This is a genomic window from Roseospirillum parvum (assembly GCF_900100455.1).
In the GTDB taxonomy this organism is placed as follows: Bacteria; Pseudomonadota; Alphaproteobacteria; order Rhodospirillales; family Rhodospirillaceae; genus Roseospirillum; species Roseospirillum parvum.
The window spans coordinates 281,733-337,174 of sequence record NZ_FNCV01000004.1 but is presented as its reverse complement, the minus strand read 5'-3'; the positions used below and the strand labels follow the sequence as shown (position 1 = coordinate 337,174).

At 69.4% G+C, this 55,442-nt stretch carries 54 protein-coding genes (1 of these 54 only partly in view); 27 read left to right on the top strand and 27 right to left on the bottom strand.

The window, feature by feature from the left end; genetic code table 11:
• Positions 1 to 349: 349 nt before the first annotated feature.
• Positions 350 to 1,069, bottom strand: coding sequence for a phosphoadenylyl-sulfate reductase (locus BLR95_RS08475; RefSeq protein ID WP_092618294.1), 720 nt, complete (start codon positions 1,067 to 1,069; stop codon positions 350 to 352).
• Positions 1,070 to 1,338: 269 nt separating this feature from the next.
• On the opposite strand from BLR95_RS08475, the gene BLR95_RS08470 reads away from it, so the two are divergent.
• From BLR95_RS08470 to BLR95_RS08420, 11 genes are read left to right on the top strand one after another with little or no spacing between them, the layout of a single operon-like run.
• Positions 1,339 to 2,073, top strand: coding sequence for an acylneuraminate cytidylyltransferase family protein (locus tag BLR95_RS08470; protein WP_092618291.1), 735 nt, complete (start codon positions 1,339 to 1,341; stop codon positions 2,071 to 2,073).
• Complete coding sequence (locus tag BLR95_RS08465) at positions 2,070 to 3,083, top strand: PseG/SpsG family protein (protein ID WP_092618288.1); 1,014 nt, start codon at positions 2,070 to 2,072, stop codon at positions 3,081 to 3,083. The genes BLR95_RS08470 and BLR95_RS08465 overlap by 4 nt, the downstream gene beginning before the upstream one ends.
• Positions 3,084 to 3,126: 43 nt before the next feature.
• The gene (locus tag BLR95_RS08460; RefSeq protein ID WP_092618285.1) at positions 3,127 to 4,197 is read left to right on the top strand and encodes an N-acetylneuraminate synthase family protein; all 1,071 of its coding nucleotides are present in this window, start codon (positions 3,127 to 3,129) and stop codon (positions 4,195 to 4,197) included.
• Positions 4,187 to 4,942: a class I SAM-dependent methyltransferase gene (locus tag BLR95_RS08455; protein WP_092618282.1), complete on the top strand. Its 756-nt coding sequence runs from the start codon at positions 4,187 to 4,189 to the stop codon at positions 4,940 to 4,942. Before BLR95_RS08460 ends, BLR95_RS08455 begins: the two co-directional genes overlap by 11 nt.
• A gap of 59 nt (positions 4,943 to 5,001) precedes the next feature.
• Positions 5,002 to 5,760 (top strand): class I SAM-dependent methyltransferase, encoded by a 759-nt coding sequence (locus BLR95_RS08450; RefSeq protein ID WP_092618279.1) that lies wholly within the window; start codon positions 5,002 to 5,004, stop codon positions 5,758 to 5,760.
• Positions 5,727 to 6,188: an acyltransferase gene (locus BLR95_RS08445; protein ID WP_092618276.1), complete on the top strand. Its 462-nt coding sequence runs from the start codon at positions 5,727 to 5,729 to the stop codon at positions 6,186 to 6,188. The genes BLR95_RS08450 and BLR95_RS08445 overlap by 34 nt, the downstream gene beginning before the upstream one ends.
• Positions 6,185 to 7,243 (top strand): DegT/DnrJ/EryC1/StrS family aminotransferase, encoded by a 1,059-nt coding sequence (locus BLR95_RS08440; protein ID WP_092618273.1) that lies wholly within the window; start codon positions 6,185 to 6,187, stop codon positions 7,241 to 7,243. The genes BLR95_RS08445 and BLR95_RS08440 overlap by 4 nt, the downstream gene beginning before the upstream one ends.
• Complete coding sequence (locus BLR95_RS08435) at positions 7,240 to 7,965, top strand: WbqC family protein (RefSeq protein ID WP_092618270.1); 726 nt, start codon at positions 7,240 to 7,242, stop codon at positions 7,963 to 7,965. The genes BLR95_RS08440 and BLR95_RS08435 overlap by 4 nt, the downstream gene beginning before the upstream one ends.
• Positions 7,962 to 9,011 carry an N-acetylneuraminate synthase family protein gene (locus tag BLR95_RS08430; RefSeq protein WP_092618267.1) on the top strand — a complete coding sequence of 350 codons (1,050 nt, stop codon included), beginning with the start codon at positions 7,962 to 7,964 and terminating at the stop codon, positions 9,009 to 9,011. Before BLR95_RS08435 ends, BLR95_RS08430 begins: the two co-directional genes overlap by 4 nt.
• The gene (locus BLR95_RS08425) at positions 9,001 to 10,527 is read left to right on the top strand and encodes a hypothetical protein (protein WP_092618264.1); all 1,527 of its coding nucleotides are present in this window, start codon (positions 9,001 to 9,003) and stop codon (positions 10,525 to 10,527) included. The genes BLR95_RS08430 and BLR95_RS08425 overlap by 11 nt, the downstream gene beginning before the upstream one ends.
• Before the next feature lie 47 nt (positions 10,528 to 10,574).
• Positions 10,575 to 11,249, top strand: a complete 675-nt coding sequence (locus BLR95_RS08420) for a PIG-L deacetylase family protein (RefSeq protein WP_092618261.1) — start codon at positions 10,575 to 10,577, stop codon at positions 11,247 to 11,249.
• A 9-nt stretch (positions 11,250 to 11,258) separates the two neighbouring features.
• Here BLR95_RS08420 and BLR95_RS08415 read toward each other — a convergent pair whose 3' ends face one another.
• From BLR95_RS08415 to efp, 7 genes are all read right to left on the bottom strand, one after another.
• Positions 11,259 to 12,197 carry a dimethyl sulfoxide reductase anchor subunit family protein gene (locus tag BLR95_RS08415; RefSeq protein ID WP_092618258.1) on the bottom strand — a complete coding sequence of 313 codons (939 nt, stop codon included), beginning with the start codon at positions 12,195 to 12,197 and terminating at the stop codon, positions 11,259 to 11,261.
• Positions 12,198 to 12,216: 19 nt separating this feature from the next.
• On the bottom strand, positions 12,217 to 12,960 hold the full coding sequence (locus BLR95_RS08410) for a 4Fe-4S dicluster domain-containing protein (protein WP_092618255.1): 744 nt from the start codon (positions 12,958 to 12,960) through the stop codon (positions 12,217 to 12,219).
• A complete protein-coding gene (locus BLR95_RS08405) occupies positions 12,957 to 15,848 on the bottom strand; it encodes a molybdopterin oxidoreductase family protein (RefSeq protein ID WP_092618253.1) in 2,892 nt (963 codons plus the stop codon). Before BLR95_RS08405 ends, BLR95_RS08410 begins: the two co-directional genes overlap by 4 nt.
• A 187-nt stretch (positions 15,849 to 16,035) precedes the next feature.
• The gene (locus tag BLR95_RS08400; protein WP_092618250.1) at positions 16,036 to 16,647 is read right to left on the bottom strand and encodes a universal stress protein; all 612 of its coding nucleotides are present in this window, start codon (positions 16,645 to 16,647) and stop codon (positions 16,036 to 16,038) included.
• 369 nt (positions 16,648 to 17,016) lie between these two features.
• A complete protein-coding gene (locus BLR95_RS08395) occupies positions 17,017 to 17,403 on the bottom strand; it encodes a rhodanese-like domain-containing protein (RefSeq protein ID WP_092618247.1) in 387 nt (128 codons plus the stop codon).
• A gap of 169 nt (positions 17,404 to 17,572) precedes the next feature.
• On the bottom strand, positions 17,573 to 18,364 hold the full coding sequence (locus BLR95_RS08390; protein WP_092618244.1) for an inositol monophosphatase family protein: 792 nt from the start codon (positions 18,362 to 18,364) through the stop codon (positions 17,573 to 17,575).
• Positions 18,365 to 18,426: 62 nt separating this feature from the next.
• The gene (efp, locus tag BLR95_RS08385; protein ID WP_092618241.1) at positions 18,427 to 18,993 is read right to left on the bottom strand and encodes an elongation factor P; all 567 of its coding nucleotides are present in this window, start codon (positions 18,991 to 18,993) and stop codon (positions 18,427 to 18,429) included.
• A gap of 194 nt (positions 18,994 to 19,187) precedes the next feature.
• On the opposite strand from efp, the gene epmA reads away from it, so the two are divergent.
• Positions 19,188 to 20,234: an EF-P lysine aminoacylase EpmA gene (gene epmA, locus BLR95_RS08380; protein WP_092618238.1), complete on the top strand. Its 1,047-nt coding sequence runs from the start codon at positions 19,188 to 19,190 to the stop codon at positions 20,232 to 20,234.
• A gap of 467 nt (positions 20,235 to 20,701) precedes the next feature.
• Here epmA and BLR95_RS08375 read toward each other — a convergent pair whose 3' ends face one another.
• Genes BLR95_RS08375 through rfaD form a run of 3 tightly spaced genes read right to left on the bottom strand, consistent with a single transcriptional unit; the run spans position 20,702 to position 23,587 of the window.
• Positions 20,702 to 21,751, bottom strand: a complete 1,050-nt coding sequence (locus tag BLR95_RS08375) for a class I SAM-dependent methyltransferase (protein ID WP_092618379.1) — start codon at positions 21,749 to 21,751, stop codon at positions 20,702 to 20,704.
• Positions 21,748 to 22,572, bottom strand: coding sequence for a prolipoprotein diacylglyceryl transferase (gene lgt, locus BLR95_RS08370; protein ID WP_092618235.1), 825 nt, complete (start codon positions 22,570 to 22,572; stop codon positions 21,748 to 21,750). Before lgt ends, BLR95_RS08375 begins: the two co-directional genes overlap by 4 nt.
• 28 nt (positions 22,573 to 22,600) lie before the next feature.
• Positions 22,601 to 23,587, bottom strand: coding sequence for an ADP-glyceromanno-heptose 6-epimerase (gene rfaD, locus BLR95_RS08365; RefSeq protein WP_092618232.1), 987 nt, complete (start codon positions 23,585 to 23,587; stop codon positions 22,601 to 22,603).
• A 173-nt stretch (positions 23,588 to 23,760) separates the two neighbouring features.
• Between rfaD and BLR95_RS08360 the strand changes: the two genes are divergently transcribed.
• The 6 genes from BLR95_RS08360 to BLR95_RS08335 all read left to right on the top strand — a co-directional run bounded on the left by BLR95_RS08360 (position 23,761) and on the right by BLR95_RS08335 (position 27,406).
• A complete protein-coding gene (locus tag BLR95_RS08360; RefSeq protein WP_092618231.1) occupies positions 23,761 to 24,024 on the top strand; it encodes an accessory factor UbiK family protein in 264 nt (87 codons plus the stop codon).
• A gap of 201 nt (positions 24,025 to 24,225) precedes the next feature.
• Positions 24,226 to 24,759 (top strand): type III secretion system chaperone family protein, encoded by a 534-nt coding sequence (locus BLR95_RS08355; protein ID WP_092618230.1) that lies wholly within the window; start codon positions 24,226 to 24,228, stop codon positions 24,757 to 24,759.
• A gap of 33 nt (positions 24,760 to 24,792) precedes the next feature.
• Entirely contained in the window at positions 24,793 to 25,617 is an 825-nt protein-coding gene (proC, locus tag BLR95_RS08350; protein WP_092618229.1) for a pyrroline-5-carboxylate reductase, read from the top strand.
• A 157-nt stretch (positions 25,618 to 25,774) separates the two neighbouring features.
• Positions 25,775 to 26,464, top strand: a complete 690-nt coding sequence (locus tag BLR95_RS08345; protein ID WP_092618228.1) for a hypothetical protein — start codon at positions 25,775 to 25,777, stop codon at positions 26,462 to 26,464.
• 58 nt (positions 26,465 to 26,522) lie between these two features.
• On the top strand, positions 26,523 to 26,984 hold the full coding sequence (locus tag BLR95_RS08340) for a phasin family protein (protein WP_092618227.1): 462 nt from the start codon (positions 26,523 to 26,525) through the stop codon (positions 26,982 to 26,984).
• An 86-nt stretch (positions 26,985 to 27,070) separates the two neighbouring features.
• The gene (locus tag BLR95_RS08335; RefSeq protein WP_092618226.1) at positions 27,071 to 27,406 is read left to right on the top strand and encodes a tRNA-binding protein; all 336 of its coding nucleotides are present in this window, start codon (positions 27,071 to 27,073) and stop codon (positions 27,404 to 27,406) included.
• Between the two features lie 31 nt (positions 27,407 to 27,437).
• On the opposite strand, the gene BLR95_RS08330 is transcribed toward BLR95_RS08335, so the two are convergent.
• From BLR95_RS08330 to BLR95_RS08295, 8 genes are all read right to left on the bottom strand, one after another.
• Complete coding sequence (locus BLR95_RS08330; RefSeq protein WP_092618225.1) at positions 27,438 to 28,046, bottom strand: SAM-dependent methyltransferase; 609 nt, start codon at positions 28,044 to 28,046, stop codon at positions 27,438 to 27,440.
• 16 nt (positions 28,047 to 28,062) lie between these two features.
• Positions 28,063 to 29,838, bottom strand: a complete 1,776-nt coding sequence (gene treZ / locus BLR95_RS08325) for a malto-oligosyltrehalose trehalohydrolase (protein ID WP_092618224.1) — start codon at positions 29,836 to 29,838, stop codon at positions 28,063 to 28,065.
• A 14-nt stretch (positions 29,839 to 29,852) separates the two neighbouring features.
• The gene (gene ahcY / locus BLR95_RS08320) at positions 29,853 to 31,256 is read right to left on the bottom strand and encodes an adenosylhomocysteinase (RefSeq protein WP_092618223.1); all 1,404 of its coding nucleotides are present in this window, start codon (positions 31,254 to 31,256) and stop codon (positions 29,853 to 29,855) included.
• 119 nt (positions 31,257 to 31,375) lie between these two features.
• On the bottom strand, positions 31,376 to 33,196 hold the full coding sequence (gene ptsP / locus BLR95_RS08315) for a phosphoenolpyruvate--protein phosphotransferase (RefSeq protein ID WP_092618221.1): 1,821 nt from the start codon (positions 33,194 to 33,196) through the stop codon (positions 31,376 to 31,378).
• Positions 33,186 to 33,494 (bottom strand): HPr family phosphocarrier protein, encoded by a 309-nt coding sequence (locus BLR95_RS08310; protein WP_092618209.1) that lies wholly within the window; start codon positions 33,492 to 33,494, stop codon positions 33,186 to 33,188. Before BLR95_RS08310 ends, ptsP begins: the two co-directional genes overlap by 11 nt.
• Positions 33,491 to 33,904, bottom strand: coding sequence for a PTS sugar transporter subunit IIA (locus BLR95_RS08305; RefSeq protein ID WP_092618207.1), 414 nt, complete (start codon positions 33,902 to 33,904; stop codon positions 33,491 to 33,493). The genes BLR95_RS08310 and BLR95_RS08305 overlap by 4 nt, the downstream gene beginning before the upstream one ends.
• Positions 33,905 to 33,935: 31 nt before the next feature.
• Positions 33,936 to 34,823, bottom strand: coding sequence for an RNase adapter RapZ (gene rapZ / locus BLR95_RS08300; protein ID WP_092618204.1), 888 nt, complete (start codon positions 34,821 to 34,823; stop codon positions 33,936 to 33,938).
• Positions 34,820 to 35,266, bottom strand: a complete 447-nt coding sequence (locus tag BLR95_RS08295) for an HPr kinase/phosphorylase (RefSeq protein WP_092618202.1) — start codon at positions 35,264 to 35,266, stop codon at positions 34,820 to 34,822. The genes rapZ and BLR95_RS08295 overlap by 4 nt, the downstream gene beginning before the upstream one ends.
• Before the next feature lie 326 nt (positions 35,267 to 35,592).
• Here BLR95_RS08295 and BLR95_RS08290 point away from each other — a divergent pair, with 326 nt between their 5' ends.
• Positions 35,593 to 35,994 (top strand): hypothetical protein, encoded by a 402-nt coding sequence (locus BLR95_RS08290; RefSeq protein WP_092618200.1) that lies wholly within the window; start codon positions 35,593 to 35,595, stop codon positions 35,992 to 35,994.
• Between the two features lie 41 nt (positions 35,995 to 36,035).
• On the opposite strand, the gene BLR95_RS08285 is transcribed toward BLR95_RS08290, so the two are convergent.
• The 6 genes from BLR95_RS08285 to BLR95_RS08260 form a co-directional block, all read right to left on the bottom strand.
• Complete coding sequence (locus tag BLR95_RS08285; protein ID WP_092618198.1) at positions 36,036 to 36,884, bottom strand: carbonic anhydrase; 849 nt, start codon at positions 36,882 to 36,884, stop codon at positions 36,036 to 36,038.
• A 59-nt stretch (positions 36,885 to 36,943) separates the two neighbouring features.
• Positions 36,944 to 38,059 carry a 3-isopropylmalate dehydrogenase gene (gene leuB, locus BLR95_RS08280; RefSeq protein WP_092618196.1) on the bottom strand — a complete coding sequence of 372 codons (1,116 nt, stop codon included), beginning with the start codon at positions 38,057 to 38,059 and terminating at the stop codon, positions 36,944 to 36,946.
• A 152-nt stretch (positions 38,060 to 38,211) separates the two neighbouring features.
• Positions 38,212 to 38,715, bottom strand: a complete 504-nt coding sequence (locus BLR95_RS08275) for a DUF2155 domain-containing protein (protein ID WP_245689372.1) — start codon at positions 38,713 to 38,715, stop codon at positions 38,212 to 38,214.
• Positions 38,712 to 39,179 (bottom strand): outer membrane lipid asymmetry maintenance protein MlaD, encoded by a 468-nt coding sequence (mlaD, locus tag BLR95_RS08270; RefSeq protein WP_092618194.1) that lies wholly within the window; start codon positions 39,177 to 39,179, stop codon positions 38,712 to 38,714. The genes BLR95_RS08275 and mlaD overlap by 4 nt, the downstream gene beginning before the upstream one ends.
• 44 nt (positions 39,180 to 39,223) lie before the next feature.
• Positions 39,224 to 39,736 carry an MlaD family protein gene (locus BLR95_RS08265; RefSeq protein ID WP_245689370.1) on the bottom strand — a complete coding sequence of 171 codons (513 nt, stop codon included), beginning with the start codon at positions 39,734 to 39,736 and terminating at the stop codon, positions 39,224 to 39,226.
• A gap of 105 nt (positions 39,737 to 39,841) precedes the next feature.
• Complete coding sequence (locus BLR95_RS08260; protein ID WP_342719787.1) at positions 39,842 to 40,261, bottom strand: NADH:ubiquinone oxidoreductase subunit NDUFA12; 420 nt, start codon at positions 40,259 to 40,261, stop codon at positions 39,842 to 39,844.
• 294 nt (positions 40,262 to 40,555) lie between these two features.
• On the opposite strand from BLR95_RS08260, the gene BLR95_RS08255 reads away from it, so the two are divergent.
• Together BLR95_RS08255 and BLR95_RS08250 are read left to right on the top strand one after the other, a co-directional pair.
• Positions 40,556 to 44,203 carry a vitamin B12-dependent ribonucleotide reductase gene (locus tag BLR95_RS08255; RefSeq protein WP_092618189.1) on the top strand — a complete coding sequence of 1,216 codons (3,648 nt, stop codon included), beginning with the start codon at positions 40,556 to 40,558 and terminating at the stop codon, positions 44,201 to 44,203.
• 113 nt (positions 44,204 to 44,316) lie between these two features.
• Positions 44,317 to 46,332, top strand: a complete 2,016-nt coding sequence (locus BLR95_RS08250) for an AAA family ATPase (RefSeq protein WP_092618187.1) — start codon at positions 44,317 to 44,319, stop codon at positions 46,330 to 46,332.
• A 237-nt stretch (positions 46,333 to 46,569) separates the two neighbouring features.
• On the opposite strand, the gene BLR95_RS08245 is transcribed toward BLR95_RS08250, so the two are convergent.
• Together BLR95_RS08245 and ald are read right to left on the bottom strand one after the other, a co-directional pair.
• A complete protein-coding gene (locus BLR95_RS08245; protein WP_092618185.1) occupies positions 46,570 to 48,405 on the bottom strand; it encodes an SLC13 family permease in 1,836 nt (611 codons plus the stop codon).
• Between the two features lie 310 nt (positions 48,406 to 48,715).
• Complete coding sequence (ald, locus tag BLR95_RS08240) at positions 48,716 to 49,834, bottom strand: alanine dehydrogenase (protein WP_092618183.1); 1,119 nt, start codon at positions 49,832 to 49,834, stop codon at positions 48,716 to 48,718.
• 229 nt (positions 49,835 to 50,063) lie between these two features.
• Between ald and BLR95_RS08235 the strand changes: the two genes are divergently transcribed.
• From BLR95_RS08235 to BLR95_RS08210, 6 genes are all read left to right on the top strand, one after another.
• Positions 50,064 to 50,549, top strand: a complete 486-nt coding sequence (locus BLR95_RS08235) for an Lrp/AsnC family transcriptional regulator (RefSeq protein ID WP_092618181.1) — start codon at positions 50,064 to 50,066, stop codon at positions 50,547 to 50,549.
• A 103-nt stretch (positions 50,550 to 50,652) separates the two neighbouring features.
• Positions 50,653 to 51,252, top strand: a complete 600-nt coding sequence (locus BLR95_RS08230; protein WP_092618175.1) for a cupin domain-containing protein — start codon at positions 50,653 to 50,655, stop codon at positions 51,250 to 51,252.
• Between the two features lie 176 nt (positions 51,253 to 51,428).
• Entirely contained in the window at positions 51,429 to 52,217 is a 789-nt protein-coding gene (locus BLR95_RS08225; protein WP_176787720.1) for a protein phosphatase CheZ, read from the top strand.
• A 184-nt stretch (positions 52,218 to 52,401) separates the two neighbouring features.
• Positions 52,402 to 53,094, top strand: a complete 693-nt coding sequence (locus BLR95_RS08220) for a cytidylate kinase-like family protein (RefSeq protein ID WP_092618173.1) — start codon at positions 52,402 to 52,404, stop codon at positions 53,092 to 53,094.
• 124 nt (positions 53,095 to 53,218) lie between these two features.
• On the top strand, positions 53,219 to 55,072 hold the full coding sequence (locus BLR95_RS08215) for a thiamine pyrophosphate-dependent enzyme (RefSeq protein ID WP_245689368.1): 1,854 nt from the start codon (positions 53,219 to 53,221) through the stop codon (positions 55,070 to 55,072).
• Positions 55,069 to 55,442: the 5' portion of an indolepyruvate oxidoreductase subunit beta gene (locus BLR95_RS08210; protein ID WP_092618170.1), read on the top strand. 280 nt of this gene lie beyond the right edge of the window; the window shows 374 of its 654 coding nt (coding positions 1-374); the start codon lies at positions 55,069 to 55,071; its stop codon lies beyond the right edge, outside the window. Before BLR95_RS08215 ends, BLR95_RS08210 begins: the two co-directional genes overlap by 4 nt.

Genomic DNA, 55,442 nt, shown 5'->3' with positions numbered 1-55,442 from the left:
CTTACCCCGAAGCGTCGCGCCGCGGAGCGCCGGGAGCTCCCTTCCGCGATATCCGATTGGATCCGCTCCCGAAGGTCCACGGAATAGCTCCTGCCCATGATCCACCTCCCAAAAAGAAAAGTGAATCACGGACGCAGAGTCTTGGGAATCCCTCGATTCAGGTTTGGAGCTCCACGCTCTAAAGCCGGGACAGAGGGGGGTATCCGAGCGCGCGCGCTCGGATACCCCCCTCTGTCCCGGCTTTGACTCATGGTGGGGTCTGGGGAGGCCCCTGGCCTCCCCAGCGGGGTTCAAAGGGGCAGCGCCCCTTTGCCATGGGCCACGGCACCCTGGCCGGCGCGGGGCATCCTCAGGGGCGGTTGAGGATGTGGTGGATGCCGCATTCGGTTTTCGGGTGGTGGGACCATCGGCCATCGCGGATGCCGCCGTCTGGGGCGGGTCGGGCGGTGCAGGGGAAGCAGCCGATGGATGGGTATCCCTGGGCGACCAGCGGGTGGCGGGGCAGGTCGCGGTCCTTGAAGGTCTGTTCCACCTGTTCGGTGGTCCAGGTGGCCAGGGGGTTGAGGCGCACCATGTCGTCGGCTGTTTCGATGGTCGGCAGGGTCGAGCGCACGTCGCCATGGTAGCGTTTGCGGCCGGTGACGATGGCATCGAAGCCGCCGATGGCGGTGGCGTAGGGCTCGACCTTGCGCAGGCGGCAGCAGGCGTCGGGATCGCGTCGCCACAGATCGCCTTCCGCGTCGAGAGAGGCGACGGCGCGGCGTTCCGGGCGCAGCACGCGCAGATCGACCAGCCCCAGGTGTTTCACCAGATCGTCGCGGTAGGCCAGGGTTTCCGGAAAGTGCTTGCCGGTATCGACGAACAGCACCGGGGTGGTGCGGTCAACCTCGGCGATCAGGGCCAGCAGCACCGCCGCCTCTGCCCCGAACGACGAGGACACCGCCACCCGGCCGGCCAGCGGCAGGGCGCGGGCCAGCAGCGCGCCGCCGTCGAGCCCCTCGGCCTCGGCCTTCAGGCGGGCCGCCAGGACCTCGGCGCGGGCGGCGCGGGACAGGGTATGGGCGGTCATCTCGGGGGGGACTCCGCAGCAACCAAGACTTTCGGGTGTAGCATGGACCGGAGTCACCGGACCAGAGGGCACAATGGGGGATGAGTCAAAGCAAATTGATCGGATATGGGCCGCTGTCAAGACCAAGCCGCTCCGCCTCCTCCGCCCGTCCCCGACCGCACGGGATGAAACGTTGAATCTGAACGGCTTCCGGGCTTCCGGGACGCTTCCCCGGCGACCTCGGATGCACTACAGTCGGGCCTTGTCGCCGGCCGCCCCAGGTTCCCGCCATGCCCCCGTCATCCTCTCCGCCCCTCCACCCGAGGGTCGCCATCATCCCCGCCCGGGGCGGCTCGAAACGGCTGCCCCGCAAGAACATCCTGCCCCTGGGCGGACGCCCGGTGCTGGCCCATGTGGTCGGGACGGCCCTGGCCTCGGGGGTGTTCGACCGCGTTCTGGTGTCGACCGAGGACTCCGAGATCGCCGACGTCGCCGCCGCCGCCGGGGCCGAGGTCCATCAGCGTCCGGCCGCCCTGGCCGATGATCTCACCGGGGTGGTCGAGGTCTGCCTGGAGGTGCTTGACATCCTGGCGCGGACCGGCGCCGAGCCGGCGGCTTTCTGCTGCATCTATGCCACCGCCTTTGGGCTGCGCCCGGCCGACCTTCAGGGCGGCGCCCGCTGCCTGGCCGAGGGACCACCGGACCGGCCGGATGGGGTGATGTGCGTCTCGCCGTACAACTTCTATCCGCATGTGGCGCTGCACCGGACCGAAGACGGCCTGCAACCTTTCTTCCCCGACCTTCTGGAGCGGCCGCGCACCAGCCTGCCCGAGATGGTGGCCAGCAACGGCACCTTCTACATCGCCCGCACGGCGGCCTTCCGGGCCCATCGCACCTTCTATCTGCCCCGGCTGGCGGCCTTCGAGCTGCCGGCCGAGCGGGTGGTCGACCTGGACACCCCGGCCGACTACGCCCGGGCGCAACTGCTCTACCCGCTGCTGAGCCGTGGGGCGACGCCGGCATGAAGCTGCTGGTGCGGGCCGACGGCGACGGCACGATGGGCGCCGGGCATGTGCTGCGCTGTCTGGCCGTGGCCCAGGCGTGGATGGGGCGCGGCGGCACCGTGGCCTGGGCCGCCGCCGCGCTGAGCCCGGGGCTGGCCGACCGTCTGGCCGCCGAGGGGTTGGCCGTGCATGCCCTCGCCGCCGCCACCGACCCGGCGCTTCTGCGCGCCCTGGCCGAGGCCGAACGGCCCGAGGTGTTGCTGGTCGACGGCTACCACCTGGGCGGCGACCATCTGGCGCGGCTGGTTGGCGCGACACCCCGGCTGGCGGTGATCGACGATGACGGGCGGCTGGCCGGGCCGGCGCCCGATGTGCTGATCAACCCCAACGTCGACGCCGCCGAGCGCGACTACGCGACCCTCAGGCCCACCGCCCAGCGGCTGTGCGGCCCCGATTTCGCCCTGCTGCGAGCCGAGTTCACCAGCCCCGCGCCGACCCCGGCGGTGTGGCCGCCGCGCCGCGTGCTGGTCACCCTGGGCGGGGCCGATGCCCGGGGCCTGGGGCCAACCGTGGCCACCGCCGCCGCCGCCCGCTGGCCGGCCGCCGAGGTGCGCCTGCTCCAGGGCCCGGCGGCGCCCCCGCCGCCCCCTCTCGCGGCCGGCATCACCGCCCTGCCCCCCACCGACCGCATGGCCGAGGAGTTGGCCCGGGCCGATCTGGTGCTGGCGGCGGCCGGCGGCACCACCTGGGAGGTCTGCCACCTGGGTCGCCCGGCACTGCTGCTGATCGCCGCCGACAACCAGGCCGGGTTGGCCGGCTGGCTGGCCGGGCGTGACCTGGCCTTGGTGGTTGACGCCCGCCGGGGGGACTGGCACACCAGCCTTGAGGAAGCCCTGGCCGACCTCGATGCCACGCCGGCCGTGGAGACGGCCCGCGCCGCCGCCCGGGCCCAGTTGATCGACGGCCAGGGGGCCGGGCGCGTCGCCGAGGCGCTGATGAGCCGGGCGGCCCTCCACATCGGCGGAAAATGATTACCCTATTGTTGTTGCAGCCTCCCTTTCGAGAGCCCCATCCATGAGCGCCGAACTGTGCATTGAAGACCGCCCGATTGGTGATGATCACCCCACCTTCATCATCGCCGAGGTCGGCGTGAACCATAACGGCGACCCGGACACCGCCCATCGCATGGTCGACATGGTGGCCGACGCCGGGGCCGACTGCGTCAAGTTCCAGACCTTCCGGGCCGAGGAATTCTGCAACGCGCCGGAAGACGTCTACGAGTATGTCTCCCAGGGGGAGACGCGCCGCGAGTCGATGCTGGAGATGTTCCGCCGCCTGGAGCTGAAGCACGACGAATTCCGCGGCCTGTTCGAGCACGCCCGGGCGCGCGGCCTGGTTCCGTTGTCCACCCCGACCGATCGCGCCGCCGCCGATCTGCTGATGGAACTGGGGGCCGGGGCCTTCAAGATCGGCTCGGACGACCTGGTCCACACGCCGCTGCTTGACCATGTTGGCGCCAAGGGCCGCCCGGTGCTGATCAGCACCGGCATGGCCCACCTGGGCGACGTCGAACGGGCGGTCGATCGCCTGCACGCCGCCGGCAGCGGCCCGCTTGCCATCCTGCACTGCATCTCCCTTTATCCGACGCCCGATGATGGGGTGCACCTGCGTCGGCTGGCCACCCTGAGGCACGCCTTCCCCGAGTGCGTTGTCGGCTTCTCGGACCACAGTTGGGGCATCACCGCCGCCCTCGGCGCGGTGGCGCTGGGCGCCCGGGTGATCGAAAAGCACGTCACGCTGGACAACGACATGCCCGGCCCGGACCACAGGTTCTCGGCCAACCCGGCGCAGCTGAAGGATCTGGTGCAAGGGGTCCGGACCCTGGAGGCACAGTTGGGGTCCTCGGCCTTCCGCCTGTCGCCGGCCGAGCAGGAGATGGCCCAGCTTTGCCACCGGGCGATCTATGCGGCGCGCGACCTGCCGGCCGGCCATGTCCTGAGCAGCGACGACCTGACCTACCAGCGCCCCGGCAACGGCCTGCCGCCCTACGAAACCGACCGGTTGCTCGGGCGCCGCCTGTCCCGGGCCGTTCCATCGAACAAGGCCATCACTTTCGAGCATCTGGAATCAGTCGATGACCACTAATTCATCGCAACGCAAGGCTGAAGAAGTAGAGTTCTGGGACAAGGTGGGGCGGAAGCGCCTGTACGCCGCCTTTGACCGGCAAGAATACATCGATGTCATCGACAGCACAGTCGGAGTTGATCTTGACGGCATGTTCGTCGTCGACATCGGCTGTGCGGCCGGGCTGACATCGGCCCTGTTCGCCGCGCGCGGCGCAACCGTGCATGGCGTTGACATCTCACCGGAACTCATTGCCCGCGCCGCCGAGAGTTGGCCGGAGTTCAAGTCACGACTGACCTTTGGGGTCGGCGATGCCGAAGCCCTGGGCTTCGACGACAACACAGTGGATGCCTGCTTTTTCGGTGGCGTCCTGCACCATTTCCCGGATCTCCAAAAGACACTCGAAGAAGCGCTGAGGGTGCTTCGCCCGGGCGGACGGTTGATCGCGGTTGAGCCCAATCGCCTTGACCTGTTGGAGCGTATCGAGTGGGCCGTGGCCGATTTGCGAGGGCTGTTGAGCCCGAACGAATACCCGATCGATCCGCGAGTGATGCGCCAGGAGTTGAAGGAGGCGGGCTTCTCGCAGGTTCGTTTCTGGACCATACGCCGCGATATCCCGGTTCTTGCCCAGATCCCGCTCCTGGGACGGGCGTTCAACCGTCAGAAAGGCTTCTGGCTCAAGCGACCCTTGCTGCGCTTCGTTGATGCGTGGCGGGCGCCCGAGGCCCGAGGCACCTTTTTCGTTATCGAAGCCATCAAGGCTTGAGGCTGGCGCCTCGGGGCCTCGTCGGGCCACGCGTGCCGCCCGATGCCCAGCGAGGCAACATGCCTGGCGCACCACAAGCTTGGGACGATTTGATGGGATCCGAATTTTGGACTGATTTCTGGAGCCAGAAAGCCCAACTGCAAAGCGACTTCGCCGCCACGGGCCGTGGACGCATGGACATCGTGGCGTTCCTCTACACGATCAACGAGGCGGCCCGCCTGCTCGACCTGTCGCCGACCGACCGGCTGCTTGATATCGGTTGCGGCACCGGCATCCTGACGCTGGCCCTGGCGTCCCGCGCAGGTGCCGTGACGGCCATTGATGTGAGCCCCGTCGCCGTTGAGCGGGCCCGGCAAACCCTTTCCGACGTCGACGGGGCCGAGGTCCGGGTCGGCTCCATCACGTGCATCGAGGAGCAGGCATCCAGTTTCGACAAGGTGCTCGCCTACAGCGTCCTGCAATACCTGGACAGCATTGAGTCCATCACCAAGGCCTTTCTTGAGATCCGCCGGGTTCTGCGCCCGGGCGGGCGGGCCCTGCTGGCGGCCAATCCCGACCCGGCAGCCCGCGCCAAGCTTGAGGCGCGCCTTCGCGCCACCATGTCGCCCGAGGACGCAAGCGCCGAAATCAGCCTGCTGGCCAAGACGCTTTGGCTGCCCCCCTCGACCATGAGCGCCCTGGGAAAAGAGGTCGGCCTGGCCATTGAGGCCCGGCCAATCCACGCCCGCATTCCCCAGCACACCTATATGTTCGATCTGCTCGCCTGTCGCCCGATGGAGGACACATGGAACAACTCCGATTCCGGGAAATGTTCCTAGAACTGATAGAGAACCAGGACAACCGCTTTCACCCTCTTGTCTGGATCAATGGCACGCCGGAAATCGGCGAAGGAACCTACATTGGCGGCATGTCCGAGGTGAATGCCAAGGGCGCCCGGGTGAAAATCGGTTCCTGGTGCGATATCGCCTCTTTCGTCGCCATCAACTGCGCCGACTCTCACCTGCTGGCGATTGGCGTTGAAGGGAAGGCGACCAAGCGGGACATCGTGATTGGCGATCGGGTGTTCGTTGGATCCCATTGCGCCATCCTGGGCGGCTCGGTCATCGGCGAGCGCTCGGTGATCGCCGCCGGCACCGTGCTGCGCGGCGAGACGGTGCCGCCTGCCTCGTTGGCCATTGGCAACCCCGCCGTGATCAAGCCCGGGTACTACAAGGAGCGCTTGGCTGCCCAGGGAATCAACCTATGAAAACCGCGCCCATCCCCCACAACCGGCCGCAGATCACCGACGCGGATCAGGCCGCCGTGGCATCGGTTCTAGACTCGGGTTGGCTTGCCCAGGGACCCCGCACCCTGGCCCTGGAGGAAACATTCTCCAACCTGATGGGAGGCGGTGAAGCCTGTGCCCTGTCCTCTGGCACCGCGGCGCTTTTCCTGGCCCTCAAGGGACTGGACCTGCAACCAAGGGAGGTTGTCGCCGTCCCGACGTATGCCTGCTCGGCCCTCCTCAACGCAATCCACATGGCCGGCGGCACGCCGCTGCCGGTCGATGTTCGAGGGACGGATTTCTGCCTGGACCCGGAAAGACTGGAGGAGACGGCCGGCACGGCACGGCTGGCCATCGCGGTGCATACCTTCGGGGCCTCGGCGCCGATTTCCAGCCTGGCCAGAGGCGGTCGCCAGATCATCGAGGACTGCTGCCAGTCCCTGGGGGGGCCGCAAGGCCACGCGGGGGCGGCGGCCGTCTTTTCATTCTACGCCACCAAGATCGTCACCGGGGGACAGGGGGGCCTGGTCTGGGATGCCAAGGGCCAAGTGGCCGACGCCGCCCGGGACTATCGCCAGTTCGATTGTCGCCCCACATATCGGCCCCGTTTCAACCTTCAGATGACCGATATCCAGGCGGCAATGATCCTCAGCCAACTGGATCGCCTGGACGCCATCCGCCAGCGGCGCCGTGAAACCGCAGCCTTTTATGACGCGGCCGCGAGTGAACTGTGGAACACGGGGTGGCGGCGCCAGCAGGGAATCGACCACGCCGGCCATCTGCCCTACCGATACGTTCTGGTCGCCCCGGACTGGACCCAGCGCAAGGCGCTGGCCGCCGCCTTCGCCAAGGCCGGGATATCAACCATCGTGCCGATGGAAACCCATGAACTTCTTCACCGATACCTTGGGCTGCCCCCGGAAACATGCCCGGTTGCGGAAGACCTGTCGACCCGGACCCTGTCACTGCCCCTCTACCCCGCCCTGACGTGCGAGGAGGTGAAACGGATTTCCGCTGTTCTGGAGAGCTTTAAATGATACTCACGGCGCATCAACCGGTCTATCTACCGTGGCTCGGATTGTTCCATAAGATCGCGCTGGCCGATTCTTTCGTGTCCTTCAATCAGGTCCAGTATCAATCCAAGGACTGGAACAATCGCAACAAAATCAAAACGCCACAGGGCGCCCTTTGGCTTTCCGTTCCCGTCAAGAAAAAGGGGAGGCTTGAGCGCCTATACACAGATATCGAGATCGACAACGAAACCCCCTGGAGTCGGAAACACTGGGGAAGCCTCAAAGGAGCCTACTCGAAATCCAGGCACTTCAAAAAATATGCAGATTTTTTCGAGGATACATATAATAATCGTGAATTCAGGACGCTTGTTGAGCTGAACGAATACATGCTTGAATGGTTTATCGATCAGCTTGGAATAAAAGTAAAAACCACAACAATGGATAAACATTGCTTCTCAGGAAAAAAGAGCGGGCTGGTCCTCGACATGTGCCAGAAAATGGGCGCAAACCACTATATTTTTGGAGAACAAGGTCGAGACTACGCAAACATAGATGAATTCAAGGCATCCGGCGTCGTGCCGCATTTCCAGTCTTACAGCCATCCGACATACCCTCAACTTCACGGCCCGTTCATCAGCCACTTGAGTATCGTGGACCTGCTCTTCAATCATGGTGAAGACAGCCTGGATATTCTGATGTCGGGCAACATCGACCGCAGCCAGTTGCTACAGGATATCCAAGCATGACCAAGTCAAAGACCCTCGTCATTGGCGACCGCTCCATCGGCCCCGGCCACCCCTGCTACCTGATCGTCGAGGTGGGCACCACCTGCCTGGGCGACATCGACCACGCCCTGGCCCTGGTCGAGGCCGGCGCGGCGGCCGGGGTGGACGCGGTGAAGTTCCAGGTCATCGACCCCGACCAGATATCCGACCCCGCCGTCACCTATACCTATCGCAGTGGTGGCGAGACATTCGAGGCCAACATGAAGGAGATGTTCAGCCGCCTGGCCTTCAGCGAAGCCGAGTGGCAGCGCATCGCCGATCACTGCGCCGCCCACGGCGTGCACTTCTTCGCCACCGTGGACTACCCGGCCGGGGTCGATCTGCTGGACCGCCTGGGCGCTCCGGCCCACAAGCTGGGCGCCTGGGACGCCACCTACAAGGAGTTGATCGAGAAGGTGGGAGCCACCGGCAAGCCGACCTTCGTCGACCTCGGCCCGGCCACCGAGCAGGAAGTGGCGCAGATGGCCCAGTGGTTCCAGGAGGCCGGCGGCTCGTCGCTGATCTTCCTGCACGACTACCATACCAGCGAGCCCAGCCAGATGAACATGCGGGCGGTCCAGTTCCTTGATCAGACCTACCCGTGGCCGGTCGGCTACTCGTCGCCGGGGCTCGATCACGACCTCGATTTCCTGGCCCTCGGCCTGGGCGCCACCTGCCTGGAGAAGCGCCTCATCCTGTCGCGCCAGCAGCGTGCCTTCCACGCTGATGAATCGCTCGAACCGGACGAGTTGAAGGACTGGGTGGCGCGCATCCGCCGCGCCGAGGCCAGCCTGGGCACGGTGGCCATCCGGCCGTCGGACAAGGACCTGGCCGACGCCCGCAAGTACTACCGCAGCCTGTGCACGCTGACCGAGGTCAAGGCCGGCGAGGCGTTCACCGCCGACAACCTGGGCGCCAAGCGCCCGGCCGATGGCCTGGCCCCGGCCCGGCTGACGGAATTCCTGGGCCGGCGGGCGGCGCGCGATCTGCCGCTCAACACCCTGATCGGGGAAACCGATGCCGAGTGACGGCGCCCCGTCGATCCCGGCGTCCTACCGCGATCAGGTGGCGCTGTGCCGGGCGGTCGGTCAGTGGACCATCGAGGCCGTCGGCGCCCTGCTCGCCGACGGCCATGGGGAGACGGCCCGGCTGAGCGGGCCGATCCTGTATGGCGCCATCTACCGGCTGTTGCGCAGCGTGCAGATGCCGGGCGTGCCGATCACCGGCATCGGCGCCCCGCCCCCCACGCCCGAGGTCCTGCACCGATGGGTCGGCGCCGCCATGCGCCTGCCCTCCCCCAGCGCCCCGCCGGTCGAGCGGCTGGCCCGGCGGCTGGCCCGGCAAGCCACCCTGGGCGGTCTGCCGGGGCTGATGCGCCAGCTTCCGGGCAGTCGGCCGCAGATCACGCTGACCTCGCACAACACGGTGGCCCGCCGCTTGGTCACCGCGACCGGGGCGCGGGTCCGCTTCCAGCCGGCCGAGGGGCTGGTGGCGCCGCGGCGCGCGCCGCTCAACCGGGCGGCCGAGGGCGCGCCGACCACAGCCACCCCCCGGAGCCGCTCGCTGGCCGCCGGCCTGGGACCGCTGCTGGCCCGCCACCTGCCCCAGGCGCCGGACGACCTTGAGGCCCGCGCCGCCGCCCTGATCGCCCAGGTGCTGGCCATCGCCGAGGCACAGGTCGAGGTGATGGCCGGCCTCGCCCTGCCCGAGCGCCCGCTGTGGTCGACCGGCATCGGCGGCTGGGGCGGCCGGCTGATCGACCTGGAAGCCAGCCGGCGCGGCCTGCCGGTGACCCGATTCTCGCACGGCGGGGGCTATGGCATGGTCAACGAGGACGTGGCCCTGGCGCTGAGCGAACTGGCCGTCGCCGAACGCTTCGTGCTGGCCACCCCCGGCCTGGCCCGAAGCGCCGGGCAGGATCTGGAAACCGCCGCCCCGTGGTGCCTGCGGGGCCGCCCGATCGATCAGGTGCTGGTCGGCGGCCAGGGCGATCCGGTGTTCGAGCAGATCCCCTTCAGGCCCCGCCGGGCCGGCCAGCGGCCGCGCGTCCTGCTCATGCTCAGTGGCCTGTTCGAGGGCTTTCTGCACATGCCGCCGGTCCTGCCAGCGGACCTTGCCCGAGCCTGGCGGGCCCGGCTGATCGCGCTGTTGGAAAGCCTCGACATCGAGCTTCTGATCCGCCCCCACCCGGAGGACCGCGCCGCCTTCGAGGAGATGCGCCAGGGCCAACCCGGACGGGTCCTCGACGGGCCGTTCATCGAGTGCCTGGACAAGGCCGACGTGCTGCTGTTCGAGTGGTCCATGTCGACCGCCTTCTGGCAGGCGCTGTGCCTGGGCCGGCCGGTGGTCCTGATCGATCTGCCGGGGACGCCCTTCCTGCCCGCCCGGCGGGACGATCTGGCCCAGGTGTGCCGGGTGCTGGAGCCGGGGTTCGATGCCCGGGGCCTGCCGACCATCGACGCCGAGGCCCTGGACGATGCCCTGCGCCGCCCCCTGGACGGCGATCCGGCCCGCCCCCGGGCCCTGTTCGTTCCGTCCAGCTGAAGAAGCCGGCTGAAGAAGCCGGCTGAAGAAAAAGGAGCGCCCGTTCCATGTCGATCCTGGCCATCGCCGCCCATCCCGACGACGAGGCGCTGGGCTGTGCCGCCACCCTGGCCCGCCATGCCCGGCTCGGCGAGACGGTGCGCATCCTCTTCGTGGCCGATGGCGTGGCGGCGCGCCCCGACGCCGGCGCGGCGGCGCGCCCGGCGCGCGAGGCGATGGCCGAGGCGGCGGCCCGGGCCCTGGGCGCCGAGCCGCCGGTTTTCCTGCGCCTGCCCGACAACCGGCTGGATTCCCTGCCGCTGCTCGACCTCACCCAGGCCATCGAGGCGGCAACCCGGGACTGGGCGCCGCGCGTCATCTACACCCACGCCGCCGGTGACATGAACCTCGACCATCGCCGGGTCCATCAGGCGGTGCGCACCGCCTTCCGTCCGCTGCCGGGCAGCCCGGTCGAGCAGGTCCTGGGCTTCGAGGTGGCCTCGAGCAGCGAGTGGGGGGGCCCGGGCTTCGGGCCGGCCTTCCAGCCCACCCTGGCGGTCGCCGCCGAGGCCACCGAGGTGGCCGCCAAATGGGCCGCGCTCGATGCCTACGCGGCGGAGATGCGGCCCGCCCCGCACCCGCGCTCGCGCCCCGCCATCGAGGCCCTGATGCGCTGGCGCGGCGCCAGCTTCGGCCTGGAGATGGCCGAAACCTTCGAGGTGATCCGGCAGGTGGTGCGCTGAGGCAACGGCCTACACCCGCTCCGCCCCGTAGTACAGGGTGGCGGCGTGGCGGGCCTCGGCGAAGAACAGCCAGCGCTCCAGGCCCATGCCCAGGGTGCCGGCAAGGGCCGCCAGCAGGGCCGCGCCGCCGCCCGCCGCGCCGGCCAGCACCAGCAGGCTCAAGGCCAACGGCAGGGCGAAGGCCAGGGCGTGGGTGGCGAGGCGCAGGGTCCGGGCGTGCTGGCGCGCCACCTGATAGCCCATCTCCTTCAGCACATAGTTGGCCTGGCTGTGCGGCCAGTCGATCACCCGCACCCGACCCTCGGGCAGGCCCAGGGCGCGGTTGGCGGTGAGCCGTTCGGGGCGGCTGTCGAGGTGGCGCCAGCAGGCGGCCTTCAGCCCCCAGGCGGCGGCCACCAGGACCACCGGCAGCAGCCTGACCGCCCAGCCGGCGGCGTTGAAGGGATGGGCCAGGGCGGACAGCCAGAGGGCCCCGGTCATCAGCCCGAACAGCAGATAGCCGGGCAGGGTGAAGACGTTGTGCCAGTGCGGGATGGGTTTCAGGCTGGCGTAGATCATGGCGGTGGCGGCCACGGTCAGCCCGGCCCCGGCGGCGCTCAGCACCCCGAAGGCGGCCATCGCGCCGTCGGTCCGGCCCAGCCCGACCCAGCCCAGGGCGAACAGTCCGGCGGGAACGAAGGTGGCCACCGCCGCCACCGCCTCGCGCGAGAGCCACGAGGAGCGCCACTGGGAAAAGGCGAAGCGGGCCCGCTCGGGGCGTCCCAGGTGGGCGCTGGAACTCATCAGCCCGCCGCCGATCAGCCCCAGGGCCAGGCCCAGGCCAAGCAGACCCAGCCAGCGGTCGGCGGGCAGCGCCTGGGCGGCGCCGAGCAGCCCCATCAGGGCGAGCAGACCATAGCCGGCCCCCGAGGCGGTGGTGAAAAAGATGACCGAAAAGGCGGGATGCATGGGCGGCCTCGGGCGGAAATCAGCGGGGAACCGGCCGGTCGAGCCAGGCCAGGGGATCGTCGGCCGGGCCGGCCGGGGTCAGCTCGCGGGGGCCATCGGGTGGCGGTCCCTTGCGGCGCGGCGGCAGGTAGACGTTGACCGGCCCGTAGCCCAGCTCGGCCAGCAGGGCCTGCCCGCCGCGCTCGGCGACCAGCCGCGAGACCGCCGAGTCAGGATCGCCCAGGTCGCCGAAGTGGCGGGCCCGCGAGGGACAGGTCAGCACGCAGGCGGGCTGGCGCTCGGCCTCGGGCAGGGTTTCGTTGTAGATGCGGTCGACGCACAGGGTGCATTTCTTCATGGTCCCGGCGTCGGGATCGTACTCCCGGGCCCCGTAGGGACAGGCCCAACTGCACAGCTTGCAGCCGATGCAGCGCTCCTGGTCGATGAGCACGATGCCGTCCTCGGCCCGCTTGTAGCTGGCCCCGGTGGGGCACACGGTGACGCAGTCGGGCTGGGCACAGTGCAGGCAGGAGCGCGGGAAGTGCACCGTGCGCGCCGTCTCGGGATCACCCTCGGCGCCGGGATTGATCTCGAAGCTGTGGACCCGGTTGAACCACACCCCGTCCACCTTGGGGCCGTAGGGGTCGAGGTCGGTCAGCGGCCCCATGTGGCCGCCGGTGTTCCATTCCTTGCAGTTGGTCACACAGCCCTGGCAGCCGACGCAGGTGTCGAGATCGATGACCAGCCCCAGACGGCGCGGGGTGGGCGGCGGCAGGGTGGTCATGGCGCCTCTCCCTCTTGCGGCTGGAATTCGGCCCCGAAGCGCGACACCTCGGGGCGCGGCCCGGTCACCGAGGGGGGCACCGCCAGGGGCGGGAAGCGGGGCTCGGTGAGCGGCGCCTCGGCGGGGTCGGCCTTGCTGACCTCCACCTTGAGGTCGAACCACGCCGCCTGCCCGGTCACCGGATCGCTGTTGGCGTAGCGCGGGGCGCCGTCGCGCGGCGGCAGCAGCTCCGAAATCAGATGGTTGAGCAGGAAGCCCTTGGTCGCCTCCGGCGCATCGGGCTTGAGGTTCCAGGCCCCGGCCCGCTTGCCGATGGCGTTCCAGGTCCACACCGTTTCGGGGTTCACCCCGTCGATCAGCCGCACCTGGCACTTGATGCGCCCGTGGTGGCTTTCCACCCACACCCAGTCGTCGTCGGCGATGCCCCGGGCCGCCGCCGTGGCCCGGTTGATGTACAGCCGGTTGTGGTTGGTGATCTGCCGCAGCCAGGCGTTCTGCGAGCCCCAGGAGTGGTACATGTGCATCGGCCGCTGGGTCAGCGCGTGCAGCGGAAAGCGGCCGGGCTGGCTGGCCTCCAGGGCGGCTTCCTCGAAGGGCGGATACCAGATGGGCAGGGGGTCGAAATAGGTCTCGACGCGCGCCCGATGGGCCTCGGGCACCTCGACCGAGCCCAGCCCCCGGGCGGCGTTGCGGAATTTCTGGAGGATCTCGGAGTAGATTTCGAGGGTGATCGGCGCCGCCTTGCCGAGAAGGCCGAGCTCGGCCGCCCAGTCGAGGTAGCTCTGGTTGGCGAACTTGAAGTAGCGCCCGTCCTCGGGGATTTCGAGGCGCCAGAAGCCGCCGTTGGCCTTGTAGGCCTCGAGTTGGTCGGGGTTGGGGTCGCCCTTGCCGTGGCTTTGGCCGTCGGCGCCGCGCCAGCCGGCCAGCGGGCCGATGCCGGGGCTGCGCTGGTGGTTGACCAGATAGTCGGCATAACCTCCGGGGTAGGTCGGCGAGCCATCGGGGTTGGTCATCCCGGGCAGGCCGAGGCGGGCCCCGAGATCGAGCAGCACGCCCTGGAAGTTGCGCACGTCGCGGTCCGGCGCCACCACCGGATGGCGGATGGCGTCGGCCGCCGCCTCGGCGTCGCAGATCGGGCGGTCCAGCAGCGAGATGCAGTCGTGGCGTTCGAGGTAGGTGGTGTCGGGCAGGATCAGGTCGGCGTAGGCGACCATCTCGGAATAATAGGCGTCGGAGTAGATGATCCGGGGGATGCGGTAGGCGCCGGTCTCGGGGTCGGTGTCGGTCAACATGTCGATCACCCCGGCCGAGTTCATCGACGAGTTCCAGCCCATGTTGGCCATGAACAGGAACAGGGTGTCGATGGGGTAGGGATCGCCCGCCCAGGCGTTGTGGATGACCATGTGCATCAGGCCGTGGGAGGCCAGCGGGTGCTCCCAGGAATAGGCCTTGTCGAGGCGCTGGGGATTGCCGTCGTCGTCGACCAGCAGGTCGGCCGGGTCGGTGACGAAACCCAGCGGCGGCCCGCCCAGCGGCTGGCCCGGCCCCTTGGCCCCGGTCGGCTTCACGGGCGGCGGGATGGGCTTGGGGAAGGGCGGCTTGTAGCGGAAGCCGCCGGGGGTGTCGACGCTGCCCAAAAGCATCTGCAACAGGTGGATCGCCCGGCAGGTGTGAAAGCCGTTGCTGTGCGAGGAGATGCCGCGCATGGCGTGCATGGCCACCGGCCGGCCGACCATGCCTTGGTGGCGCCGCCCGGCGGCGTCGGTCCAGGCGACGGGCAGGGTGACGGGATGCTCGAAGGCCGCCTCGGCCAGTTCGGCGGCGATGCGGCGGATCACCTGGGGGCGGAGGCCGCACACCGGGCCGGCCACCTCGGGGGCGTGCTCGGGGTCGAGATAGCGCTCGGCCATCAACTGGAAGGCCGGCACCACCGGGCGGCCCTTGATCTCGAAGCGGCCCTTGAGCAGCGGCGTGATGCCAACCGCGTCGGCCGGCACCGGGGCGTTCTTCCCGGCGTCCCAGGCCAACGGGCGGCCCTCGGCGTCGCGGGCGATCAGGCCGTCCTCGGCGTCGCCGCCCTGCCACACCAGATGGTGGGCGTTGGTGTAGCGGACCAGATAGTCCACATCCACCTTGCCGGCCTTCAAGAGTTCGTGGATCAGGCTCATCACGAAGCGGCCATCGGTGCCCGGGCGGATGCCGATCCACTCGTCGGCCACCGCCGAGTAGCCGGTCTTGGCCGGGTTGACCGAAACGAACCGCGCCCCGCGCTTCTTGAGCTGGTCGATGCCCATCTTGATGGGGTTGCTGTCGTGGTCCTCGGCCACCCCGAACATCAGGAAGTAGCGGGTGTGGTGCCAGTCGGGCTCGCCGAACTCCCAGAAACTGCCGCCGATGGAATAAAGCCCGGCGGCGGCCATGTTGACCGAGCAGAAGCCGCCATGGGCCGCATAGTTGGGAGTGCCGAACTGGCTCGCCCACCAGCCGGTCAGGGCCTGGCTCTGGTCGCGGCCGGTGAAGAAGGCGAGCTTCCGGGGGTCGCTCTCGCGCAGCGGCCTGAGCCAGCCGGTGGCCGTTTCCAGCGCCTCGTCCCAGGAGATTTCCTCGAACTCCCCGCTGCCCCGTGGCCCCACCCGGCGCAGCGGCCGGGACAGCCGGGCCGGCGAATAGTGCTGCATGATGCCGGCCGAACCCTTGCCGCACAGCACCCCCTTGTTCACCGGATGATCCGGGTTGCCCTGGATGTAGCGCACCCGGCCGTCCTTCAGGTGGACCCGGATGCCGCAGCGGCAGGCGCACATGTAGCAGGTGGTGTGTTCGACCCGGTCGCCGACCGGCCGCGAGGTCTCGACGCGCGCCTCGGGCGCGCCAGACGGGTTCGGCGCCATGGCCTTCTCGCTCCTCCCCTGGCCGCCCGGGTGGGGCGGCGGACTCCCTGGTCGCGATCGGGGAGAGCGGCGGGCCGTGCGGCGCCGCGCGGTATCTGTCTCGCCTCCCCAGCGGACCCCGGCGCCTGTTGGTTGGTTTTGTGGCTGGGCCGGTCCCGGTGTGGGGAGAATATTAGACCAGACTGATTTAAGTCAAACCGTCAATCTGTTCGTCGGTCAGGGTGCCCGGCACGATGGTCACCGGCACCCGCAACTGCCCGGCGTGCTTGCCGGTGACCGCCTTGACCAGCGGCCCGGGGCCGTCCTTGCCGCTGCCGGCGGCGAGCACCAGCACCGAGATGCGCTGATCCTCCTCGATCAGGCTGAACAGTTCCTCGCGGGTGTCGCCCTCGCGGACGATCAGTTCGGGCATGTCGGAGACACAGGTGTGGATCAGCGCGGCGTGGGCCTGCAGGCGTTCCTCGGCGATCTGGCGGGCCTCGTCCTCCATCGCCCGGCCGACGAACATCCAGTGCTGGAACTCGGGCGGCTCGACGACGGTCAGAAGGGCGACCCGGCCGTGGGTGTTGCGGGCCCGTCGGCAGGCGAAGCGCAGGGCGGCACCCACTTCCTCCGAGCCGTCGATGACGACCAGGAACAGGCGCGGGTTGTTGTCGTTGTCGGCATCGACGTCCGGGTCGGGGGCCGGGTCGGGCAGCGAGTCGGGGGGCGGCGTTGCCGGCGGCAGCCCGGCCCCGGGATCGAAGGGGGTGCCATGGCTGACGGGGCCGACGCCAGGGTCGGTCAGGATGGATGGCATGACGGTCTCTCCTCCCCAGCGGAACGCGGATTTTCGTTCAAGGACCGGGGGACCCCCCGCCCTTCTGTTCCGACCGCGCCGTTGCCGGGCGGTCAGCCGCGTTCATCCACCGACCGGATCACCTTGTTCGTCGGGCGGTCCGCCGGGCGCTCGATACAGAGGCCCGCCACAGAGGTCCGCCACAGAGTCCCGCCGGGCGGGCGACGCCCGGGGCGATCCGGCGGGCCCGCCACGACTTGTGCGGCACAACTTGCGGCGCAACTTGCGGCACAACTGGCGGCAGGCCCAGACCGGTAGTTTGGCAGTCTCCGGGGGCGGAAACAAACCAATCCAGCAAATGGCTGATTTAACGAAAGTTTCTCGATCAGCTCAGGACACGCCGGGGAGCCCCGAGGCAAGCGGCAGGCCGGCCTTGTACCAGGCCCCGATGCCGCCTTCCATGCGGTTGATTTCGCCCTGCAATCCGGCCTGGCGCAGCTTGCCCGCGGCCATCCCGCAGCGGATCCCCGAACGGCAGTGCAAAACCAGGCGTTTGTCCGGAGTCGCGGCCAGGGTTCGGCGCACCCGCTCGGGCTCGAAGCGCGACAGGGGCAAAAGGATGGTGCCCGGAATGTGGGCCTCCATGTACTCGTTGGCCTCGCGCACGTCGAAGACCACGGCCTGATCCGCGTCCATCCAGGCCTTCACCTGGTCGGCCGGAACCATGCGCACCTGATCTCCCAGCGCGGAAGTCGGATTTGCGGCGGCGGCAAACATGGGCGGGGACTCCCTCACGGCAAACGGACCTTGGATGCAAAGCAGGAAGCCGCCGCAAAACCGGCGGTCGGGCTGATATGGCGCCCCCCACCCCCAAGTCAAGCTTTGGGCTGCGATATTTCGGACCGGGATGGTCTGGCGCCCCCGGGCGCCGGGCGGACCGGCCGGCTCAGCCGCGCAGCAGGTCGGTCAGCGGCTGGAACAGGCGGTCGTTGGCGGCCAGGATGTCGCCATCGGCCAGCGGATCGGCCTCAGGGTCGATGGCCGGGCCGGTGAAGCCGCCGGCCTCGCGCACCACGGCCATCCCGGCGCACACATCCCACGGCTTTAGCCCGGTCTCCCAGAAGCCCTCGTAACGTCCGGCCGCCACATAGGCCAGATCGAGCGAGGCCACCCCGAAGCGGCGCACCCCGGCGGTGGCCCCCATGACACGGGCCAACTGGGGCAGATAGGCGGCATGGTCGCCGCGCCCCAGATGGGGAATGCCGGAGGCGACCACCGCCTCGCCCAGACGGCGCCGGGCCGACACCCGCAGCCGGCGGTCGTTGAGGAAGGCGCCGCGCCCCTTCTCGGCGATGTACATCTCGTCGCTGATCGGGTTGTAGATCACCCCGGCGATGGGCTGGCCGTCCTGCTCGACGCCGATGGAAATGGCGAAGTGCGGGATGCCGTGCAGGAAGTTGGTGGTGCCGTCCAGGGGATCGACCACGAAGCGCGGCTCGCCGGGCGCCCCCTCGGCCACCGTGCCTTCCTCCATCAAAAGGCCGAAGCGCGGCCGGGCCCGCGACAGCTCCTGCTTCAGGGTCTTCTCGGCCTTGAGGTCGGCGGTGGAGACGAAGTCGGAGACCCCCTTCTCGGAGACCTGCAACTGCTCCACTTCGCCGAAATCCCGGATCAGCCCGCGGCCGGCCTTGCGGGCGGCGCCGATCATCACGTTGAGCAGGGCACTGGTGGGGGGCATCCGGGGTATCCGGTCAGGGGAACGGGAGAGGCGGAAGAACGGCGCGGGAGGCGGCCGGCGGCTCAGTCCTTGGCACGCTCGACATAGGTCCCGTCGGCGGTGCTGACGACGATCCGCGTGCCGGCCTCGATGAAGGGCGGGATCATCACCCGCACGCCGTTTTCCAGCACCCCGGGCTTGTAGGAGCTGGTCGCCGTCTGGCCCTTCACCACGGCGTCGCACTCGGTCACCTCCAGGGTCACCTGGCCCGGCAGGTTCATCGACACCGGGCGGCCCTCGATGAAGTCCACCGTCACGTCCATGCCGTCCTGCAGGTACAGCGCCTGATCGCCCAACTCGTCGCGGCTCATCGGGAACTGGTCGAAGGTTTCCTTGTCCATGAAGGTGAAGGAATCCCCATCAGCGAACAGGTACTGGCAGTCGTGCTGCCGCACGTCCAGCTTTTCCACCGTGTCCTGGGTGCGCCAGCGCTCGTTGGTCTTGTTGCCGGAATCGATGTCGCGCATCTCCACCTGGATGAAGGCGCCGCCCTTGCCCGGCTGGATCAGCTGAATCTTCAACACCGACCACTGCTTGCCCTGGTGGGACAAGACGTTGCCGGGACGAATGGTGTTGGCCTGGATCTTCATGGACGCACCGTTGGCGGGTTTCGGACGGGTTTCAGAAAGCACGGCCGGCGACAGCCCACCACCGGCGCGCACCGGACGGCGGCACCGGGCGGAAAACGGGCTGACACTTGCGCATGGCGGCGGTTTCTAGCAGGTTGCCCGGCCGCTGGCAACCATGCCCCCATCCCCACGTCCCCACCCAAAGGACACCCGCCATGTCGCCCCAGCCCTGGTGGCACCCCGACGCCCTCGCCGCCCGCCGCCCCTTCCTTCAGCGCCGGGCCGAAATGGAGGCGGCGATCAAAGGCTGGTTCGCCAAGGCCGGCTTCATCGAGGTGGCAACCCCGGCGCTCCAGCTCTCGCCGGGCAACGAAACCCACCTCAAGGCCTTCCCGACCCGCCTCACCGACCCCTTCGGCGGACCGGACAGCCCGCTCCACCTCCACACCTCGCCCGAATTCGCCATGAAGAAGCTGCTCGCCGGCGGCATGCAGCGCATCCACCAGATGGCCCGGGTGTTCCGCGACGGCGAGGCCGGCCCCCTGCACAGCCCCGAATTCACCATGCTGGAATGGTACCGCGCCCCAGGCACCCTGGCCGAGATCATGGCCGATACCGACGCCCTGCTCGCCGCCGCCGCCGACGGCGGGCCGCTCTCCTGGCAGGGTCACCAGGTGCCCGCCGACGGCCCGGCCGAGCGCCTGTCGGTGGACGACGCCTTCCAACGCCACTGCGGATTCTCGCTGCTCGACACCATCGCCGACCCCTTCAACCCCGATCCCGACCCCACCCCGCTGGCCGACCACGCGGCCAGCCTGGGCATCGAATGCGCCCCCACCGACCGCTTCGAGGACATCTTCTTCCGCCTCTTCCTGGCCCGCATCGAACCCCACCTGGGCCGCCAGCGCCCGACCTTCCTCCACGCCTACCCGGCCGCCCTCGGCGCCCTGGCCCGCCGCGACCCCACCGACCCCCGGGTGGTCGAACGCTTCGAGGTCTACGTCGCCGGCATGGAACTGGCCAACGCCTTCGGCGAACTCACCGACCCGGCCGAACAACGCCAACGCTTCGAACACGACATGGCGCTGAAGGAAAAACTCTACGGAACCCGCTACCCGATCGACGAAGACTTCCTCGCCGCCCTCCCCCACCTGCCAGACTGCGCCGGCATCGCCCTGGGCATCGACCGCCTCGCCATGCTCACCAGCGGCGCCAACCATATCCACCAGGTGCTGTGGGCCCCGGTGACACCGCAGGCGTAAACCCGCAAACAAATCAAGGGGCTCCGCCCCTTGAACCCCGCCGGGGGGACAGGGTCCCCCCGGACCCCGCCAAGTCGTTGGTGCCAACCCGCGCCGGTGGATGGACGATCCGCCGCTTTTTTTGATTACGCGGGCCAGCTTTGCTGGCCCGCAACCAGAAACCGACTGACGGCGTTGACGCACCGACCGAGCACAGAGCCTTGGGTCCATGGTTTTTGGTTGCAGGCCGGCGAAGCCGGCCTGCTTGAACAACCAAAACGCCTCGGCACTCGTTGCGGGTTCCTGGAACCTATGGCCCTGCTTGTTTCAGCAGGCCAGCAAAGCTGGCCTGCAACCAAAAACCACCCGAGCCCGGCTCCGAACCGGCGTTTCGCGCCAAGGATTGGAGGGGGTCCGGGGGACCGCCTTCGGTCCCCCGGCGGGGTTAAGGGGCAGCGCCCCTTATGCGGCGCTCTTATGCGGCGCCCTTATGCGGGGGTCAGTGTCAGCACCTTGAACAGGTGTCCCATGTGGGCGGGATCGGTCAGGCGTTGGAGGGCGCTTGAGATGTGGTCGCGTTGGCGGGGGGTGGCGTTGCGGGCCAGCATCTGGGCGCGGGTGGTGATGCCGAGGGCTTGCAGCCACTCGCCTTGCGGGGTTGGGCCATCGACGGTGAGGCCGGCGGCGCGGGCGGTATCGGCGAGGGCTTCGAAATCGACGTGGGCGGTGAGGTCGGCTTCGCCCAGGTGGTCGAGGGGATCGACGGCGGCGTGGCGTTTCACGGCTTGCAGGGAGTCGCCGGGGGCGCTGGTGGCCGGGCCGTAGTCGATGATCAGGGCGGCGCCACCTTGGGCGCTGAGGCGCCGGGCCAGATCGGCGACCACCGCCTGGGCGGCGGGGCAGGTTTCGGCGATGACGCCGGAGGGGGCGCCGGAGGGGGCGTCACGGTGGGCCGGGCGCAGGGTGGCCGGGTCGATCAGGGGGCCATCGACCAGGGTCAGGCGCTCGCCGTCGAGGCCCACCCGGCGTTCGTGCCAACCGTCGGGGCGGCGGATGGCCTGGCGGATGGGCAGGGCGTCGAGGAATTCGTTGGCGACGACGATCAGCGGCGCGTCGCCGGGCAGGGTGGCGAGATCGGCGTGCCAGGTGGGGGTCGCTTCCAGGCCGGCCAGGGCGGCGGCCTGGGCTTGGTGCAGGCGGGGGCTGGTCTCGACCAGATGGACCCGGGCCTGTTGGGTCGCCGTGCCGACCTTGCCCAGGGCCCGCCAGGCGTCGGCCATCAGGGTGCCGCGCCCGGGGCCCAGCTCGACCAGATGGAAGGGCCCACCGCCGGTGGCCTGCCACGCCACACCGACCCACAGGCCGATCAGTTCGCCGAACATCTGGCTGATCTCGGGGGCGGTGATGAAGTCGCCGCCCCGGCCCAGGGCCTGGTTGTCGGCGTAGTAGGCGGCGGCGGCCTCGGCCATCACCGTCTCCAGGGGCAGCGGGCCGTGGGCGGCGATGCGGCGGGCCAGATCGCGGGCCAGCGGGGTCATGGGGTGACGGGTGGCCGACGGCGGGCCCACAGGATCAGCCCCACCCCGAGGACGATCATGGGCAGGCACAGCAACTGTCCCATGGTGGCGCCGGCGAACAGGAAGCCCAGGTGGGCATCGGGCTCGCGGAAGAACTCGGCGCTGCCCCGGGCCAGCCCGTAGCCGAGCAGGAACACCCCGGCCAGGGTTCCCGGCCGGCGGCGCACCGCCTTCAGGCGCCACAACAGGTGCAGCACCAGCAGCAGGAGAAGCCCCTCCAGGGCGGCTTCGTAAAGCTGGCTGGGGTGGCGGGGGAGCGGCCCGGCGTGCGGGAAGACCATGGCCCAGGGCACGTCGGGGGCGGGGCGGCCCCACAGCTCGCCGTTGATGAAGTTGGCGAGGCGGCCCAGGCCCAGGCCGATGGGCACCACCGCGCAGACCAGATCGCCGACCGCCGTGAAGGACAGCCCGCGCCGCCGGCAGAACAGCCACAGGGCCAGCACCACGCCGATCACCCCGCCGTGGAAGGCCATGCCGCCCTGCCACACCTGGACAATGTCCAGCGGGTTGGAGAGATAGTAGCCCGGCTTGTAGAACAGCACGTAGCCCAGCCGCCCGCCGAGCACCACGCCGAGGGTGGCCCAGACCACCAGATCGTCGATCTCGACGCCGCCGATCACCGGGGCGCCGCCCGGCCCGGGGGTGCGGGCGGCCAGCCAGCGCAGGTAGGCCCAGCCGGCCAGGATGCCGGTGACGTAGGCCAGAGCGTACCAACGGATGACCAGGGGGCCGAGTTCGACCGCCACCGGATCGATGGCCGGGAAGGCGATCGCCAGACTCATGGCAGGGGGCTCCGGGAAAGGCGGGGGCTCAGACGAAACGGTCGCCGCTGTCCAGATAGCGGGTGACGTAGGTGGAGATGCCCTCTTCCAGGCTGGTGAAGGGCTTGTCGTAGCCGGCGGCGCGCAGGCGGCCCATCTCGGCCTGGGTGAAGTACTGGTACTTGTCGCGCAGGCTCAGCGGGGTGTCCTTGAAGCGGATCATCGGGGTCATGTCCATGGCCTTGTAGACCGCCGCCGCCAGATCGTAGAAGGTGCGCGCCTGCCCGGTGCCCATGTTGAACAGCCCGCTGACCGAGGGGTTGTCGAGCAGCCACAGGATGACGTCGACGCAGTCGCCGACCCACACGAAGTCGCGCAGTTGGCCGCCGTCCGGGTAGTCCGGGTGGTGCGACTTGAAAAGGTCGAAGTGGGCCTTGCTGGCGGCGTGCGGGTAGACCTGGCTGACCACGCTGGCCTGACCGCCCTTGTGGTACTCGTTGGGCCCGTAGACGTTGAAGAACTTCAGCCCCACCCACTGCGGCGGGGTCGGCCGCCCGGCCTCCATGCGCCGGGCGATGCGGCGGTCGAACAGGTGCTTGCTCCAGCCATAGGCGTTGAGCGGCTCGAGCCGGGCCAGGGCCTCGGGGGTGAAGGTGTCGTCGAAGCCGGCCGAGCCGTCGCCATAGGTCGCCGCCGAACTGGCGTAGATCAGCCGCACGCTGTTCACCGTGCACCATTTCCACAGCGCGATGGACAGGTTGAAGTTGTTGGTGACGATGCGGTCGGCGTCGGTCTCGGTGGTCGAGGACACCGCCCCCATGTGGATCAGGGCGGTGATCTTCTTCTTGTGGGTCTCGAGAAAATCGAAGACGTGCTCGGGCGCCACGACGTCGGTGATCTCGCGTTTGGCGATGTTGCGCCATTTCTCGCCCGAGCGCAGGCGGTCGACCACCACCAACTCGTCGCCGCCCCGGGCCTCCAGGGCGGCCAGCACGTTGGAGCCGATGAACCCGGCCCCGCCGGTGACCACGTACATGCCTTGCCTCCCGTCGCTGCCGGTCGGATCAGGAAAGCCGACCGTTTCATTGTTGTTTGTTATAGGCCCGCCGGGCCCGCCGGGGCAAGGCAACCGGCACCCTTTACAGCGGCCCGGCGGCTCGCCATAGTGCGCCCGCAAAGACCCGACAACAGACCTTGAAGAGACACCCAATGCAAACCCGCCACCGCCTGTTCGACGAGGTTTCCCGCCTGGCTGGGGGTGCCATGGGCGCGGCGCGCGGCGTCAAGGAAGAGATCGACGTCCTGGTCCGTCAGGCGGTGGAACGCCTGCTGCCCGACCTCGACATGGTCAGCCGCGAGGAGTTCGAGGCCACCCAGGCCATGGCCGCCAAGGCGCGCCAGGAACAGGCCGCCCTGCTGGCCCGCATCGAGGCCCTGGAGGCCCGGCTCGGCGAGACCGGCAAGACCGAATAAGCCGGCGAAACGGCGATAGTTCGATGACATCCTGCACAGGCCTTGCGTCGACGCGGGGCTTTTGGCAGGCTACCCATAGTGTGGCCGTGGCGGGCCGATGACAAAATATGCCGCAGCCGGGACGGCACGCGCCCCCCGGCCGGCCCCGGAAGCGTCCCCGACGCCCCCCGGATCGCCCGCCCGACAGGGAGGAACCGCCTGATGACCGCCTCTCTCGCCGGCGATTTCGACGCCGCCCCCACCGCCAACCCGATCGATCACGTGGAACAGGTGGCGACCCACCGCGAGTGGGCCTTTGATCGCCGCAGCGACCAGGAAGTGGCCATCGAGGTCCCCGGCCAGTGGTGCGACCTGGGCCTCTTCTTCGCCTATTCGGAGGACCTTTCGGCGCTGCACTTCTCGGCCGCCTTCGACCTTCGGGTGCCCAAGGGGCGCCGGCAGGCGGTCTACGAGCTGCTGGCCCACCTCAACGAGAAACTGTGGATGGGCCACTTCGCCATCTGGATCGAGGAAGGCATCCCGATGTTCCGCCACACCGTGAACCTGATCCCCGGGGCGGTGGTCGGGGCCCAGCCGGACGGCATCGGCCAGGGGCTGCCGCTGGAGGATCTGGTCGACGTGGCGATCAGCGAGTGCGAGCGTTTCTACCCGGCCTTCCAGTTCGTCATCTGGGGCGGCAAGACGGCCGAGGACGCCATCGCCGCGGCCATGCTCGACACCGTTGGCGAGGCCTGAGTCGCCCCCTTTGAGAACCGGAAAACTGACGCGATGAGCCTGGAAAGTCTCTCCCTGCTGCTGGTCGGCGGCGGCAAGATGGGCGGTGCCCTGCTCGATGGCTGGCGGGCCATGGGCCTGGACCCGGCCCGCGCCCGGGTGGTCGAGCCCGACCCCGCCACCGCCCGCGCCCTGTCGGCGCGCGGCGGGGTGGCCGCCGTGCCAAGCCCCGAGCATCTGCCCACCGACTTCGCCCCGGAAGTGATCATCCTGGCCGTCAAGCCGCAGATGATGGCCAAGGTCGCCCCAGACTACGGCGGCATGGCCCGGCCCGGCACCCTGGTCGTTTCGGTGGCCGCCGGCATCCCGCGGGCCAGCCTCGCCGGCTGGCTGGGCGATCGGGCCCACATCGTGCGCGCCATGCCCAACACCCCGGCCGCCGTCGGCCGGGGCATCACCGTGGCCTGCTGCCCGGGGCTTGAGGACAAAAGCCGGGCCCTGGTCCAACAGTTGCTGGAAGCGGTGGGCGAGGTGGCCTGGGTCGAGGACGAGGGGCTGATGGATGCCGTCACCGCCGTCTCGGGCAGCGGCCCGGCCTATGTCTTCCACCTTGCCGAGGCGTTGGCCGAGGCCGGCGCCAAGGCCGGCCTGCCGGCCGAGGTGGCGGCCCGGCTGGCCCGGGTCACCGTCGCCGGGGCCGGCGAGTTGCTGCACCAGAGCCCGGACAGCCCGGCCACCCTGCGCACCAACGTCACCTCGCCGGGCGGCACCACGGCGGCCGGCCTCGAGGTGCTGATGGACGCCGAGCGCGGCCTCGCCCGGCTGCTCGAGGACACGGTGGCCGCCGCCGCCCGCCGCTCGCGCGAATTGGCCGGCTGAAAACCGGCCCACCGGGCCACTCAGCGACGACACCCCCCACCCAGGGGTTGTCTTGGCGCCAAGGCGACCTAGATTCACCCATGGACTGTCCGGTTTCCCCGGGAAGCCGACAGGATGCCGCTTGCCCCCACTCCGAGCCCAGGAGGTGCTCCGCGCCATGGCCGATACCCCCGCCGCGCCGCAGGACGATCAGGCCCGCCGCGACCGTCTGGTCGAGGCCGCCCTCGAGCTGGCCGCCGACCGTGGCTGGGCCGATCTGCCGCTGGCCGAGATCGCCGCCCGGGCCGAGGTGCCGCTGGAGGTGGCGCTCGGCCTCTATCCCTGTCGGGGCCGCCTGCTCGACGACTTCATGCGCTGGGTCGACCATCGGGTGCTGACCTCGGGCAGCCCGATCGACTTCTCGGAAGGCCCGCGCGACCGCCTGTTCGACATCCTGATGCGCCGCTTCGATGTGCTGCAAACCCACCGCGAGGGGGTGCGCGCCATCGCCCACGACGTGGCCGGCGACCCGGCCATCTGTCTGACCAGCTCGCGCCGCGTCGCCCGCTCCATGGTGGCCATGCTGGAAGCCGCCGGCATCAGCACCTCGGGGCTGCGCGGTCTGGCCCGCCTCAAGGGCGCCTCGCTGGTTTATGCCTGGGCCGCCAAGGCCTGGATGAAGGACGACAGCGAGGACATGGCCAAGACCATGGCGGCGCTGGACAAGGCCCTCGACCGGGCCGAGATGTTCGCCGGCTCGTTCGAGAAGACCTGCCGCCGCCTGCGCCGGCGCGACGAGGCCTGGACCCGCGCCCCGGCCGACGAGCCCCCCGCCGCCCCCTCCGAAGCGCCCACCGCCCCGGCCTGATCCAACCCCCAGGCCGCGGCACGTTCCCGCCCCGTCACTTCCAAGGAGAGTCTCCGTCATGGCCGGTACGTCCTCGCGCAACCCCTTCGACTTCGACCTCGGCAAGATGCTGGGCGACCTCCAGGTCCCCGGGGTCGACATGGAAACCCTGCTGACCAGCCAGCGCCGCAACCTGGAAGCGGTCGCCGACGCCAACCGTCTGGCCTACGAGGGCATGCAGGCGGTCATGCAGCGGCAGACCGAGATTCTGCGTCAGGCCATCGAGCAGGCCAACGACGCCGCCTCCAGTCTGGTCGACAGCAACGACCCCCAGGAACGCGCCGCCCGTCAGGCGCAGATCACCAAGGAGGCCTTCGAGCGCGCCCTGTCCAGCGTGCGCGAGTTGGCCGAGCTGTCGGCCAAGTCCAACAACGAGGTGATGAACGTGCTCAACGCCCGCTTCAGCCAGGTGATGGACGAGATTTCCCACGCCATCGCCACCCCGGCCGCCGGCGGCGCCAAGGGCGGCGCCAAGAAGTAGGCGGCCCGACATCCCCTTCCGAAGCCCCGGATGACCTCCTTCAAGGAGCCCCCATCCGGGGCTTTCGCATGAGAAGAGCAAACACCATGACCATCAGCTTCGACGATTTCCTCAAGGTCGACATCCGCCTGGGCACGGTGAGGCAGGCCGAGCCCTTCCCCGAGGCCCGCAAGCCGGCGCTGAAGCTGTGGATCGACTTCGGGCCCGAGATCGGCGTCCTCAAGTCCTCGGCCCAGATCACCGAGCACTACCGCCCGGAGGATCTGGTCGGCCGGCAGGTGATGGCGGTGGTCAACTTCCCGGAAAAGCAGATCGGCCCCCTGAAGAGCCAGTGCCTGACCCTGGGCGTGGCCGATGCCAACGGCGCCATCACCCTGGTCGCCCCGGACCACCCGGCCCCCAACGGCGCCCGCCTGCACTGAAGGAGAGGGGGCGGACTGGCCCGCCCCTCCCTCAGGCCCGGCGGGCGACGAAGCGGGTCACCGCGCCCTGCCCGCTGTGGGCATGACCGGCATCCAGCTCGATCAGCGCTTCCTCGGCCTCCACCTCCTTGAGGGCGGCGAAGTCCTGGCGCAGGGTGGCGAGGTCGTAGAGCATGGCCGGATCGCCCGGGCCGCCGGTGCGGTGGATGGTCTGGTCCGGGTGGAAGGCCTCCAGAATCAGCCAGCCGCCCGGCTTCAGGCTGTCGGCGAGGCGGCCATGGACCATCCGCCGGGCTTCCGGCGGCAGGTGCAGGTAGAACAGCACGGCGGCATCGAAGCGCCCTTGCGGCCAGTCCCAGGTGGTCAGGTCGGCGCATTCGGTCTTCAGGCTGACCCCGCGATCCAGGGCCAGCCGCAAGGCCTTGGCCAGCCCCACCGCCGAGGCATCGACCGAGGTCACCCGCATCCCCTGCTGGGCCAGCCAGACCCCGTTGCGCCCCTCGCCGTCGCCCGGGGCGAGCACCGCCATGCCCGGCTCCAGGCGGTGGCGCTGGCGGACCAGGAAGGCGTTGGGCTCGGCGCCATAGACCAGCTTGGCGCCGGTAAAGCGCTGGTCCCAGAAATCGGCGACAGAGGACATGGGGAACTCCGGAGGGTCAGGCCGCCCGCCACTCGACCGACCACGGATCGCCGGGCCGGCCGTCCCGCCAGAAGGGGGGGCCGGGCCAAGGGTCGGGGGGTGCGGCCGGATGGGAAGAGAGGTTGGCCGTCACCGATATATGGGCCCCCTCCTCGGCCCGCCAGAGCACCGACAGACCGGCCGCGCCGAAGCGGCGCCACGACCCGGCCCGGGTCAAACGGTCGATCAGCGGCACCACGTGGCGGCGGCGGGCGGCCAGCAGGGCCCGGGTGCGGGCCAGCCGGGCGGCGCCATCCGGCGTTTCGGCCTCGGCCCAGTCCAGGCGGCTGGCGGCGAAGGTCTCGGGGTCCTGCGGGTCGGGCGGCGGGGTGCGCCGGGGATCGGCCGGAAAGCCGGGCAGGCGGACCAGCTCGCCGAGGCGGCCCTGGCGCACGGCCTCCCCCAGGGCGGGCTCGAAATCGGTGAAGAACAGGAACGGCGTGCGCGCCCCCCATTCCTCGCCCATGAACAGCATGGGAATCTGTGGGGCCAACCGGAACAGCGCCTCCAGCGCCGCCACCGCCGGCGCCGGGGCCAAGCTGTCGAGGCGGTCGCCGAAGGCCCGGTTGCCGACCTGATCGTGGCTTTGCAGGTAGCCGACCAGGGCCGCCGGGGGCAGATGGCGGCTGGGGGTGCCCCGGGGAGCGCCACCCCGGTGCGGGCTGGCCTCGCCCTGGTAGGCAAAGCCCTCGGCCAGGGCGCGGGCCAGATGGGTCGCCGGGTCGTCCTGGAAGTCGCCGTAGTAGGCGCCGCGCTCCCCGGTGGCCAGCACGTGGGCGGCGTGGTGCCCGTCGTCGCCCCACTGGGCGGTGTGGAAACGGGGCGCGCCCCGAGCGTCGCGGGCCAGCCAGTGGGCCTGGTTGGCGTCGTTTTCCAGGATCAGGTGACGGGGCCGGCCGGGCAGCTCGGCGACCCGGGCCGCCAACTCGGCGAGCAGCGGGGTGGGGCCGTCGGCGATGATGCGGTCCACGGCGTCCAGGCGCAGGCCATCCAGGTTCATCGTTTCCAGCCAGTGGAGGGCGTTGTCGATGACCAGCCGGCGGGCCAGGGGCCGGGAAAAGTCGGGGGCCGGGCCCCAGGGGGTGGCCAGCCTGGGGTGGAACAGCCCGGGCCATGGGTCGGGGAAGGGATTCCCGGCCGGCCCCAGGTGGTTGTAGACCACGTCGAGAAACACCATCAGGCCCCGGGCGTGGGCCGCCGCAACCAGCCGGGCGAGGTCCTCCGGCCGGCCATAGGGCTGCACGGTGGCGAACGGCAGCACGCCGTCATAGCCCCAGTTGCGCCCCCCGGCCCAGGCCGCCACCGGCATCAGTTGCAGGGCCGTCAGGCCCAGGCCGGCGTAATGATCGAGCCGCTTTTCCAACCCGGCGAAGGTGCCTTCCGGGGTGGCGGTGCCAACGTGAATCTCGGCGATCACCGCCTCGGCCCAGGGGCGGCCGGGCCAGTCCGGCGGCCGACAGGCGGCGGGCACCCGGCTCGGCCCGTCCACCCCGAATGGCTGATGGCGGCTGGCCGGATCGGGGATGGCGCCGTTGGGTCCGGCAAAGCGATACAGGGTGTGCGGCCCCGCCTCGGGATCGTCCACCCAAAACACCCCGGCCCCATCGCGCGCCATGGCAAGGCGGCGGTGCACCGTCCCGGCCGGGTCCACCCCCTCCAGCCAGGCCGCGTCCCAGGCCGGGGCGACCAGGGCAAAGCGAACCCCGCCTCCGGGCAGGAGGCGGGGTCCGAACGGGCTGTCGTCCGGGCCCACGTCCCGGACCCCGATCAGTAGCGGTAGTGCTCGGGCTTGTAGGGCCCGTTCACGTCGACGCCGATGTAGGCGGCCTGCTCGGCGCTGAGCTGCTCCAGCATCACGCCCAGCTTTTCCAGATGCAGGGCGGCCACCTTCTCGTCCAGGTGCTTGGGCAGCACGTAGACCTTGTTTTCGTACTTGCCGTCGGCGTTGTTGGCGAACAGCTCGATCTGGGCCAGGGTCTGGTTGGTGAAGCTGGCCGACATGACGAAGCTGGGGTGACCGGTGGCGCAGCCCAGGTTGACCAGCCGCCCCTCGGCGAGAAGGATGATGCGGTGGCCGTCGGGGAAGGTGATCTCGTCCACCTGCGGCTTGATGTTGGACCACTGGAGGTTCTTCAGGCCGGCGACCTGGATCTCGTTGTCGAAGTGGCCGATGTTGCAGACGATGGCGCGGTCCTTCATGCCGCGCATGTGCTCGACCGTCAGGACGTCCTTGTTGCCGGTGCAGGTGACGTAGATGTCCCCGCGCGACAGGGCGCCGTCCATGGTCACCACCTCGTAGCCGTCCATGGCCGCCTGCAGGGCGCAGATGGGGTCGATCTCGGTGACCAGCACGCGGCACCCGGCGTTGCGCAGCGACTCGGCGCTGCCCTTGCCGACGTCGCCGTAGCCGGCGACCACGGCCACCTTGCCGGCCATCATCACGTCGGTGGCCCGGCGGATGCCGTCAACCAGCGATTCGCGGCAGCCGTACTTGTTGTCGAACTTGGACTTGGTCACCGAGTCGTTGACGTTGATGGCGGGGAACGGCAGCACCCCGGCCTTTTCCATCTCATAGAGGCGATGGACGCCGGTGGTGGTCTCCTCGGTGACGCCCTTGATGCCGGCCAGCACCTTGGAATACCAGCCCGGCTGCTCGGCCAGGCGCTGCTTGATGGCGGCGAACAGCACCTCTTCCTCTTCCGAGGTCGGCTTGGCGATCACCGAGGGGTCCTTCTCGGCCCGCGCGCCGAGGTGGATCAAAAGGGTGGCGTCGCCGCCGTCATCGAGGATCATGTTGGGGCTGCCGCCGTCGGCCCACTCGAAGATGCGGTGGGTGAAGGCCCAGTATTCCTCCAGGCTCTCGCCCTTGAAGGCGAACACCGGGGTGCCGGCCTCGGCGATGGCGGCCGCCGCGTGGTCCTGGGTCGAGTAGATGTTGCACGAGGCCCAGCGCACGTCGGCGCCGAGCGCCTTCAGGGTCTCGATCAGCACCGCCGTCTGGATGGTCATGTGCAGCGAGCCGGCGATGCGCGCCCCCTTCAGGGGCTGGGCCGGGCCGTATTCGGCGCGGGTGGCCATCAGGCCGGGCATCTCGCTTTCGGCGATGTCGATCTCCTTGCGGCCCCAGGCGGCCAGGGAGAGGTCGGCGACGTGATAATCGGGGGCGCTCATGGCTTGGGCGAATCCTTCGCGTTGGGTGGGTCGACGGACGCGGGCGGCGACACCGCGCGCGGGCGCCTCGGGGGGCGCTTGGTTGTCGGCGACTATATAAAGGTATCTTTATATGTTTATCAAGAGATGCCTGTCAGGGGAGCCGGCCGGCCGCCGTCCCCGAGCTCGTCCAGCAGGTCGGCGATGCGTCCGCTGTCGCTTTGGCTCATCACCTGGGCGGCCAGGGCCAGGGCGTCGCTGGCGGTCAGGCGGCGGATGCGCTGCTTGACCCGGGGCAGGGTGGTCGACGACATCGACAACTCGCGCAGGCCCAGGCCGACCAGCAGCGGCACCAGACGCGGATCGCCGGCCATCTCGCCACACACCGAAACCGGAATCCGCGCCCGAAGCGCCGCCCGGGTGGTGAACTGGATCAGCCGCAGCACCGCCGGGTGCAGCGGGTTGTAAAGGTCGGCCACGGTCTCGTCGGCGCGGTCGATGGCCAGGGTGTACTGGGTCAAATCGTTGGTCCCGATGGCGAAGAAGTCGGCCTGCTCGGCCAGCGCGTCGGCGGCCAGGGCGGCGCCCGGAATCTCGATCATGCAGCCGACCGGGGGCAGCGGGTCGGGCACCGCCTCGCCGCGTTTTTCCAGCCGCCGGGCGGCGGCGGCCAGAACCCTGCGCGCCGCGACGATCTCTCCCGGCTCGGTGACCATGGGCAAAAGGATGCGCACCGGGCCCAGGGTGGCGGCCGAGAGGATGGCCGCCATCTGGTCCTCCAGCACCTCGGGATGGCGCAGCGACAGGCGGATGGCGCGCAGGCCCAGCGCCGGATTGGCCGCCGGCTCGGCGGTCAGCCGGGGGCCCAGGGCGCCGCCCAGCTTGTCGCCGCCGGCGTCCAGGGTGCGCACGGTGACCGGCCGGCCCTGCATGCCGACCACGATGCCGCGCAGCAGCTCGGCCTGTTCCGCCTCGCCGGGCAGGGCGTCGCGGTTCATGAACAGGAACTCGCTGCGCAACAGGCCGATGCCCTCGGCCCCGGCCTGGCGGGCGCTGTCCACCTCGCCGGGCAGCTCGATGTTGGCCATCAGCGACAGCTCGACCCCGTCGCGGGTACAGGCCGGCAGGTGGCGCAACCGGTTGAGGCCACGCCGGGCGCGCAGGTACTCGGCCCGCTGGCGGCGGTAGTCGGCCAGACAATCCGAATCGGGGCAGACGATCACCTTGCCCTCGGCGCCGTCGATCACCGCCTGGGTGCCGGCCGGAGCCAGGGTCAACAGGTCGGCCACGCCGACCACCGCCGGCAGACCCAGCGAGCGGGCCATGATGGCGGTGTGGCTCTCGGTGCCGCCGACCATGGTGGCCAGCCCGGCGACCCGCTGCGGGTCGAGCAGGGCGGTGTCGGCCGGGGTCAGTTCGCGGGCCACGATCAGGGCCCGGGCGGGCAGGTCGGAAAAGGCCCGGAAGGGAGTCTTGGTCAGGTTGCGGATGAGCCGCTGGCCGACCTCCTGGATGTCCTTGATGCGCCCGGCCAGATAGCTGTCGTCGATGCTGGCGAAGGCTTGGCAGAGATCGGCGATCTCGCGCTCCACCGCCGCCTCGGCGTTGATCAGGTCGCTCTCGATGCGCCGCTCGACGCCACGGATCAGCCGCGAGCCACGCAGCATCTGCTGGTAGGCCTCCAGCAGGTAGCCCATTTCCTCGCGCACCGTCGCCGGCAGCCGTTCCGTGCGGGCCTGGATCTTGTCCATCTGGCGCTCGGCCTTGGCCACCGCCTGGGCCAGCCGGCGGCGCTCGGAGGCCACCCGACCGGGCACGATGGCCCGGACCGGCGGGCGCACGGTGCCCGGGTCGTGGACATAAAGGGTGCCCACGGCCACCCCGGGGCTGACCGCCAACCCCTCCAGCACCTGTTGCCGCGCCCCGCCCGTGGCCGGGCCGCTGGGCCGCTCAGTCTTCATGGAAGCGGTCCGCGATCAGCTTGCACAGGGCATCCAGCGCCGCCTTGGCATCGGGTCCGCTGGCGCTCAGGCCGATGGTGGTGCCCGGCGAGGCGGCCAGCATCATCAACCCCATGATCGAGCGCCCGGACACCTCCTGGCCCCGGTTGGAGACCGTCACCTCGGCCTCGAAGGTCTCGGCCAGCTTGACGAAGCGGGCCGCCGCCCGGGCGTGCAGGCCACGGCTGTTGACGATGGTGGCGCTGCGCTCCAGGGCCCCGTCGGGGGCCGGGTCGGCCGCCGGCTGGTCGGGACTCATCGCTTCTCCCCTTCCTGGGTGAGCAGCCGCGAGGCGACATTGATGTACTTGCGCCCGGCTTCCTGGGCCTGGGCCACGGCGCCCTCCAGATCGGAGTCGGCGCGCACCGTGGCCAGCTTGATCATCATCGGCAGGTTGGCCCCGGCGATCACCTCCACCTTGGCCTTGTCCATGATCGAGATGGCCAGATTGGAGGGCGTGCCGCCGAACATGTCGGTCAGCACCACCACCCCGGCCCCGCCGTCCATGTCGGACACCCGGGCCAGGATTTCCGAGCGGCGCTGCTCCATGTCGTCGTCCGGACCGATGCAGACGGCGGCGATGTGATCCTGCGGGCCGACCACGTGTTCCAGGGCGGCGATCAGTTCCTCGGCCAGGCGCCCGTGGGTGACAACTACCATGCCGATCATCGGCCGTTCCTCTTGTTGATGCGTCGAAAGGTCAGGGGGTGGGCAGGTCGCGGTGCCTCAGGCGGATGTCGTGCCCCGCCTCGGCCAGCCGGCGGCCCAGCGTCTCGGCGACGAACACCGAGCGGTGCCGGCCCCCGGTGCAGCCCACCGCGATGGTCAGATAGCTTTTCCCCTCGGCCCGGTAGCGCGGCAGCAGCGGCTCGACGAAGCCGACCAGACGCTCCAGGAAGGGGGCGAAGTCGGGATCGGCGGCGACGAAGGCGCCAACCGCCGGGTCGTGCCCGGTGAGCGGCTTGAGGGCCGGATCATAGTGCGGGTTGTTCAGAAAACGCACGTCGAACACCAGATCGGCTTCCCGGGGCGGCCCCACCTTGAAGCCGAAGGAGGTGACGAAGGTGGTCATCCGCCCCTCCGGACCGCGTCCGAAGCGGCTTTCCAGCATCCGCTTCAGTTCGCCCGGGGGCAGGTCCGAGGTATCGAACACCACATCGGCCCGTTCCTTCAAGGGGGCCATCAACTGGCGCTCCAGCTTGATGCCGTCGGCCAGCGGCCGGCCGGCGGCCAGCGGGTGGCGGCGCCGGGTCTCGGTGAAGCGGCGGGCCAGCTCGGCGTCGTCGCAGTCGAGGAACAAAAGATCGAGATCAAGCTCCGGCGAGGTGGCCAGGGCGGCCAGACTGTTCAGCACCAGGGCCACGTCGAAGCCCCGGGTGCGCACGTCCACCCCCACCGCCAGCGGCCGGTGCAGGCCGCCCTCGGCGACGATCAGACCACCGAGCAGCGACAGCGGCAGGTTGTCGACGCATTCGAAGCCCAGGTCCTCCAGCGCCTTCAGCGAACTGGTCATGCCGGCCCCGGAGAGCCCGGTCAGCATGACCACCCGGCGGGCGGCGGTGTCCTCGGTCGGCGGCGAGTCGCTCACGAGGCCAACTCCAGGCGCCCGACCGCCACCCCCAGGGCGAGGCGCAGACGGGCCGGCGCCGAGGCCTGGAAGGGGGCCAGGGCGAGGCGCGGCAGGCTGAGCCCGGCGACCTGGCGCGCGCTCGGCTCGGGCAGGCGTTCGACGGCGGCCGGCGGCACCAGATCGACCCACAGGTGGAGCGGCACGCCGGTGGCCAGCCGCTCGGCCGGCAGGGCGACCACGCCCAGGCCGCGCACCTCGATCAGCCCGGCCAGGGCGGCCGGCGGGGTGGCCACCGGCCGGCCATTCTCGGCCACCACCTCGGTCCAGTCGTCGGCGACCAGCCGCGCCCCGTGATCCAGCACCAGACGCAACGCCAAGTCCGACTTGCCGGCCCCGGATGGCCCGGCCAGCAGAACCCCCTGGCCGTCGATCTCGATACAGGTGGCGTTCACCCGTGGCATGGCTTCCCCCACACGTTCCGCCCCAGGGGCGACTCGCCGACCGGCCCGGGGCCGGTTCCCCGGGGAAGCCTGCGGCCCCCGGGCCCGGGTGTCAACGCCCGCGAACCGGCCACCGACTCCCCCGATGGCCGCAAATCGGGCAGACTGAGATGGTCAGGGCCCGGCGGGCCGGGGGAAGGCCCATGGACGCGGTGTCCAGGCTGAGGGGGCGGCGGAGGGGTCGCGGGCGCGGGGCGCCCTGGGGCCGCGGGGCGGTGCCGGAGCTGGGCGACGGCGGCCGCTTCGACGGGGATAGCGGGGATCGCCCCCAACCCGAGGAGACAGTGATGGGCGCGGCGATCGAGATGGTTCTGACCCAATGGTCGGTCGGCCCCGGCCTGTTCGCCGGCGCCGCCGGCCTGCTGCTGTTGATGGCCGCCAGCCACGCCCTGGCCCGCCGCCGCCCGGCGCTGAGCCGGGTCATGCTGTGCCTGCTGGTCGGCGCCACCCTGGGGGCCGCCGCCGAGGTGCTGATCGGCCCGGTCACGGGGTGCTTCGGCGATGGCACGGAAACCCACGACGGCCGATGCCCCGGCGGTCTGGCGCGGGGCTGGTTCGTGCTGGTGGAGACGCTTCTGCCGGCCACCCTGATCGGGCTGGCCTGCGCCCTGCCGGGCAGCGCCCGGGGCGACCTCCACGCCGGCTTCGACAGCGACGGGGGAGATGGGGGCGGCGACGGCGGCGACTGAAAAGCCGCCGCCGCCACGCGGTCAGAAAGGCGGCGTCGCGCCTACTGGCTGATTTCCACGGCCCGCTCGTTGAGCGCCTGGGCCGGGCGGGCGTTGGCGCCCAGCACCCCGGAAAGCGTGGCCAACTGCTTGGCCGAGGCGGTGGCCGGCCTGGTGAAGACGTACCAGTTCACCCCCTCGCTGCACGGCGGCGTGGTCAGCGAGCCCGAATAGTGGAACAGCCCGCTGTCGGCCGGGATCAGGCCGTTGGCATCGATGGTGGTGTCGGCGAAGGTCTGGGCCTCGGCCTCCTCCGCCGGCAGGTGCTCGAACAGGCTGGCCAGGGTCGGGTTGGCCTTGCCTTCCTTGACCAGCACGCCGACCACGGCCAGCGAGCCATCCTCGGCCTGATGCACGAAGTGGGCCTCGGCGTTGAACGGCTTGCCCTTGGCGACGTGTTCGCTGGGCGTGTGGAAGTGGACCTGGAGCAGATTGTAGGTCACCCCCTCGGCGGTCAGGGTGCTGCCGTTGTCCATGTTGAACTGCACGGTGTGGCCGTTGTTGAGCACGCTCAGCGGGGCCGGCAGCACGTTCAGCTCGAAGTCGATCGGCTCGCCGACGCTGGCCGCCGCCAGATCGACCGGCGACTGGGCCTGGCCCTCGGCGCAGGCGGCGAACTGGGGCGCCAGACCGCCCCAGTGGGCCGGGCCGGCGTCGCCGTGGTAACCCCAGTGGGGGGCCTCGTCAGCGTGTTCAACAACCTCCTGGACGGCCGGCTCGGCCTGCCAGAAGGTGAAGTCGAAGTTGTCGCGGGCCTGATAGACGCCCGCCCCGACCAGGGCGATGACGGCCACCGCGGCGGCGGCGTTCTGCTTGAAGGCGGGGTCGGACGGACAGAAGGGATTGCTCATGGGGGGTGGGCTCCTTGGACAGGGACTGGGGTGACGTCGACCCGGGACATGGGGGCCCGTCAGGCGCCGATCAAGCGGTCCAGTTCGGCCAGCACGGCATCGCCCATGCCCGAGGTGGAGACCACCGTCGCGCCGGGGCCGGCGATATCGCCGGTGCGGATGCCGGCGGCCAGCACGTTTTCCACCGCCTTGTCGAGCAGGTCGGCATCGGCCCCCCGGTCCAGCGAATAGCGCAGCGCCATGCCGAAGCTGAGCAGCATGGCCAGCGGGTTGGCCTTGCCCTGGCCGGCGATGTCCGGGGCCGAGCCGTGCACCGGTTCGTACATGGCGCGGCGGCGGCCCGAGGCGTCGGGCGCCCCCAGGCTGGCCGAGGGCAGCATGCCGAGCGAGCCGGTGAGCATGGCCGCGCAGTCGGACAGCAGGTCGCCGAACAGGTTGTCGGTGACGATCACATCGAACTGCTTGGGGTTGCGCACCAGTTGCATGGCGCAGTTGTCGGCGTACATGTGCTGCAGCTCGATGGCCGAGAATTCCGGGTTGGCGGCGTGCAGGCCGCTCACCACGCGGCGCCAGAAGGCGCCGGTTTCCATGACGTTGGCCTTTTCCACCGAGTGCACCTTGTGGCCCCGCTTGGCGGCCAGATCGAAGGCGACCCGGGCCACCCGCTCCACCTCGGCCTGGCTGTAGGCCTGGGTGTCGACGCAGCGTTCCTCCCCCTCGAAGGTCTGCATGCCGCGCGGCCGGCCGAAGTAGACGCCGCCGGTCAGCTCGCGGACGATCAGGATGTCCAGCCCCTCGATCACCTCGGGCTTCAGGGTCGAGGCGTCGAGCAGCGCCTTGAAGGTGAGCGCCGGGCGCAGGTTGGCGAACAGGTCCATTTCCTTGCGCAGGCGCAGAAGGCCGGCCTCGGGGCGGACCTCGCGCGGCACGTTGTCGTACTTGGGACCACCGACGGCGCCGAGCAGCACGGCGTCGGCCTCCATCGCCTCGGCCAGCGTCTCGTCGGTCAGCGCCACCCCGTGGCGGTCGTAGCAGGCGCCGCCGACCAATCCGTCGCGGGTGGTCACGTCCAGGCCACGGTGGCGGGCCAGCCAGTCGATCAGCTTGAGGACCTCGGCGAAGACCTCGGGGCCGATGCCGTCGCCGGGCAACAGAAGAAGGGTCGGGGTGGACACCTCGGACAAACTCCATCAAAGCGGTGGTGGAAAAGGACCGGCGCGCGGAGGGCGCGATCCCGGCTGAGATTAGGTGCTCCGGCGGCCCGGGCCAAGCCGTCTCTTGCCTGATCTTGAGCCGACCCGGCCGGAACGGGCCGAGCGGCGGAGATCTATTGGGCCGGCGCCTCTTGGCTTGGCTGCTCTTGGCCTGGCTGCTCTTGGCCTGGCTGCTCTTGGCCTGGCTGCTCTTGAGCCGGTGCCAGACCGCGTTCCCGCAACTCGTCGGCGTTCAGGCAGTCGAGCACCCAGACGTCATAGACCGGATGCTCCATGGCCGACAGGGCGGGGCTGGAGGCGAACATCCAGCCCCGGAAGACCTCGCGCGGGGTGTCGCCGGGGCGCATTTCGCTGATGTCGAGGAAGGCGGCGCTTTCCGGGGTTTCGGTCGGCGGGCGGCGGCGGCAGGTGCGCACGATCACCTCCAGGGTGCCGATGCGCACCGAATCGCCAACCGTCACCGGAATGGTGTTCAGGCGCGCCGTCACCTTGTCCAGCCAGCGCAGCACGGCGGTGTCGGTCTCCACCGTGGGCGGCGCCTCGTCGGCCGCCCGGGCCCCGGGCGTGGACAGCAGCAGGGCGGCCAGCGGCAGAAGGGCGAGACACCGGGCGATCACCGGCCGGGCCCATCGGTGGTGGCCAGGAAGATGATCTCGCTGACCATGTCCTCCAGCGACTGGAAGTCCACCGTCTGCGCCAACGCGTCGCCGTCGGCCAGCTTCTCGCCGGCCCGCCCCGGGGCGATGTTGACGTACTTGCCGCCGAGCAGCCCGTCGGAGGCGATGGCGGCCGTGGAGTCGGCCGGCAGGGCGATTTCCGAATCGATGCGCATGGCGACCACCGCCTGATAGGTGGTGGGGTCGATGCGCTGGTCGAGCACACTGCCGATGCGGATGCCGGACATGCGCACCTCGGCCCCCGGCTTGAGGCCGCCGACCTTGCTGAAGGTGGCGGTGACATCGAAGCTGTCGGCCTCCGAGCGCGTGCCCAGGTCGGCCGAGCCGTAGGCGAAAACCAGGAAATAGGCGGCCACCAGCAGGACCACCGCGCCCATCACCGTTTCGATCGCGTGCCGTCCCATGGTCGTCTCGTGTCGTCCTTGGCGATGCGGGTGGGGCGCGACGGTTATTCGTCGTCGCCCGGCTGGTCGAGGCCGCGACGGGCCTTGGCCATGGCGATGATCTTGCCCAACAACTCTTCCAGCTTGACCGAGCCCTGGGTGTAGCCGATGCGTCCCCCGGCCTCAAGCATGGCCTCGGCGCCACCCGGCTGGATCTCGATGTACTTGCCGCCGAGCAGCCCGTCGGTCTCGATCACCGCCGAACTGTCCTCGGGAATCGGCGGCTCGGCGGCCAGGGCCAGGGTGAGCAGCGAGCGGAAGCGGTCGTCCACCTGCATGTCGACCACCCGGCCGATGGCCACCCCGGCCAGCCGCACCTCGGCCCCGCTGGCCAGTCCGTCGATGCGCGGAAAGGCGGCCTGGACCTGATAGACCCCGCCGGCGCCCCCGTCACTCAACTCGGGACCGCGCTCGGCGGTGGCGTTGAGCAGCGCCAGCAGAACGGCCACCGCGACCACCGCCATGCCGATGACGATCTCGCGGATCTCGCTGTCACGCAGGCGGGCGGTGACGGCCACGGATGAACTCTCCTGATCGGGGGGCGGGGCGCCACCCCAGGTCTGGGCGGCAACAGGTATGGGCGGCGACAGGTATGGGCGGCAACGGTGGCGCTTTTGGGGCGCCTATTCGGGCTTCCAGGCCTCGTAGTCGCCGGTCGCCCGGGCCCGCCGGCCGCCCCGGGCGTCGTGCCCCTGCGGCAGGTAGGCCCCGGGTCCGCCGGTCGGGTTGGGCACATGGGGCTTCATCCACGGGCGCGGCGGAGTCTTGATCGGGTCGTCGGTGGTGTGGTGCAGCCAGGCATGCCACTCGGGCGGCACGCGGGAGGCCTCGTTCGTCCCGTTGAAGATCACCCAGCGCTTCTCGGCATGGCCGATCGGCGAGTGGCGCGAGCGGTAGTAGCGGTTGCCGTCGGCGTCCTCGCCAACCAACTCGCCCTTCAGCCAGGTATGAATGCGCAAACCCCAGGTCATGCCGGATCGATCCGTTGCCGTGCTCGGGAAGACGGGTGGCCGGGCGCCGCCCCGCGAAAGAGGGCGCCGCACGGCCGGCCGCGCATTCTGACCCAGGTTCGCGCGCGCCGTCCAGGGGTCTGCGCGCCGCCCCGACAAGCCCCCACTCCCCGCACGAGATATGGTGTTCCGAGGGCGGAACGACACAAAATTTGGTTGCCCACTCCGAAAACCTGCCGTACCCTTTTTCTCCAACGTCGAGGGTCGGGGGGCCGCCGTCGCGCCGTGTAACGCCCCGGCCGCGCGCTTTTCGCGCCGACCAACAGAGCCGCGCGCTTGCCGCGCCAACCTTCAAAAGCGCCCAGGCATTACAAGGATCAGCGACCCATGCGGATTTCCCGTCGTTTCACCCAGGCCGACGCCGACCCCTACGCGGGGATCGCCTTCCGCACCACCAGCAGCGAGATCCGCAACCCGGACGGCAGCACCGTCTTCGCGGCCAAGGACATCGAGGTTCCGGCCCACTTCTCGCAGGTGGCGGCCGACGTGCTGGCCCAGAAGTACTTCCGCAAGGCCGGGGTGGCGGCGCGCCTGAAGCCGGTGGTCGAGGACGACGTGCCGCAGTGGCTGTGGCGCCGCGAGCCCGACCACGCGGCCCTGGCCGAGCTGCCCGAGGATGAGCGATTCGGCCCCGAGACCAACGCCCGCCAGGTCTTCAACCGGCTGGCCGGCACCTGGACCTACTGGGGCTGGAAAGGCGGCTACTTCGACCAGGAGGAAGACGCCCGCGCCTTCCACGACGAACTGGCCCACATGCTGTGCCGCCAGATGGCCGCCCCCAACAGCCCGCAGTGGTTCAACACCGGCCTGTTCTGGGCCTATGGCATCGACGGCCCGGGCCAGGGCCATTTCTACGTCGACCATGAGACCGGCGAGGTCAATCCCTCCACCTCGGCCTACGAGCGTCCGCAGCCGCACGCCTGCTTCATCCAGTCGATCGCCGACGATCTGGTCAACGAGGGCGGCATCATGGACCTGTGGCTGCGCGAGGCCCGGCTGTTCAAGTACGGCAGCGGCACCGGCACCAACTTCTCGGCCCTGCGCAGCGAGGGCGAATCGCTCTCCGGCGGCGGCAAGAGCAGCGGCCTGATGAGCTTCCTCAAGATCGGCGACCGCGCCGCCGGGGCCATCAAGTCGGGCGGCACCACCCGGCGCGCCGCCAAGATGGTGATCGTCGACGCCGACCACCCGGACATCGAAACCTTCATCGACTGGAAGATGCGCGAGGAGCAGAAGGTGGCCGCCCTGGTCACCGGCTCGAAGCAGCTCCAGCACCACCTGAACGCCGTCATGGCGGCCTGCAAGACCTTCGACGGCAGCGACCAGGCGCGCCTCGACCCCAAGCGCAATCCCGGCCTGAAAAAGGCGGTGATCGCGGCGCGCCGGGCGATGATCCCGGAGAACAGCATCCAGCGCACCATCCAGCTGGCCGGCCAGGGCATCGAGCGCATCGACGTGCCGCTGCTCGACACCGACTGGGACAGCGAGGCCTACCTGACCGTCGCCGGGCAGAACGCCAACAACTCGGTGCGCCTGTCCAACGCCTTCTTCGCGGCGGTCGAGCAGGACGGCGACTGGGACCTGATCCGGCGCACCGACGGCAAGGTGGCGCGCACCATCAAGGCGCGCGACCTGTGGGAGAAGATCGGCCACGCCGCGTGGTCGTGCGCCGATCCGGGGTTGCAGTTCGACGGCACCATCAACGAGTGGCACACCTGCCCCGAGGCGGGGCGCATCAACGCCTCCAACCCCTGCTCGGAGTACATGTTCCTCGATGACACGGCGTGCAATCTGGCCTCGCTGAACCTCTACCAGTTCCGCGACCAGGACGGCGGCTTCGACATCGACGGCTTCGCCCACGCCGCCCGCCTGTGGACCGTGGTGCTGGAAATCTCGGTCCTCATGGCCCAGTTCCCGAGCCGCGAGATCGCCCGCGGCTCCTACGACTACCGCACCCTGGGTCTGGGCTACGCCAACATCGGCGGCCTTCTGATGAGCCTCGGGCTGCCCTACGACAGCCGCGAGGGCCGCGCCCTGGCCGGCGCCATCACCGCCCTGATGACCGGCACCGCCTACGCCACCAGCGCCGAAATGGCCGAGGAACTGGGCCCCTTCCCCGGCTATCCGGCCAACGACGGCCACATGCTGCGGGTCATCCGCAACCACCGCCGGGCCGCCCACGGCCACGCCAAGGGCTATGAGGGACTGACCATCGCCCCGCTGCCGCTGGACATCAAGGCCTGCCCCGACCCGGCCCTGGCCGAGGCCGCCGGCGCCGCCTGGGACAAGGCGCTGGAACTGGGCCAGGCGCACGGCTTCCGCAACGCCCAGGTCTCGGTGATCGCCCCGACCGGCACCATCGGCCTGGTCATGGACTGCGACACCACCGGCATCGAGCCCGATTTCGCCCTGGTCAAGTTCAAGAAGCTGGCCGGCGGCGGCTACTTCAAGATCATCAACCGCATGGTCCCGGTGGCCCTCAAGACCCTGGGCTACGAGGCCGAGCAGATCGCCGCCATGGAAGCCTACGCGGTGGGCCACGGCAGCCTTCAGGGCGCCCCCGGCATCGACCACGACAAGCTCATCGCCAAGGGCTTCACCGCCGACATGCTGAACCGCGTGGAAGAGGCCCTGGGCAGCGCCTTCGACATCCGCTTCGTGTTCAACAAGTGGACCCTGGGCGAGGCCGAGGTGAGCCAACACCTGAAGCTGTCGGCCGAGCAGATGGACGACCCCGCCTTCGACATGCTGGCCGCGCTCGGCTTCGGCAAGGACGAGATCGAGGCCGCCAACATCCACGCCTGCGGCGCCATGACCCTGGAAGGCGCCCCGCACCTTCAGCCCGAGCACCTGCCGGTGTTCGACTGCGCCACCCCGTGCGGGCGCACCGGGCGGCGCTTCCTGTCGGTCGATGCCCACATCCGCATGATGGCCGGGGCGCAGAGCTTCATCTCCGGCGCCATCTCGAAAACCATCAACATGCCGGCCAGCGCCACCGTGGACGACGTCAAGGCGGCCTACCTCGCCTCCTGGCGCCTGGGCACCAAGGCCAACGCCCTCTACCGCGACGGCTCCAAGCTCAGCCAGCCGCTGGCCACCGCCCTGGTCGATGACGCGGACCTGGAAGAGGCCGACGAGCCGCTGGTCGAAAAGGTGGCCGAGAAGCCGGCCCAGGTGCAGGCCGCCATGGTCGCCGAGCGGGTCGTCGAGCGCATCGCCGCCCAGCGCCGCCGCCTGCCCGACCGGCGCAAGGGCTACACCCAGAAGGCCACCGTCGGCGGCCACAAGGTGTACCTGCGCACCGGCGAATACGAGGACGGCAAGGTCGGCGAAATCTTCATCGACATGCACAAGGAAGGCGCCGCCTTCCGCTCGCTGATGAACAACTTCGCCATCGCCATCTCGATCGGCCTGCAATACGGCGTGCCGCTGGAGGAATTCGTCGAGGCCTACACCTTCACCCGCTTCGAACCCTCCGGCATGGTCGAAGGCAATCAGGCGATCAAGATGTCGACCTCGATCCTCGACTACATCTTCCGCGAACTGGCGGTCAGCTACCTGGGGCGCAACGATCTGGCCCACGTCGAACCCGACGACATCACCCCCGATGCCATCGGACGCGGCGAAAACCAGGGCGACCTCGCCGACTGGCAGGAAGACCCGCTGGAGCGCACCATCTCCAAGGGCTACGTGCGCAACAACCTGTATATCCTGAAGGGTGCCGCCTCGCAGCCGGCCACCACCGCCCTCGAAGCCGCCCCCCAGACCCTGGAAGCGGTGGGCGCCGAAACCGTTGCCGTCAGCACCACCATCACCGCCGGCGGCGGCGGCAGCGGCCGCAAAGCCCGCATCGCCCAGGCCCGCATGCAAGGCTACGAAGGCGACAGCTGCCCCGAATGCGGCAACTTCACCCTGGTCCGCAACGGCACCTGCCTGAAATGCGACACCTGCGGCGCAACCACCGGGTGCTCGTGAAGCAGAAAACCGCTTGAGGACGCAGACCTTCGTCTGCCTCCAGCCACAGAATAACTATTCCGGGCGCTTCGGCGCCCGGAAGTCCAAGCTGGAACGAAACGGTAACGAAGCCCATGAGAGTCAAGAAGGCACAGGTCCAGAATTACCGCAGCGTCATGGACAGCGGCGAATTCGAAATCGACCGGGACAAGACTATCCTTGTCGGGATCAACGAGGCGGGGAAGTCGGCCATCCTGGCGGCGCTCCAGCACATCAACCCTCCGAAGGACGTGAAACCGCTCCACCCGCTCCGGGACTATCCAAGAAGCCGCTACAACGAGGACATCAAAAGCGGCGCGCGAGAGCCCAGCGAAATCCCTATCGCAACAGCGGTGTTCGAACTAGAGGATGCAGATCGCGAAGTGCTCCCAGAACACATCCGCTCTGCGGTAACTGGACTCAAGGTTACGGCCTTCCTCGATAACCACCGCAACTGCGATCTCCTGGGCGAGTTCGACAGGCTGACCCACAAGGACATCAAGAACGACCTCAGGCGGATTGCAGCCCACGCGGACAAGACTGCGGAAGCAGCCGATCCGCCCCGGACCCCGAGCGCAAGCGCGCAACTCGACAAGATCGAAGAGTCCATCCCGAGCGACGGATCGCTCAGAGCGGTCGACCGCGACGCGATCAAGAAGTGGCTCAAGGTTGTCGTTCCTGATATCGCCGAACAATCTGAAGATGAGCAGCGGCTCGAAAGGGTCGAGGATAAACTGAAAGCGGACGATGCGATTGAATCCGCAGTCGAGCCTCTTGAGAAGCAGGTGCCGCGGTTCGTGCTTTTCAACAACTATTTCAGGGTCAGGGCCCGTCTCCATCTCGAGTCTCTCGCACGGAAGCAAGGGGGCCCGGAGCCCATCGAGCGGGAGGACTACGGCAACCTATGCCTCCTCAACCTTCTCGGCTACGAAGCCAAGGAGCTCGCGGACCTCGGCCGCATCAGTGACGCTCAGCGGAAGGACCACGACCCTAAGATCCAAGAGCGCATCGACGAGCGCCGCGCGGGCCTTGACTCAGCCGAGGAACGCCTGACCCGGGAAATCCGGCGGATATGGAATCCGGACCCAGGAAGGGATGAAGCCAAGACGATGCGCATCCAGGCTGATGGCCCGTACCTCAATGTCACGGTTCAGGATTCGATCGGCACGAACATCGATCTCGATCAGCGCTCGGAAGGTTTCCAGTGGCTCGTGTCGTTTTTCGTGGTCTTCTTCTCGGAGGCCAAGGGGCAACTCCAGAATGCCGTGCTCTTGCTCGACGAGCCAGGCGTCAGCCTGCATGCGCTCAAGCAACGCGAGTTCCAGAAGACCATTTCGCGACTGGCGGAGTCCAACCAGACGATCTTCACGACGCACTCCCCTTTCCTCGTGGGCTCCGGGGAACTCGACCTCGTTCGTGTGGTCGAGATGACGGACCGTTCAAAGGGGACGAAGGTCAACACCTCGGTTACCTCCGAGGACCCGGCTTCCCTGCTCCCGCTTCAGGAGGCTCTCGGCTACGACATGGCCCACAGCCTTTTCTCCCAAGAGCGCAACCTCGTTGCAGAAGGGCTCACCGACTACTTCTACCTCTCAGCGATGGCCGAACTGCTGAGGGCAGGGGAAATCGCCGATATGAACGAGAAGATCGCGGTTATTCCGGCCGGCACCGCCGGACGGGTCACGTACTTTGCCACCATACTTCACGCTCACAAACTGAAGGTGGCAGCGCTCCTCGATTCCGACACCGCAGGCGACAACGAAGCCAATCGGGAGGAACTCATTCACGCCCTAAAGCAGCGGGCGATCCTGCGCACAAAAGATCATCTCAAGACGCCTATCGCCAAGGCTGAAATCGAAGACATGCTCAGGGAAACGTTGGTTGCTGTGGCAAAGGATGATCTAGGCTGGGATGTCGAAGCGAAGGCAAAGGAGCAACCGAACCGCCCAATCATCAGCCTGTTCGAGAATGAGGTGCCTGACTTTGGGAAGTACAAGCTGGCCAAGGCTTTTCTGCGATGGGCACGCACTCACGAGGCCTCCGACCTCACGGAGGATGAGCGGGAGCAATGGAAGGGCTTGGTAGAGGCGATCAACAGGGCCCTCAAGTAGCGCTCTTTTCATTCCGGAGGACTTCGTACGTAGCCGCGCCGCCCTCCAGAACAGGTGAAAAGGAGCTTGAGGAGAGCCGTCAGGTCCCCAAACCCCTTTTGAGGGGGCGCGGCGCCAAGCACCCTGAGTGCCCCGCTCTGCCTTGCGCGTTCCACACCCACGAATTGGCGGGGTCCGGGGGGACCCTGTCCCCCCGGCGGGGGTTTGGGGGCGGAGCCCCCGAGTTCCCCTGTTCCCTTAGAACGGAAAGAACACGGGCACGGTGGCGATGGTCAGGATCAGGGCGGCGGTTTGCAGGGGGATGCCGACTTTGACGAAGTCGTTGAAGCGGTATCCGCCGGGTCCCAGGACCAGGGTGTTGACGGGCGAGGCGACTGGGGTGGCGAAGGCGGTGGAGGCGGCCAGGGCTACGCCCATCAGCAGCGGGTAGGGGGAGATGCCGAGCGACTGGGCGGCGCCGATGGCCATCGGGGCGACCAGCACGGTGGTGGCGGTATTGCTGATGACCTGGCTGAACACCGAGGTGAGGACGACCAGTCCGGCGAGCAGGGCGGTTGGTCCGATGCTGCCCAGGCTGCCGACCAGGGTATCGACGATCAGGGCCATGGCACCGCTGTTTTCGAGGGCGGTGGCCATTGGGAGCATGCCGGCAATGAGGACCAGGCTGGGCCAGTTGATGGCCCGGTAGAGTCCGCTGGTGGCGACCGCGCCGGAGAGCACCATGGCGACGGCGGCGGCGAGCACGGCGACCACGGTGGGCATCAGTTCCAGGCTGATCAGGCCGAGCATGGCGAGGGCGATGATAAGGGCGTGGGGGGCCTTGTCGGGGGCTTCGGCGACGTCGTTCATTTCCTCGGGGAAGCGCAGCACCACCAGGTCCTGGCGGGCTTCGCGCAGGTTGGCGATTTCCTTCCAGCCGCCGCCCAGCAGCAGGGCGTCGCCGAAGCGCAGGGGCTGGGTGGCGAAGTTGCCGCTGACCGGGCGCCCCTTGCGCTGCACGGCCAGCACGCCGAGGCCGGTGCGGTGGCGGAAGCGGGTTTCCTTGAGGGTTTTGCCGATCAGGTTGCTGTCCGGGGTGAGCAGCACGTCGGCCAGACCGAGTTGTCGGGCCATGATGCGTTCGGCCGCCTCGTCCAGCGGGTGGGCGGTCATTTCCAGGGTGGCGGCGATGTGGGCCAACTCGTCGTCGTTCTGGGCGCTGTGCACGGCGAGCACGGTCTGGCCGGCCTCGAAGCGGCTGTGGGCCAGGGCCGGGGAGACGCGGCGCCCGAACGAGCCGGCCTCCTCGAAGCCGAGCACGGTGATGCCGTATTCGCTGCGCAGGGCGGCTTCGGCCACGGTCAGGCCGTCCAGCGCCGAGCCGGGGCCGATGTCGAGGCGCACCAGCTTGTCGGCGATGCCGTAGTGGGCGGCGAGGTCGCGCAGGCTGCGCCGCTCGCGGCCGCCCGCCGGACCGGGTCGGCCGCCGGGCAGCAGGCGGCGGCCGATGGTCAGCATGTAGCCCAGGCCGAGCAGCAGGATCAGGAAGGCGGGGCCGGTGAAATCGAAGAAGTCGAAGGGGGCGAGGCCGGCCCGCTGAAGCTGGGTGCTGACCACCAGGTTGGGCGGCGTGCCGATCAGGGTGAGCATGCCGCCGATCAGCGAGCCGAAGGCCAGCGGCATCATCAGGCGCCCGGGCGGCAGGCCGGCCTTGACGGCCAGCCGGAGGGCGACCGGGATGAAGATGGCGACGGCGCCGGTCGAGCTCATGAAGGCCGACAGCACCGCCACCACGCCCATCAGAAGGAAGGTCAGGCGGGCCTCGCCGGTGCCTGCGGTGTCGACCAGCCAGTCGCCGACCCGGAAGGCGACGCCGGTGCGGAACAGTCCCTCGCCGACCACGAACAGGCCGCCGATGATGACCACCACGGTGGCCCCGAAGCCGGCCACCGCCTGCTGGGGGCTGACCAGCCCGGTCAGGGCCAGGGCGAGCACGGCCAGCATGGCCACCACGTCGAGCCGGATGCGGTCGCTGACGAACAGGGCGATGGTGGCGCCAAGGATGGCGAAAACGGTGATCATGTCGGCGGTCATGTCCCCTCCCCGGGAGCTGGCGTTGGCGGCGTTTCCAGCCCCACATGGGGACGTTCCACGGCAAGGCCCAGCCCCGGCCGGCGCGAGGATTTGATGACACCCCGCCCGGCTGGGTTATTTCGCGACCTGTGACGACGATCACAGGAGGGGCCCCGGGAGAGGCCTAGAATGGCTCTCAACAGCGCAGAACCGAGAAAGTCGATCAGGTTCCGGGTGTGGCGTCCCTCGATCCCCCCAGCATCGGCACCCGGAATGGGCCCGCTTCCCCAACCAGGGAAGCGGGCCTTTTCTTGTGGATTTCAGGGCGCCGTTACAGCCCCAGGGCTTGTTCGGCCGGGGTGTACGCCAGCCCCTGGGCCTTGGCCACGCCCTCGCAGGTGATCCGGCCGTCGAGCACGTTCAGGCCGTTCCTCAGGTTGGCGTCGTCGGCCAGGGCCTGCTTCCAGCCCTTGCCGGCCAGGGCCAGGGTGAAGGGCAGGGTGGCGTTGTTCAGGGCCAGGGTGGAGGTGCGGGCCACGCCGCCCGGCATGTTGGCGACGCAGTAGTGCACCACCTCGTCGACCAGATAGGTCGGCTCGGCGTGGGTGGTCGGCTTGGAGGTTTCGAAGCAACCGCCCTGGTCGATGGCCACGTCGACCGCCACCGCGCCGCGCTGCATGTTGGCGACCATCTCGCGGCTGACCAGCCTGGGCGCCGAGTCGCCGGGCACCAGCACGGCGCCGACCACCAGATCGGCGGCCAGGACGTTTTCCTCGATGGCGTCGACGGTGGCGTAGATGGTGTTCAGCATGGGGCCGAACTGCATATCCAGCTCTTTCAGCCGGTCCAGGTTCTTGTCGATCACGGTGACGTGGGCCTCCAGCCCCATGGCCATGCGCGCCGCGTTGGTGCCGACCACACCGCCACCGAGGATCACCACCTTGGCCGCCGGCACCCCGGGCACGCCACCGAGCAGCACGCCGCGCCCGCCCTGGGCGCGCTCCAGGCAGTGGGCGCCGGCCTGGATGGCCATGCGCCCGGCGACCTCGCTCATCGGAGCCAGCAGGGGCAGGCCGCCGCGCCGGTCGGTGACCGTCTCGTAGGCGATGGCGATGGCGCCCGACTCCTGAAGCAGGCGGGTCTGCTCGGGGTCGGGGGCGAGGTGCAGGTAGGTGAACAGCACCTGGCCCGGTTTCAGCATGCGGCACTCGGCGGGCTGCGGCTCCTTCACCTTGACGATCATCTCGGCCTCGGCGAACACCGCCTGGGCGCTGTCGGCGATGCGCGCCCCGGCCTGGGTGTAGGCCTCGTCGGGCAGGCCGATGGCGGCGGCGGCGTCGGTTTCCACCACCACCTCGTGGCCGTGATGGGTCAACTCGCGCACACTGGCCGGGGTCAAACCGACCCGATACTCGTGGTTCTTGATTTCCTTGGGAACACCGATCCGCATGGCATGAGCCTCCTTGCCGGTTGAATTTCTTGGAACTTGCGAATTTAAACTTGTGAAGCCTCTTTGAACTTGCGGACTTCTTGAATCGTCAAAGGGTCGACTGGACGTTGAATGGTTAAAGAGTAGGCTGGACGGGCGGCGCATGTCCTTGCAAAATGGCGCTCCAAAGGACATCCTGACGCAATCTTTCACCGCTTTTTGGCCGTCCCATCGAAGGAACTTCCACGGCATGCCCACCCCCCCGGCCCGCCTCGATCAGATCGACCGGCGCCTGCTCGGGCTGCTGCAGAGCGACGGCCGGATGACCAACGCCGCCCTGGCCGAGGCGGTGGGGCTGTCGGCCTCGGCCTGTCACCGGCGGGTGGCGCGGCTGGAGGCGGCGGGCATCATCGAGGGCTACGGGGCCAGGCTCGACCCGGCGCGGCTGGGCCGGCCGACCAGCGTCTTCGTCGAGGTCCGCCTGACCAGCCAGCACGAAAGCGTGCTCGACGCCTTCGAGGCGGCGGTGCTCGACGGCCCGGAAGTCATCGAATGCTATCTGATGGGCGGCGAGGCCGACTACCAGCTACGCATCGCCGTCGCCGACATGGCCGACTACGAGCGCCTGCACCGCCAGTTCCTGGCCCGTCTGCCCGGGGTGGCCACGCTGCGCTCCAGCTTCGCCATCCGCACGGTGTGCCGGCGCACCCAAATGGCGATTCCCGAAACATCGTAACTTTCAGGCTGCTGTGGTCTTTCCCCCGGCAAGTCGGCATTATGGCGGATCGACCAATCGGGGCACGCCCCCCCGCGACATGGTGATGGAGGAGAGAACCGGCATGGACAGCGATACCCCGCCACGGGGCGACAAGGGCTTCGACCTGGGCGCCCGGCTGAGGGCCATCCGCGACGGGCGTGGGCTGTCGCAGCGCGAGTTGGCCAAGCGGGCCGGGGTGACCAACTCGACCATCTCGCTGATCGAGCAGAACCGGGTGTCGCCGTCGGTGTCGTCGCTGAAGAAGGTGCTGGATGGGATCCCGATGACCCTGGCCGAGTTCTTCACCCCGCCCTCGGGCGGACCGACCCAGCTCTTCTTCCCGGCCGACGAGATGGCCCAGATGAGCTTCGGCGACCTTTCGCTGACCAGCATCGGCGGGCGCGGCGAGGGGCGCGACATCCACCTGATGCTGGAACACTACCAGCCGGGCGGCGACACCGGTCAGGACATGATCACCTATCCGGGCGAGGAAGCCGGGCTGGTCCTGGAGGGCGAGATCGAGGTGACGGTGGGCGATCAGGTGCGCCGTCTGGTCGCCGGCGACGGCTATCACATCGACACCGGCGTGCCGCACCGCTTCCGCAACCCGTCCCAGGGCCCGGCCCGGGTCGTCAGCGCCAGCACCAACGCCCTGATCCTGAAAGGCAACCGCCGCCCCTGACGGTCTCGGCAGCGCTTTGTCGGCGGTCCCGGAAACGCTGCCCACTGGACGCGTTGAACCCCAGGGATTATTGAGGGATGCTGGATGGTGGGACAGGGCCACCCCCCGACCGGCCGCTGACGGGCGCCTGTCGCCCTGTTCCCCGTGATCCTGTCCCGTTCCCGAGGTTGAGCGTCATGAGCCCCCTTTCGCCGCCCCGTAAACGCTTCACCGCAGAGGTGCGCCGCGACCAGCAGCGCAAGGACGACGGCACCCGCCCCTCCGCCGCCCCGGGCGAGGTGCTGGAGGCGCTGACCGCGCTGCATCAGGAGCTCGCCGCCCTGCGCCAGGAAGTACGCCAGAGCAGGTCGGAGCAACCGGAGCAGACCGCCGCCGGCTGTCATGCGCCACACTGCATCACGCCCGACGAACAGGCCGACATCAAGCGCGAGCGCGAGGAGATCGCCATCCTCAAGACCGAGATCCGCGCCCTGGCCCAGAGCATCCAGGACACCAAGCGGGAAATCGCCGCCCTGCGCTACCGCGACTCCGAGCAGGACCGCATCGTGGCGGCGACCAGCGAACTCGACACCATCGTCGAGTCGACCGAGGAGGCCACCCACACCATCCTGGAGCAGGCCGAGAAGATCGACGGCCTGATGCAGACCATCAAGGCGCAAAGCGGGGACGCCAACATCAACCATCTGGCCGAGGACGCCGCCGACTGCGTGGTCGCCATCTTCGAGGCCTGCAACTTCCAGGACCTGACCGGGCAGCGGGTCTCCAAGGTGGTCACCACCTTGCAGTATGTCGAGGATCGGGTTGACCGCATGATCGCCATCTGGGGCAGCGACCAGATCGAGGAGCTGGCCGCCGAGCCCCCCCAAACCGCGGCCCAGGCGGACGACGAGGCCCACCTTCTGAACGGCCCCGGCGACAAGGCCAGCGCCATCAGTCAGGCCGACATCGACGCCCTGTTCGACTGACCGACCGCAAGTCGACCCGCCAAGGCGCCATCGGCCGGGCCCCGGCCGCCCACCGGGCATCACCTTCAGGTCTTCCGGGGGCGACGACGGCGGTGCTATAGTCGTGTTGCAAAAGCGAAATGGATTGCCCGGCAAAGGGCACCCCGGGGACGAGACCGACGAAAGCCGAAAGGCAACAGCCGCCATGACCGCCACGCTGCAAACCGCCATGCAGGCCGTGATCCAGGCCACCGAAACCCCCGGCGAGGGAGGCCCGCTGGGCATCGCCCGGCCGGTGGTGGCGGTGTCGCGCGACCACGGCAGCGGCGGCGACGAGATCGCCCGCAAACTGGCCGAGCGTCTGGGCGTGCCGTGCTACGACCAGGAACTGGTCACCCACGTCGCGGCGCGCCTGGAAACCGATGCCACGGTGGCCCGCATGATCGACGAAAGCGTCGGCAAGGCGCGCGACATGTGGCTGACCGGGCTGGTCACCGGGCGCGACCTGGGCCTGGGCACCACCAAGCGCCATCTGGTCAACGTCATCCTGTCGCTGGCCAAGGCCGGCGGGGTTTTGGTCGGCCGGGGCTCGCACGTGGTGCTGTCCTCCGGGGCGGCGCTTCGGGTGCGCATCACCGGCAGCCCCGAGGTCTGCGCCCGCCGGCTGGCCAAGGCCGAGGGCCTGACCCCAGACGCGGCGCTGAAGCAGGTCAAGGACATCAACCACAACCGTGGCAAGTTCGTGTGGGACCTGTTCCACGTGCGGACCAGCGAGGCCAGCGCCTTCGATCTGGTCCTCAACACCGACCGGCTCAACGACTGGGAGTCGCTGGTCGACACCCTGGTCGCCGCCACCCAGGCCATTCAGACCGCCCAGGGCGGTCAGGGCGGCCACTGACCGGCCCGCCGGCGACCGCCCACCCAGCAACCACCGCCCATCCAGCAACACCGCCCATCCAGACAGTATCGCGCGGGTCCGCCGCCTTGCCGACCCGCCGCCGGAACAAAGGGGAACCGCTACCGTGAACGTGATCGCCGAGGCGCCGGCCCTGAGCCGGCTTCTGATGTCGGGCAACGAGGCCGTCGCCCGGGGGGTGTGGGAGGCCGGGGCCCGCGTCGCCACCGCCTACCCCGGCACGCCCTCGACCGAGATCCTGGAAAGCCTGGCCGACTACCCGGACATCAACGTCCAGTGGTCGGTCAACGAGAAGGTGGCGCTGGAAGTGGCCATCGGTGCCTCGATCGCCGGCGGGCGGGCCTTCTGCGCCATGAAGCACGTCGGCCTCAATGTGGCCGCCGACCCGCTGCTCAGCCAGACCCTGCCCGGGGCCAACGGCGGGCTGGTCATCGGGGTGGCCGATGATGTCGGCCTGTCGTCGTCGCAGAACGAGCAGGACAGCCGCTACTGGGGCCGCTTCGGCCACATGCCGGTGTTCGAGCCGGGCGACTCGCAAGAGGCCCGCGACATGGTGATGGAGGCCTTCGAGGTTTCCGAGCGCCACGGCGTGGCCGCCATCCTGCGCCTGACCACCCGGGTCTGCCACGTCAAGGCGATGGCCGAGGTGGGCGAGCGCCTGGACCCGCCCCTCAAGCCGTTCGAGATCAACCCGCGCCGCTGGGTGGTGGTGCCGGTCAACGCCAAGGCCCTGCTGCCCAACATGTTCGCCCGCGATGGCCGGCTGACCGAGGAGTCGACCAACAGCCCGCTGAACCAGGAATGGAGCGGCAGCGACAGCCGGCTGGGCATCATCGCCTCCGGCCCGGCGGCGATGAACGCGCGCGAAGCCTGCCCCGACGCCCCGCTGTTCAAGCTGGGCATGAGCCACCCCATGCCGCTGGAGCGGCTGAAGGCCTTCGCCGCCAAGGTCGACAAGGTGCTGGTGGTGGAAGAGGTCGAGCCCTTGATCGAGACCGAGCTCAAGGCGGCCGGGGTCGCGGTCCACGGCAAGGACGTGCTGCCCCAGTACGGCGAGTTGACCGCCCCCATCGTGCGCCAGACGGTGGCCGGCCTGCTGGGCGAAACCGTGCCCGCCCCGGCGCTGGCCGAAACGGCGCCCGAGGTGTTCCCCCGGCCGCCCACCCTGTGTGCCGGCTGCCCCCACCTGACGCCCTTCTACTGCCTCTCCAAGCTGCGCAAGAAGGTGGTCATCACCGGCGACATCGGCTGCTACACCCTGGGCGTCGGCCACCCCTGGAACGCCGTCGACACCTGCACCTGCATGGGCGCCTCGATCACCATGGCCCACGGCCTGGAGGCGGTCCTCAAGGAAACCGATCCGAGCAAGCGGCTGGTCGCCACCATCGGCGATTCCACCTTCCTGCACATGGGCATGCAGGGGCTGGTCAACATGGTCTACAACCGGGCCAACGTGACCCTGCTGCTGCTCGACAACGCCACCGTGGCGATGACCGGCGGCCAGGACCACCCGGGCACCGGGCGCGACATCCACGGCATGGAAACCCCCAAGGTGGACTATCGCACCCTGTGTCTGGCCCTGGGCGTGGACGAGAACCACTACCACGACGTCGACCCCTACGACCTGCCGCGCCTGTTCAAGATCCTGCGCACCGAGGTCGAGGCGCCCGGCGTCTCGGTGATCCGCACCAACCGGCCGTGCGTGCTGACCGACAAGTTCTGCAACAACCCGCCGCTCAAGGTGGTCGACGAGGACTGCACCGGCTGCGGCAACTGTCTGGCCGTCGGCTGCCCGGCGATCATGGTCACCCGGCGCGAAACCACCACCGACAACCGGGGCCGCGAGAAGGAGCTGACCTTCGTTAAGATCGACAGCGAGTTCTGCACCGGGTGCGACACCTGTGTCGCCACCTGCGGTCCCAAGTGCATCGTTCCCGCCACCGCCGAGGCCACCCCATGAGCTCCCACACCGATACCCCCGCGACCGGCCCCGAGGTCGGCCCGGTCACCAACATCCTGGTCTGCGGCATCGGCGGCCAGGGCGTGATGACGGCCGCCGAGCTGCTCGCCCAGGCGGCCATCTCGCTGGGCCACGACGTGAAGAAGACCGAGGTCGCCGGCATGGCCCAGCGCGGCGGCGTGGTCACCTCGCACGTGCGTTTCGGGCCCAAGGTGGTCGCCCCGGCCATCGCCCCCGGGGAGGCCGACCTTCTGATCGGCTTCGAGGTGGCCGAGGCGCTGCGCTGGACCACCCACCTGAAGCCCGACGGCTGCGCCATGGTCAACGTCATGCGCATTCCGCCGCTGGTCGTCTCCGGGGGCCTGTTCCC

Bases quoted from the DNA above. Each gene is read 5' to 3' on its own strand.
- BLR95_RS08475 (WP_092618294.1), bottom strand. From the start codon at position 1,069: ATGACCGCCCATACCCTGTCCCGCGCCGCCCGCGCCGAGGTCCTGGCG.
- BLR95_RS08470 (WP_092618291.1), top strand. From the start codon at position 1,339: ATGCCCCCGTCATCCTCTCCGCCCCTCCACCCGAGGGTCGCCATCATC.
- BLR95_RS08465 (WP_092618288.1), top strand. From the start codon at position 2,070: ATGAAGCTGCTGGTGCGGGCCGACGGCGACGGCACGATGGGCGCCGGG.
- BLR95_RS08460 (WP_092618285.1), top strand. From the start codon at position 3,127: ATGAGCGCCGAACTGTGCATTGAAGACCGCCCGATTGGTGATGATCAC.
- BLR95_RS08455 (WP_092618282.1), top strand. From the start codon at position 4,187: ATGACCACTAATTCATCGCAACGCAAGGCTGAAGAAGTAGAGTTCTGG.
- BLR95_RS08450 (WP_092618279.1), top strand. From the start codon at position 5,002: ATGCCTGGCGCACCACAAGCTTGGGACGATTTGATGGGATCCGAATTT.
- BLR95_RS08445 (WP_092618276.1), top strand. From the start codon at position 5,727: ATGGAACAACTCCGATTCCGGGAAATGTTCCTAGAACTGATAGAGAAC.
- BLR95_RS08440 (WP_092618273.1), top strand. From the start codon at position 6,185: ATGAAAACCGCGCCCATCCCCCACAACCGGCCGCAGATCACCGACGCG.
- BLR95_RS08435 (WP_092618270.1), top strand. From the start codon at position 7,240: ATGATACTCACGGCGCATCAACCGGTCTATCTACCGTGGCTCGGATTG.
- BLR95_RS08430 (WP_092618267.1), top strand. From the start codon at position 7,962: ATGACCAAGTCAAAGACCCTCGTCATTGGCGACCGCTCCATCGGCCCC.
- BLR95_RS08425 (WP_092618264.1), top strand. From the start codon at position 9,001: ATGCCGAGTGACGGCGCCCCGTCGATCCCGGCGTCCTACCGCGATCAG.
- BLR95_RS08420 (WP_092618261.1), top strand. From the start codon at position 10,575: ATGTCGATCCTGGCCATCGCCGCCCATCCCGACGACGAGGCGCTGGGC.
- BLR95_RS08415 (WP_092618258.1), bottom strand. From the start codon at position 12,197: ATGCATCCCGCCTTTTCGGTCATCTTTTTCACCACCGCCTCGGGGGCC.
- BLR95_RS08410 (WP_092618255.1), bottom strand. From the start codon at position 12,960: ATGACCACCCTGCCGCCGCCCACCCCGCGCCGTCTGGGGCTGGTCATC.
- BLR95_RS08405 (WP_092618253.1), bottom strand. From the start codon at position 15,848: ATGGCGCCGAACCCGTCTGGCGCGCCCGAGGCGCGCGTCGAGACCTCG.
- BLR95_RS08400 (WP_092618250.1), bottom strand. From the start codon at position 16,647: ATGCCATCCATCCTGACCGACCCTGGCGTCGGCCCCGTCAGCCATGGC.
- BLR95_RS08395 (WP_092618247.1), bottom strand. From the start codon at position 17,403: ATGTTTGCCGCCGCCGCAAATCCGACTTCCGCGCTGGGAGATCAGGTG.
- BLR95_RS08390 (WP_092618244.1), bottom strand. From the start codon at position 18,364: ATGCCCCCCACCAGTGCCCTGCTCAACGTGATGATCGGCGCCGCCCGC.
- efp (WP_092618241.1), bottom strand. From the start codon at position 18,993: ATGAAGATCCAGGCCAACACCATTCGTCCCGGCAACGTCTTGTCCCAC.
- epmA (WP_092618238.1), top strand. From the start codon at position 19,188: ATGTCGCCCCAGCCCTGGTGGCACCCCGACGCCCTCGCCGCCCGCCGC.
- BLR95_RS08375 (WP_092618379.1), bottom strand. From the start codon at position 21,751: ATGACCCCGCTGGCCCGCGATCTGGCCCGCCGCATCGCCGCCCACGGC.
- lgt (WP_092618235.1), bottom strand. From the start codon at position 22,572: ATGAGTCTGGCGATCGCCTTCCCGGCCATCGATCCGGTGGCGGTCGAA.
- rfaD (WP_092618232.1), bottom strand. From the start codon at position 23,587: ATGTACGTGGTCACCGGCGGGGCCGGGTTCATCGGCTCCAACGTGCTG.
- BLR95_RS08360 (WP_092618231.1), top strand. From the start codon at position 23,761: ATGCAAACCCGCCACCGCCTGTTCGACGAGGTTTCCCGCCTGGCTGGG.
- BLR95_RS08355 (WP_092618230.1), top strand. From the start codon at position 24,226: ATGACCGCCTCTCTCGCCGGCGATTTCGACGCCGCCCCCACCGCCAAC.
- proC (WP_092618229.1), top strand. From the start codon at position 24,793: ATGAGCCTGGAAAGTCTCTCCCTGCTGCTGGTCGGCGGCGGCAAGATG.
- BLR95_RS08345 (WP_092618228.1), top strand. From the start codon at position 25,775: ATGGCCGATACCCCCGCCGCGCCGCAGGACGATCAGGCCCGCCGCGAC.
- BLR95_RS08340 (WP_092618227.1), top strand. From the start codon at position 26,523: ATGGCCGGTACGTCCTCGCGCAACCCCTTCGACTTCGACCTCGGCAAG.
- BLR95_RS08335 (WP_092618226.1), top strand. From the start codon at position 27,071: ATGACCATCAGCTTCGACGATTTCCTCAAGGTCGACATCCGCCTGGGC.
- BLR95_RS08330 (WP_092618225.1), bottom strand. From the start codon at position 28,046: ATGTCCTCTGTCGCCGATTTCTGGGACCAGCGCTTTACCGGCGCCAAG.
- ahcY (WP_092618223.1), bottom strand. From the start codon at position 31,256: ATGAGCGCCCCCGATTATCACGTCGCCGACCTCTCCCTGGCCGCCTGG.
- ptsP (WP_092618221.1), bottom strand. From the start codon at position 33,196: ATGAAGACTGAGCGGCCCAGCGGCCCGGCCACGGGCGGGGCGCGGCAA.
- BLR95_RS08310 (WP_092618209.1), bottom strand. From the start codon at position 33,494: ATGAGTCCCGACCAGCCGGCGGCCGACCCGGCCCCCGACGGGGCCCTG.
- BLR95_RS08305 (WP_092618207.1), bottom strand. From the start codon at position 33,904: ATGATCGGCATGGTAGTTGTCACCCACGGGCGCCTGGCCGAGGAACTG.
- BLR95_RS08295 (WP_092618202.1), bottom strand. From the start codon at position 35,266: ATGCCACGGGTGAACGCCACCTGTATCGAGATCGACGGCCAGGGGGTT.
- BLR95_RS08290 (WP_092618200.1), top strand. From the start codon at position 35,593: ATGGGCGCGGCGATCGAGATGGTTCTGACCCAATGGTCGGTCGGCCCC.
- BLR95_RS08285 (WP_092618198.1), bottom strand. From the start codon at position 36,884: ATGAGCAATCCCTTCTGTCCGTCCGACCCCGCCTTCAAGCAGAACGCC.
- mlaD (WP_092618194.1), bottom strand. From the start codon at position 39,179: ATGGGACGGCACGCGATCGAAACGGTGATGGGCGCGGTGGTCCTGCTG.
- BLR95_RS08255 (WP_092618189.1), top strand. From the start codon at position 40,556: ATGCGGATTTCCCGTCGTTTCACCCAGGCCGACGCCGACCCCTACGCG.
- BLR95_RS08250 (WP_092618187.1), top strand. From the start codon at position 44,317: ATGAGAGTCAAGAAGGCACAGGTCCAGAATTACCGCAGCGTCATGGAC.
- BLR95_RS08245 (WP_092618185.1), bottom strand. From the start codon at position 48,405: ATGACCGCCGACATGATCACCGTTTTCGCCATCCTTGGCGCCACCATC.
- ald (WP_092618183.1), bottom strand. From the start codon at position 49,834: ATGCGGATCGGTGTTCCCAAGGAAATCAAGAACCACGAGTATCGGGTC.
- BLR95_RS08235 (WP_092618181.1), top strand. From the start codon at position 50,064: ATGCCCACCCCCCCGGCCCGCCTCGATCAGATCGACCGGCGCCTGCTC.
- BLR95_RS08230 (WP_092618175.1), top strand. From the start codon at position 50,653: ATGGACAGCGATACCCCGCCACGGGGCGACAAGGGCTTCGACCTGGGC.
- BLR95_RS08225 (WP_176787720.1), top strand. From the start codon at position 51,429: ATGAGCCCCCTTTCGCCGCCCCGTAAACGCTTCACCGCAGAGGTGCGC.
- BLR95_RS08220 (WP_092618173.1), top strand. From the start codon at position 52,402: ATGACCGCCACGCTGCAAACCGCCATGCAGGCCGTGATCCAGGCCACC.